The 57,167-nt window shown below is 70.2% G+C and carries 52 protein-coding genes and 1 pseudogene (1 of these 53 running past the window's edge); 31 read left to right on the top strand and 22 right to left on the bottom strand.

The features are described from left to right. The 5 genes from GCG21_RS04535 to GCG21_RS04515 form a co-directional block, all read right to left on the bottom strand. Positions 1–209, bottom strand: partial view of an FHA domain-containing protein gene (locus GCG21_RS04535; protein ID WP_152818100.1) — the 5' portion only. Its footprint begins 352 nt before the window's first position; 209 of the gene's 561 nt are visible here — the first part of the coding sequence; the start codon lies at positions 207–209; the stop codon falls past the left edge of the window. A gap of 86 nt (positions 210–295) precedes the next feature. Next, positions 296–1,105, bottom strand: a complete 810-nt coding sequence (locus GCG21_RS04530) for a DUF881 domain-containing protein (RefSeq protein WP_152818099.1) — start codon at positions 1,103–1,105, stop codon at positions 296–298. Positions 1,106–1,107: 2 nt separating this feature from the next. Then, on the bottom strand, positions 1,108–1,440 hold the full coding sequence (locus GCG21_RS04525; protein WP_152818098.1) for a small basic family protein: 333 nt from the start codon (positions 1,438–1,440) through the stop codon (positions 1,108–1,110). Between the two features lie 78 nt (positions 1,441–1,518). Then, positions 1,519–2,340, bottom strand: coding sequence for a DUF881 domain-containing protein (locus GCG21_RS04520; RefSeq protein ID WP_152818097.1), 822 nt, complete (start codon positions 2,338–2,340; stop codon positions 1,519–1,521). Between the two features lie 115 nt (positions 2,341–2,455). Beyond that, positions 2,456–3,058 (bottom strand): CDP-alcohol phosphatidyltransferase family protein, encoded by a 603-nt coding sequence (locus tag GCG21_RS04515; RefSeq protein WP_370517273.1) that lies wholly within the window; start codon positions 3,056–3,058, stop codon positions 2,456–2,458. Positions 3,059–3,137: 79 nt separating this feature from the next. On the opposite strand from GCG21_RS04515, the gene GCG21_RS04510 reads away from it, so the two are divergent. After that, on the top strand, positions 3,138–3,731 hold the full coding sequence (locus GCG21_RS04510; protein WP_153877988.1) for a DUF4126 domain-containing protein: 594 nt from the start codon (positions 3,138–3,140) through the stop codon (positions 3,729–3,731). On the opposite strand, the gene GCG21_RS04505 is transcribed toward GCG21_RS04510, so the two are convergent. From GCG21_RS04505 to GCG21_RS04495, 3 genes are read right to left on the bottom strand one after another with little or no spacing between them, the layout of a single operon-like run. After that, positions 3,716–6,625: an FAD-binding and (Fe-S)-binding domain-containing protein gene (locus tag GCG21_RS04505; protein ID WP_152818095.1), complete on the bottom strand. Its 2,910-nt coding sequence runs from the start codon at positions 6,623–6,625 to the stop codon at positions 3,716–3,718. The genes GCG21_RS04510 and GCG21_RS04505 overlap by 16 nt on opposite strands. Next, positions 6,622–7,809: an MFS transporter gene (locus GCG21_RS04500; RefSeq protein WP_194164941.1), complete on the bottom strand. Its 1,188-nt coding sequence runs from the start codon at positions 7,807–7,809 to the stop codon at positions 6,622–6,624. The genes GCG21_RS04505 and GCG21_RS04500 overlap by 4 nt, the downstream gene beginning before the upstream one ends. Positions 7,810–7,864: 55 nt before the next feature. Beyond that, entirely contained in the window at positions 7,865–9,280 is a 1,416-nt protein-coding gene (locus GCG21_RS04495) for a multidrug effflux MFS transporter (RefSeq protein WP_152818093.1), read from the bottom strand. A gap of 192 nt (positions 9,281–9,472) precedes the next feature. On the opposite strand from GCG21_RS04495, the gene GCG21_RS04490 reads away from it, so the two are divergent. Further along, entirely contained in the window at positions 9,473–10,690 is a 1,218-nt protein-coding gene (locus GCG21_RS04490) for a phosphotransferase family protein (RefSeq protein ID WP_152818092.1), read from the top strand. 15 nt (positions 10,691–10,705) lie between these two features. Here GCG21_RS04490 and GCG21_RS04485 read toward each other — a convergent pair whose 3' ends face one another. After that, positions 10,706–11,458, bottom strand: coding sequence for a GntR family transcriptional regulator (locus tag GCG21_RS04485; RefSeq protein WP_194164940.1), 753 nt, complete (start codon positions 11,456–11,458; stop codon positions 10,706–10,708). Between the two features lie 323 nt (positions 11,459–11,781). Here GCG21_RS04485 and GCG21_RS04480 point away from each other — a divergent pair, with 323 nt between their 5' ends. The 7 genes from GCG21_RS04480 (at position 11,782) to GCG21_RS04450 (ending at position 20,722) form a co-directional block, all read left to right on the top strand. Beyond that, positions 11,782–12,732: a transporter substrate-binding domain-containing protein gene (locus GCG21_RS04480; protein WP_152818090.1), complete on the top strand. Its 951-nt coding sequence runs from the start codon at positions 11,782–11,784 to the stop codon at positions 12,730–12,732. Positions 12,733–12,734: 2 nt separating this feature from the next. After that, positions 12,735–13,454: an ectoine/hydroxyectoine ABC transporter permease subunit EhuC gene (gene ehuC, locus GCG21_RS04475; RefSeq protein WP_227993231.1), complete on the top strand. Its 720-nt coding sequence runs from the start codon at positions 12,735–12,737 to the stop codon at positions 13,452–13,454. After that, positions 13,451–14,107 (top strand): ectoine/hydroxyectoine ABC transporter permease subunit EhuD, encoded by a 657-nt coding sequence (gene ehuD, locus GCG21_RS04470; RefSeq protein ID WP_153877994.1) that lies wholly within the window; start codon positions 13,451–13,453, stop codon positions 14,105–14,107. The genes ehuC and ehuD overlap by 4 nt, the downstream gene beginning before the upstream one ends. Continuing rightward, positions 14,091–14,879, top strand: coding sequence for an ectoine/hydroxyectoine ABC transporter ATP-binding protein EhuA (ehuA, locus tag GCG21_RS04465; RefSeq protein ID WP_227993228.1), 789 nt, complete (start codon positions 14,091–14,093; stop codon positions 14,877–14,879). Before ehuD ends, ehuA begins: the two co-directional genes overlap by 17 nt. Positions 14,880–15,062: 183 nt before the next feature. After that, a complete protein-coding gene (locus tag GCG21_RS04460) occupies positions 15,063–19,577 on the top strand; it encodes an NPCBM/NEW2 domain-containing protein (RefSeq protein WP_370517272.1) in 4,515 nt (1,504 codons plus the stop codon). A 184-nt stretch (positions 19,578–19,761) separates the two neighbouring features. Further along, on the top strand, positions 19,762–20,208 hold the full coding sequence (locus GCG21_RS04455) for an OsmC family peroxiredoxin (protein WP_152818088.1): 447 nt from the start codon (positions 19,762–19,764) through the stop codon (positions 20,206–20,208). 7 nt (positions 20,209–20,215) lie between these two features. Then, the gene (locus GCG21_RS04450; protein WP_152818087.1) at positions 20,216–20,722 is read left to right on the top strand and encodes a hemerythrin domain-containing protein; all 507 of its coding nucleotides are present in this window, start codon (positions 20,216–20,218) and stop codon (positions 20,720–20,722) included. A gap of 99 nt (positions 20,723–20,821) precedes the next feature. Here GCG21_RS04450 and GCG21_RS04445 read toward each other — a convergent pair whose 3' ends face one another. From GCG21_RS04445 to GCG21_RS04435, 3 genes are read right to left on the bottom strand one after another with little or no spacing between them, the layout of a single operon-like run. Further along, the gene (locus tag GCG21_RS04445; RefSeq protein WP_152818086.1) at positions 20,822–21,121 is read right to left on the bottom strand and encodes a growth/differentiation factor; all 300 of its coding nucleotides are present in this window, start codon (positions 21,119–21,121) and stop codon (positions 20,822–20,824) included. Then, complete coding sequence (locus GCG21_RS04440) at positions 21,121–22,476, bottom strand: TFIIB-type zinc ribbon-containing protein (protein WP_228760167.1); 1,356 nt, start codon at positions 22,474–22,476, stop codon at positions 21,121–21,123. The genes GCG21_RS04445 and GCG21_RS04440 overlap by 1 nt, the downstream gene beginning before the upstream one ends. 11 nt (positions 22,477–22,487) lie before the next feature. Further along, a complete protein-coding gene (locus tag GCG21_RS04435; protein WP_152818085.1) occupies positions 22,488–23,819 on the bottom strand; it encodes an SHOCT domain-containing protein in 1,332 nt (443 codons plus the stop codon). A gap of 237 nt (positions 23,820–24,056) precedes the next feature. Here GCG21_RS04435 and GCG21_RS04430 point away from each other — a divergent pair, with 237 nt between their 5' ends. From GCG21_RS04430 to GCG21_RS04395, 8 genes are all read left to right on the top strand, one after another. Beyond that, positions 24,057–24,443 carry a phage holin family protein gene (locus GCG21_RS04430; RefSeq protein WP_152818084.1) on the top strand — a complete coding sequence of 129 codons (387 nt, stop codon included), beginning with the start codon at positions 24,057–24,059 and terminating at the stop codon, positions 24,441–24,443. 179 nt (positions 24,444–24,622) lie between these two features. Then, complete coding sequence (locus GCG21_RS04425) at positions 24,623–24,979, top strand: META domain-containing protein (RefSeq protein WP_152818083.1); 357 nt, start codon at positions 24,623–24,625, stop codon at positions 24,977–24,979. Between the two features lie 280 nt (positions 24,980–25,259). Continuing rightward, positions 25,260–25,988: an Ltp family lipoprotein gene (locus tag GCG21_RS04420; RefSeq protein ID WP_228760168.1), complete on the top strand. Its 729-nt coding sequence runs from the start codon at positions 25,260–25,262 to the stop codon at positions 25,986–25,988. Positions 25,989–26,010: 22 nt separating this feature from the next. Further along, entirely contained in the window at positions 26,011–27,816 is a 1,806-nt protein-coding gene (gene glsA / locus GCG21_RS04415; protein WP_152818081.1) for a glutaminase A, read from the top strand. Between the two features lie 60 nt (positions 27,817–27,876). After that, a complete protein-coding gene (locus tag GCG21_RS04410) occupies positions 27,877–28,521 on the top strand; it encodes an ABC transporter permease (RefSeq protein WP_152818080.1) in 645 nt (214 codons plus the stop codon). Next, the gene (locus tag GCG21_RS04405) at positions 28,518–29,705 is read left to right on the top strand and encodes an ABC transporter ATP-binding protein (protein WP_152818079.1); all 1,188 of its coding nucleotides are present in this window, start codon (positions 28,518–28,520) and stop codon (positions 29,703–29,705) included. The genes GCG21_RS04410 and GCG21_RS04405 overlap by 4 nt, the downstream gene beginning before the upstream one ends. Beyond that, positions 29,702–30,478 carry an ABC transporter permease gene (locus tag GCG21_RS04400; protein WP_152818078.1) on the top strand — a complete coding sequence of 259 codons (777 nt, stop codon included), beginning with the start codon at positions 29,702–29,704 and terminating at the stop codon, positions 30,476–30,478. The genes GCG21_RS04405 and GCG21_RS04400 overlap by 4 nt, the downstream gene beginning before the upstream one ends. Positions 30,479–30,579: 101 nt before the next feature. Further along, the gene (locus GCG21_RS04395; RefSeq protein WP_152818077.1) at positions 30,580–31,512 is read left to right on the top strand and encodes a glycine betaine ABC transporter substrate-binding protein; all 933 of its coding nucleotides are present in this window, start codon (positions 30,580–30,582) and stop codon (positions 31,510–31,512) included. A gap of 66 nt (positions 31,513–31,578) precedes the next feature. Here the strand turns inward: GCG21_RS04395 and asnB are convergent, their stop codons facing one another. Continuing rightward, entirely contained in the window at positions 31,579–33,108 is a 1,530-nt protein-coding gene (gene asnB, locus GCG21_RS04390) for an asparagine synthase (glutamine-hydrolyzing) (protein WP_152818076.1), read from the bottom strand. A 115-nt stretch (positions 33,109–33,223) separates the two neighbouring features. Continuing rightward, positions 33,224–33,835, bottom strand: coding sequence for a hypothetical protein (locus GCG21_RS04385; protein ID WP_194164939.1), 612 nt, complete (start codon positions 33,833–33,835; stop codon positions 33,224–33,226). Positions 33,836–33,943: 108 nt separating this feature from the next. Here GCG21_RS04385 and GCG21_RS04380 point away from each other — a divergent pair, with 108 nt between their 5' ends. Next, on the top strand, positions 33,944–35,218 hold the full coding sequence (locus tag GCG21_RS04380; protein WP_194164938.1) for a sensor histidine kinase: 1,275 nt from the start codon (positions 33,944–33,946) through the stop codon (positions 35,216–35,218). Further along, a complete protein-coding gene (locus GCG21_RS04375; protein ID WP_152818074.1) occupies positions 35,215–35,883 on the top strand; it encodes a response regulator transcription factor in 669 nt (222 codons plus the stop codon). Before GCG21_RS04380 ends, GCG21_RS04375 begins: the two co-directional genes overlap by 4 nt. On the opposite strand, the gene GCG21_RS04370 is transcribed toward GCG21_RS04375, so the two are convergent. Beyond that, positions 35,875–36,822: a hypothetical protein gene (locus tag GCG21_RS04370; protein WP_152818073.1), complete on the bottom strand. Its 948-nt coding sequence runs from the start codon at positions 36,820–36,822 to the stop codon at positions 35,875–35,877. The two genes, GCG21_RS04375 and GCG21_RS04370, sit on opposite strands and share 9 nt — an antisense overlap. 110 nt (positions 36,823–36,932) lie before the next feature. Here GCG21_RS04370 and GCG21_RS04365 point away from each other — a divergent pair, with 110 nt between their 5' ends. The 7 genes from GCG21_RS04365 (at position 36,933) to GCG21_RS04335 (ending at position 44,810) form a co-directional block, all read left to right on the top strand. Further along, positions 36,933–37,595, top strand: a complete 663-nt coding sequence (locus GCG21_RS04365) for a TMEM175 family protein (protein ID WP_152818072.1) — start codon at positions 36,933–36,935, stop codon at positions 37,593–37,595. A 397-nt stretch (positions 37,596–37,992) separates the two neighbouring features. Then, positions 37,993–38,856 carry a class II fructose-bisphosphate aldolase gene (locus GCG21_RS04360; protein ID WP_152818071.1) on the top strand — a complete coding sequence of 288 codons (864 nt, stop codon included), beginning with the start codon at positions 37,993–37,995 and terminating at the stop codon, positions 38,854–38,856. After that, entirely contained in the window at positions 38,853–39,623 is a 771-nt protein-coding gene (locus GCG21_RS04355; RefSeq protein ID WP_370517271.1) for an HAD-IA family hydrolase, read from the top strand. The genes GCG21_RS04360 and GCG21_RS04355 overlap by 4 nt, the downstream gene beginning before the upstream one ends. 28 nt (positions 39,624–39,651) lie before the next feature. Continuing rightward, positions 39,652–40,311, top strand: a complete 660-nt coding sequence (gene dhaL, locus GCG21_RS04350; protein WP_152818070.1) for a dihydroxyacetone kinase subunit DhaL — start codon at positions 39,652–39,654, stop codon at positions 40,309–40,311. Continuing rightward, positions 40,308–41,303 carry a dihydroxyacetone kinase subunit DhaK gene (locus GCG21_RS04345; protein WP_153878004.1) on the top strand — a complete coding sequence of 332 codons (996 nt, stop codon included), beginning with the start codon at positions 40,308–40,310 and terminating at the stop codon, positions 41,301–41,303. The genes dhaL and GCG21_RS04345 overlap by 4 nt, the downstream gene beginning before the upstream one ends. A gap of 31 nt (positions 41,304–41,334) precedes the next feature. Further along, positions 41,335–43,146 (top strand): PAS domain S-box protein, encoded by a 1,812-nt coding sequence (locus tag GCG21_RS04340; protein WP_152818069.1) that lies wholly within the window; start codon positions 41,335–41,337, stop codon positions 43,144–43,146. Beyond that, positions 43,143–44,810, top strand: coding sequence for an FAD-dependent oxidoreductase (locus GCG21_RS04335; protein ID WP_370517270.1), 1,668 nt, complete (start codon positions 43,143–43,145; stop codon positions 44,808–44,810). The genes GCG21_RS04340 and GCG21_RS04335 overlap by 4 nt, the downstream gene beginning before the upstream one ends. Positions 44,811–45,175: 365 nt before the next feature. Here GCG21_RS04335 and GCG21_RS04330 read toward each other — a convergent pair whose 3' ends face one another. The 3 genes from GCG21_RS04330 to nhaA all read right to left on the bottom strand — a co-directional run bounded on the left by GCG21_RS04330 (position 45,176) and on the right by nhaA (position 48,348). Beyond that, positions 45,176–46,111: a diacylglycerol kinase family protein gene (locus GCG21_RS04330; RefSeq protein ID WP_152818068.1), complete on the bottom strand. Its 936-nt coding sequence runs from the start codon at positions 46,109–46,111 to the stop codon at positions 45,176–45,178. Then, positions 46,108–46,851: a hypothetical protein gene (locus tag GCG21_RS04325; RefSeq protein ID WP_152818067.1), complete on the bottom strand. Its 744-nt coding sequence runs from the start codon at positions 46,849–46,851 to the stop codon at positions 46,108–46,110. The genes GCG21_RS04330 and GCG21_RS04325 overlap by 4 nt, the downstream gene beginning before the upstream one ends. A gap of 180 nt (positions 46,852–47,031) precedes the next feature. Next, positions 47,032–48,348 carry a Na+/H+ antiporter NhaA gene (gene nhaA, locus GCG21_RS04320; protein ID WP_152818066.1) on the bottom strand — a complete coding sequence of 439 codons (1,317 nt, stop codon included), beginning with the start codon at positions 48,346–48,348 and terminating at the stop codon, positions 47,032–47,034. Positions 48,349–48,559: 211 nt separating this feature from the next. Here nhaA and GCG21_RS04315 point away from each other — a divergent pair, with 211 nt between their 5' ends. Both GCG21_RS04315 and GCG21_RS04310 read left to right on the top strand, forming a co-directional pair. Next, the gene (locus tag GCG21_RS04315) at positions 48,560–50,170 is read left to right on the top strand and encodes a Na+/H+ antiporter NhaA (protein ID WP_152818065.1); all 1,611 of its coding nucleotides are present in this window, start codon (positions 48,560–48,562) and stop codon (positions 50,168–50,170) included. Between the two features lie 372 nt (positions 50,171–50,542). After that, entirely contained in the window at positions 50,543–50,839 is a 297-nt protein-coding gene (locus GCG21_RS04310; RefSeq protein WP_152818064.1) for a Dabb family protein, read from the top strand. Positions 50,840–50,916: 77 nt separating this feature from the next. On the opposite strand, the pseudogene GCG21_RS04305 reads toward GCG21_RS04310, so the two are convergent. Further along, positions 50,917–51,212 (bottom strand): annotated as a pseudogene (locus GCG21_RS04305) (RtcB family protein); the annotation flags it as partial. Positions 51,213–51,328: 116 nt separating this feature from the next. Here GCG21_RS04305 and GCG21_RS04300 point away from each other — a divergent pair. The 3 genes from GCG21_RS04300 to GCG21_RS04290 all read left to right on the top strand — a co-directional run bounded on the left by GCG21_RS04300 (position 51,329) and on the right by GCG21_RS04290 (position 54,112). After that, entirely contained in the window at positions 51,329–52,234 is a 906-nt protein-coding gene (locus tag GCG21_RS04300) for a hypothetical protein (protein WP_152818063.1), read from the top strand. Then, positions 52,231–52,629 (top strand): GntR family transcriptional regulator, encoded by a 399-nt coding sequence (locus GCG21_RS04295; RefSeq protein ID WP_152818062.1) that lies wholly within the window; start codon positions 52,231–52,233, stop codon positions 52,627–52,629. Before GCG21_RS04300 ends, GCG21_RS04295 begins: the two co-directional genes overlap by 4 nt. 394 nt (positions 52,630–53,023) lie before the next feature. Then, positions 53,024–54,112 carry a hypothetical protein gene (locus tag GCG21_RS04290; protein ID WP_152818061.1) on the top strand — a complete coding sequence of 363 codons (1,089 nt, stop codon included), beginning with the start codon at positions 53,024–53,026 and terminating at the stop codon, positions 54,110–54,112. Positions 54,113–54,168: 56 nt separating this feature from the next. Here the strand turns inward: GCG21_RS04290 and GCG21_RS04285 are convergent, their stop codons facing one another. The 3 genes from GCG21_RS04285 to GCG21_RS16140 are packed head-to-tail and all read right to left on the bottom strand — an operon-like array spanning position 54,169 to position 56,794. Then, complete coding sequence (locus tag GCG21_RS04285; RefSeq protein ID WP_152818060.1) at positions 54,169–55,035, bottom strand: nucleotidyltransferase; 867 nt, start codon at positions 55,033–55,035, stop codon at positions 54,169–54,171. Continuing rightward, entirely contained in the window at positions 55,032–55,961 is a 930-nt protein-coding gene (locus GCG21_RS04280; protein WP_152818059.1) for an S-4TM family putative pore-forming effector, read from the bottom strand. Before GCG21_RS04280 ends, GCG21_RS04285 begins: the two co-directional genes overlap by 4 nt. Before the next feature lie 8 nt (positions 55,962–55,969). Continuing rightward, positions 55,970–56,794 (bottom strand): nucleotidyltransferase, encoded by an 825-nt coding sequence (locus GCG21_RS16140; protein ID WP_194164936.1) that lies wholly within the window; start codon positions 56,792–56,794, stop codon positions 55,970–55,972. Positions 56,795–57,167: the final 373 nt, after the last annotated feature.

Genomic DNA, 57,167 nt, shown 5'->3' with positions numbered 1-57,167 from the left:
AGTGCCTCGATGGCCGCGCGATCCCCCGCGGCGATGGCCGAGGGCGGGGCGTAGTCCGGATCGACCGAACCCACCCGGTCGAAGGTCGCGGTGGTGTGCACGTCCGGGCGCGCGGGTGACTCCACGGCGTGCTCCTGCTGCTCCTGGTCCCGGCCGGCCGCAGACTGGGCGGACGCGGGGTCCGGAACCTGTGGGCCCTGGGTCGTCATGGTCGTTCCTCGCTCATCTGCGCATCGAAGTGATGCCTAGAACCTTACCGTTCGGTCGAGGGTGAGGCGATGCCCGGCTCGCGCGGTCATTCCTCGGTCACGGGCGTCGCATATTCGGGAGGGGACACGGTACGCACCGCATCGATGCGAATCAATTCCGACGTCGTCATCTGCACCGCGGCACCCGCGTTCCGGAACCCGGCGAGCGCTCCCCCGGGGATCTCCAGCGCGCCCGCGATCGTGTCCGGGTTGCCGATCGCCGACCACAGATAGGGCGGGGAGATGATCTGGCCGTCGGCGAGGAGCTCACCACCGGCGTCGAGGAAATAGGAACTGGCCACGATCCGGACACCGCTCACCGAGATCGCCTCGGCCCCCGAATTACGAAGCTCCTCGAGCATGTGCACCATGTCCTGGGCCGCGACGCCGTGGTCGGGATCGTCGACCCGCACCGTGACGCCCTGGCCCTCGACGGGCACCGTGCCGGCGAGGATTCCCTGCAGCGTCGCGTAGTTGCGAAGGTAGCGGCCCTGGTCGGAGCCGGACTGGAGATTGCTGCGGTCGAGGCGCAGCTGGGAACGTTCGGCCGTGAGGTCCTCGTTGCGCTGGGTGACCTCGTCGAGGAGCCGCACGAGGTCGTCCTGCCGCATGCTCGAGAGCTCGTCGGTCTGGGTCTGGCGTACCTGCACGACGACGGCGAATCCCACGAGCATGGTGAGCACGCCGATCAGGGCGCTCGTGCGCCGGCCGATCCGGCGCCGCCGTGGCCGGTCCGTGCCCGCTGTGTTCGCCGTGCCCGCTGTGGGCTCTGTGTTCGCTGTGCCCTGTGGGTCCGCTGTGCCCTGTGGGTCCGGGGCGTTCTCTGTGCCCTGCGAGTCGGGGTTCTCCTCGGCCATCGTCACGCCTTGAAGACGTGGCGGCGGATGGAGGCCGCGTTGGAGAAGATCCGGATGCCCAGCACGACCACGACCGCGGTCGACAACTGCGCCCCCACTCCGAGCTGATCGCCGAGGAACACGAGGAAGCAGGCGACGAGCACGTTGAACAGGAACGACGTCACGAAGACCCGCTCGTCGAACGTGGCCTCGAATCGCGCGCGCACGGCCCCGAGCAGCGCATCGAGGGCCGCGACCACCGCGATCGGAAGGTAGGGCTGCAGCTCCACGGGGATGTTCGGCTTGAACAGCAGGCCGAGGACGATGCCGATGACCAGTCCGGCGACGGCGACCATTCAGTCTCCTTCCTCGACCGGACCCGGGTGCCCCGCGCACGTATGTCCGCGTCGGGGGTGGGGCAAGTCTGACACGGGCTACCCCTGCTCTGTGACGTAGTGGAGCTTGGGCGCGGTCCCCGCCGGCAGGGCGAGATCGGCGGCCTGGACGACCGAGCTGCCGATGCCGTACATCGAACCGAGCGTGGCCAGTTGCGCGGCCGCGGTGCTCCGCGCGAACTCCGTGCGCAGACCGTTCGGGTCGCCGATCGCCTCGACCTCATAGGGCGAGACGAGCGGCTTGAGGTCGACGAGGATCGCCTCGCCCGCCGAGCGGATCGCCGTGCCCGCGCTCACGCGATGCCCGTTGATGGCGATCGCCTCGGCCCCCGCGGCCCACAGCGCGTTGACGACGAGCTGGAGGTCGACGTCGAACACGCGGGCCGGGTCGTCGCCCCCGACGGCGCGGGTCGAGTCCTCCAGGGTCACCGCGACCCCCGGTCCGGTCACCGCGATCGTGCCGGCCGAGACGGCGGCATCGCGCGCGCGGGAGAGGAACTCCTCGCTCACGTCCCCCTGCTCCGCCTGCAGCTCGTTGGTCTCCCCGCGCAGGCCCGCGATGTCCTCCCGCAGGCCGTCGGCGATCGCGACCCGGTCGCGGATCTGCTCCTCGAGCACGCCGCGGGCACTCAAGGCGCTGTCCACCGGGGCACGCAGCTGTCGGGCGGCCCACACCCCGCCGACCCCGATCGCGATCGCCAGGAGCAGCACGAACAGCTCCTGCAGCCGCGACCCGCCCGGGCGCGCGCCCCCGCTCCCCCGCCGTTCGGCCATCGCCGCATAGCCGGGATCGAGCGGTCGCTCCATCACCTCGGTCAGCAGCGTCATGGACGCGTCGGGACGACGCGGCTGCTCAGCCATGGCACCCTCCGCTGCGTCTAGGTGGGATCGGGCGGTTCCACGGCGATTCTATGCGCCGGTGGTCAGGCGTCCGTGCCCACCTCGGCCCCGTGCCCACCCGGCCCGGTCCGACCGGTCAGAGCGCCGGGCGCGCCCGGGCACCCGTGCGGAGCACGTCCCGGAACTGATGGAGGTAGAGCGCGCCGGCGCACCAGTAGAGGAAGACCCCCCAGAGCACCGCCGCCCACCCGATGACGTAGGACACCTCACCGACGACCCCGTCCACCTCGGCGAGCAGGAGCAGCGGGAACGCGTACATGAGCGCCATCGTGCCGGCCTTCCCGGCGAGGTGGACCGGGTAGCCGGGGAAGCCTCGGCGCGCGAGGACGGGCAGCGTGAGGCCCACGAGCAGCTCCCGTGCGGCGATCGCGGCCACGAGCCACCACGGGATGAGTGCGCGCGCGGCCATGCCGATGAGCGTGACCGCGATGAACAACCGGTCGGCCATCGGATCGAGCAGCTTGCCGAGCTTGGACATCTGGTCGAAGCGGCGCGCGATATAGCCGTCGACGTAGTCGCTCAGGCCGGCCACGGCGAGCGTGACGACGGCGAGCACGCCGAAGCCGTTGAGGATGAGCACGAGCACGACGGGCACGAGCAGCAACCGTGCCATCGAGATGACATTCGGAACCGTCCAGATACGATGATCCCCGTCGACAGCATCGAAATGTGAGGTCACAGCATCGCATCCTAGGTCATGTGCCGTGGACGCGGACGACACACCCGCCCTGCCCGCCGCGCGATCGTGAGGAGTGCCCGTGCTGGAACTGCTCACCGGCGGCGGCCTCGCCCTCGCCGCCGGCCTCAACGCGTTCATCCCACTGCTCGCCGTCGGCCTGCTCGGGCGCTACACCGACCTGCTCACCCTGCCGGCCCCGTGGGAGTGGCTCACGGACCCGTGGGCACTCGCGGTCATGGGGCTGCTCCTCCTGCTCGACGTCGTCGCGGACAAGGTGCCCGCGGTCGATCACCTGAACGACATCGTGCAGACCGGCGTGCGACCCGCCTCCGGGGGCATCGTCTTCGCAAGCGGGGCGACCTCGACGACCGTGGCGATGCCCGATCCGGACCTGTTCGATGAGCGAGTGCTCGTGCCCTTCCTCCTCGGCGTGGCGATCGCGCTGCTCATCCACCTGATCAAGTCGGCCGTGCGCGCCATGATCAACCTCACGACCGCCGGGCTCGGAGCCCCCGTGGCCTCCGCGATGGAGGACGCCACCGCGGTCGCGCTCGCGGCCATCGCGATCATGGTGCCGATTCTCGTCGTCGCCGCCGTCGTGGCGGCGATCGTCGCCGTCATCGTCGCGCTCCGCCGCCGGGCGCGGTTCCGCCGGCGTCAGCTGCGTACCTGATCACCGATCGGGTCCGCGGCCTCGAGCACGTCCCGGAGCACCTCGAGCACGTGCCGGTACGGGCGCCCGGTGGCCCGCGACATGCCGATCTCACACGTTCGATTGAGCGAGACGTAGGCATCGGCCGGCCCCCGATCGGCCGCCTGGGCCGACTGGGTCGGGTGGGCCGGTTGGGCCGGCTGGGTCACCTGGGCCGACTCGGGCGCGGTCGCCGCGGCCGTCAGCTCCGGATGGAGCATGCCCCGGTCGCCCGCGAAGCCGCAGCAGCCCCAGTCCGTGGGCACGATCACCTCGCGCGCGGCCGCGCCCGCCACCGCGACGAGATCGGCCGTCATCCCGAGCGCCGTGCTCGCGCAGGTGGGATGGACGACGACGCGCTCCAGCGCCCCCGTGAGCGCCTCGCCCGGTCCCGCGGTCGCGAAGGCGGGCAGCAGGTCCGTGCGGGTGTAGCTCACGGCATCGAGCACGGTGATCTCCTCGCCGACGCCCCGCAGCAGTCCCTCGGTGCAGCTCGCGGCATCGACGACGACCGGCAGCCGGCCCGCGTCGGTCGCCCGCCACAGCGCCTCGCGCACCCGGGATCGCATCCGTTCGTAGCCGCCGGTCATGCCCTTGGAGGACCAGGGGGTGCCGCAGCACATCGCCCCGATCCCGGCGGGGATGCGGACCCGGCGGCCCGCCAGCTCGCACAGACGCAGGAACGCGGCGGCCGCGCCGCCGGATCCCGACCCGTCGCCCCCGCCCTCCGGGGCGAAGAGGGTTCCCAGGCACGAGGGGAAGAACACCAGATCGGGATCGGCCTCGGCGCGGGGCCGGCGCCGCGTGCCGCCCCGGGGCAGGTCGCCCGACCACTCGGGTACCGTGTCGGCCCCGAGCATGCGGCGGCCGAGCCCGGTCGCGGCGCGGGGCAGCGCCGCCGGCAGCGCGCCGGCGGCCGTGAGGCCGAGACCGCCGGCGCGCGTCACGGTGTCCCAGTTCCGGGCGGCCGCCGACCACAGTCCGCCGGCGAGGGCGGAGGCCTGCTCGGCCCGCAGCCGGCGCACCAGATCGCCGGTATCGATGCCGACCGGGCAGGCGGTGCGGCACATGCCGTCGACCGCGCACGTGTCCACGCCCTCGTACGCGAAGTCGGAGCGCAGCCGATCCGCGAGCTCGACCTCGCCGTTCTCCTCGGCGCGCACCAGCTCCCGGCGAAGCACGATCCGTTGCCTGGGCGTGAGCGTGAGGTCGCGGCTCGGGCACACCGGTTCGCAGTAGCCGCATTCGACGCACCGGTCGACCTCGACCTCGACCGGCGGGCTCCACTTGAGGTCGGCGAGATGGGCGTGGGGGTCGTCGGTCAGGAGCACGCCGGGATTGAGGAGGGCGCGGGGATCGGCCAGGTGCTTGAGTCGGACCATCGCCTCGTGCAGGGTCGGGCCGTACTGACGCCGCACGAACGGTGCCATCGTCCGCCCGGTGCCGTGCTCCGCCTTGAGCGTTCCGCCCGCGGCGAGCACGAGGTCGACCAGGTCGTCGGTGAACTGCGAGTACGAGGCGAGCGCATCCGGATCGGCCAGGTCGGGCGTGATCATGAAGTGGACGTTGCCGTCCTTGGCGTGCCCGAAGATCACCGCGTCGGCGTAGCCGTGCCGGTCGAAGAGCTCGTGCAGTCCGTGGCAGGTGGCCCGGAGCCGTTCGACCGGCACGGCGATGTCCTCGAGCAGGGCGGTCGTTCCGGGCGGGCGGCTGCCGGCGATGCTCGCGTACAGGCCCTTGCGGATGTGCCAGAGGTCGCCGCGGCGGATCGGATCGGTCGTGAGGTCCGGCGGGGAGAGCAGCGGCAGCGAATCGAGCACCCGGGCGGCCGCGGCGCACCGGGCGGTGAGCTCGGCCGCATCCGCCTCCTGGAACTCGATGAGCAGGGCCGCCTGGTCGGTCACGTCGAGTCGGCGGAGCTGCTCGGGTGCGCGCGGGTCGCGCTGGGCCACGCGCAGCGACGTGGCGTCGAGGAGCTCGATGGTCGCGCACGAGGCCGCGACGAGTGCCGGCAGCGCCGCGGTCGCATCCGCGAGATCGGCGAACGTGAGCAGGGCGGTGGCGGTGTGGGTCAGCAGCGGCACCGTGTGGAAGGTCGCCTCGGCCACGAACGCCAGGGTGCCCTCGGAACCCACGACCACGTGGGCGAGGATGTCCACCGGATCGTCGTGGTCGAGGAAGGCGTTGAGGCCGTACCCCATCGTGTTCTTGATCGAGAACATCGCCTCGATCCGCGCGACCGACTCCGGGTCGGATCGAAGCTCGTCACGGAGACGGGCGAGCCCGGCGTGCAGCTCGGGCTCGGATCGGGCGAGATCGGCGTCGGCGGTCGGCGAGCCGGTGTCGACGACCGTCCCCGAGGCGAGCACGAGCACGGCCGAATCGAGGGTGCGGTAGGTGTTCTGTTCGGTCCCGCAGGCCATCCCCGAGGAGTTGTCGGCCACCACCCCGCCGATGGTGCAGGCGGCCTCGCTCGCGGGGTCCGGGCCGAGCTTGCGCCCGCGCCGGGCGAGCCGGGCGTTGACAGATCGCACGGTCGCCCCCGGTTGGGCCCGGACCCGCAGGCCGTCGTCGAGGACGTCGACGCGGCGGAAGTGGCGCCGGACGTCGACGAGGATGGCCGAGGTACCCGCCTGCCCACTCAGGCTCGTCCCTCCCGAGCGGAAGGTGAGCGGACCGGCACCCGCGGCGAGGAGGCGAGCGACGTCGTCCCTGCTCGTGGCCGTGACCACCGCGGCCGGGGTGAGGAGGTAGTGCGAGGCGTCGTGGGCGAGGGCGAGGCGGCGGGAGATCCCGGTCTCGACCGCGCCGGGAAGGAGGTGCCGCGCCCGGGCGACGGAACGATCGATCGGCTGTTCTCCGGACCCCGTAGTCATGGCTCCATCCTCCCAGGCCCGCGGCGACGTTCGAGCCAGGGGGCCAGGGCGGAGCGCACGGTCGCGAGTCCGACGAGGAGGAAGAGGCCGGTGCCCACGAGCATCGAACCGGCCCCGCCCGCCGAGCCGGCGGCGACGGCGGCGAACACGGCCGCGCCGGTGGCCGTGCCGGCGTCGAAGAACGCATTCCAGGTGGCGCTGGCGATCGGCGCCTGACCGGCGGGCACGCGGGAGAAGGCGAGGTCGAGGGTGACCGACTGGAGCGCGCCGTAGGCGACCCCGGTGCCGATGGCGCCGGCGAGGAGCAGCGGGACCGACGCGGCGGCGAAGCCCCACCCGGCCACGGCCATCCCCGCGGCGCCGATGACCGTGAGGGTCTGCGGCACCAGGCGATGCCCGCGGCGGTCGGTGAACCGGCCGATGCGCCAGCGGGCGTAGGCGGTCACGGCCCCGAACACGAGCAGCACGAGGGCGGCCCGGGCGGAGCCGGTGAGTTCGAGGGGAACGACCGTGATGACCGCTCCCCCGGCGGCCGTCGCGGCGAAGAGCAGGACCACGGGCACGACGAGGCGGCGGAGCGCGATCCGCATGGGCAAGGACTCCCCCGCCCCGCCCGGTGCCGTGCCGTCGGCGGTCACTCCCCGGGCCGCCGCGAGGCCGAGCAGCGGGGTGGCCGCGATGATGCACACCCACCCGAAGTTCCCGCTCAGGGTGAGGCCCGCCCCGATCGCGGCCCCGATCATCGTCGGGATCGCGCCCGCGAGGCCGAAGAGCCCGATCGCCTCCCCCTGGCGCCCCGGCGGCGCGGCGACCTGGATCGCGAGGGCCGCCGTCACCGTGAGCAGGCCGAAGCCCACGCCTCGGACGGCGGAGACGGCATACAGGCCGGGCAGGGCGGTCGCCCACAGGTAGAGCGGGGCGGGCAGGCCGAGCAGGACGAGTCCCCAGACGAGCAGGCCGCGCAGCGAGAACCGGCGCATGAGAGCCGGCGAGACCACCTGGGTCAGGACGGTGGCCGCGAGCATGACGGTGGTGATCGTGCCCGCGAGGTGGGCGGGCACCGCGTGGCCCACGCCCCAGACCGGCAGCGCGGCGAGCATGACGGCGAAGCTGGAGATCCCCGCGAACGCCATGAGGCACACGGCCCGGATCTGCGGGAGACCCCAGAGCGAATCGGGCGACATGGTGACAGTGTGACGCATCCGGCCCGTGCCGTCGGATCGGTGCCGCCCGGGCGAGCTAGGACTCCGTCGAGTCGCGGGCGGGCGGGATGACCGGGGGGCCGTCCACGTCGCTCGCCCGGATCCCCGAGCGGCGGACGAGGGTCGCGGTGGCGGTGGCCGAGAGCACGTAGAAGCCGAGCATGACGACCGCAAGGGTGACCGCCGTCGTGCCGACGAACCCGAGGAGCGGCGCGGCGAGCGCGCCGGCGACCGACGTGCTCGCGGTGAGGAAGGCGGCCGCCGTGCCGGCCCGGTGACCGTGATGGGCCAGGGCGATCGTCTGGGCGTTGGGGGTGATGAGCTGCTGGAAGGCGAGCGCCGCCCACAGCGGGACGATCAGGCCCCACATGTCGGCGATCTCGAGCGAGGTGAGGGCCGTCATCGTCGCCCCCATGGCCACGACTCCGGCCAGGCCGATGACGAGCACGTGCCCCGGGGAGAAGCGGCGCAGCAGGATCGGGTTGACCTGGCTCATCGCGATCATGCCGAACGTTCCGGCCGAGAACAGGTATCCGAACTCGCCGGGGCTCAGGCCGTACCCGTCCTGGAGGATGAACGACATCCCCGAGACGTAGGAGAACGACGCGGCGAACATGAGGGCCTGCGTGAGCAGGGCGCCGACGTAGATCCGATCACGCACGAGGATGCCCACGGTCGAGGCCATCGCCCGCGGGGCGGCGGGAATGCGGCGTTCGGGCGGCAGGGTCTCCGGCAGGGCGAGTCCGCACAGCACGATGACCACGAGCGAGACGGCCGCGAGCACGAGGAAGATGCCGCGCCAACCGGTGAAGGAGAGCATGAAGCCGCCCACGGCCGGCGCGAGCACCGGGGCGATCCCGGTGACGAGCACGAGCCGGGAGAGCATCGTCGAGGCGCCCCGGCCCACGAACAGGTCGCGCACGATCGCCAACGCGATGATGGCCCCCGAGGCCGCGCCGAAGCCCTGCAGCACCCGCAGCGCCATGAGGACCCCGATCGTCGGGGCGCCGATCATGGCCAACGAGGAGAGCACGTGCACCCCGACCCCCGCGAGCAGCGGGCGGCGCCGACCGATCGTGTCCGAGAGCGGGCCCATGAGAAGCTGCCCGCACGCCATGCCGAGGAGCGAGCCGGTCAGGGTCGCCTGCACGCTCGCGGTCGAGGTGAGGAACTCGCTCTCCAGCTGCGGCAGCGCCGGCAGGTACATGTCCACCGTGGCGGGGCCGAGCGCGGTCATCATGCCCAGCAGCAGGGTGATCCGGACGAGCTGGCGGCGGCTCAGCTCCGGTCCGCGCGGGAGCGGGGCCGAGCGGGCGGCGGCGAGCCGGCCGGTCCGGCGCTTGGCCCCGCTCCCGGTCCGGCGCGCGGACTCCGGCCGCCGGGCGCTTCGACCGTCGGTCCGGTCCGCGGTCGAACGGGTGGAGCGTCGCGCGGCTCGGGCAGCGTGGGCCATCGGTGGATCCTCGAAGCAGGCGGGACGTCTGACAGAACCAGTCTGGCATACCGATCGAAACGATACGACCCCGCGGACTCGGGGCCGGGCGGTGCCGGCATGATCCCCGACCGACCCCCCTGCGGTCGCTCGAGACGAGGAGCTCGGGTGTCGGTGGTAGCCAAGGCGACACGCAGGCAGCACAGTGGGAGCATGCGCCCACAGAGGAATGAGCCGACTCGCGCCCTGCTCGAGGCGATCGCCGGCGCGCTGCAGGGATCGCTGCAGAGCTGGCGGGCGACCGTCTCCGAGCCCGCCCGCGGGGGTGAGGTGAAGGGATTCGACCTCGAGGTCACCACGGCCGCCGGCGCCACGGTCAAGCACACCGTGTTCGTGGAGACCGATCCGGAGCCGGGCAAGCGCGAGGGCGTCTTCCGGGTGACCGACCCCTCGACCGGGCAGACCGTGGCCGTGTGGCTCTATCCGAAGGATCCCGCGCTGCCGGCCCTCGAGGCGACCGTGTTCCGAAGCGCCGCCCAGCGGTTGCTCGCCCGGATCGGCATCGACGTGGACCAGCCGCACCTCAAGGTCGTCTCCTATCGCCCGGGACGGCGTGCGGTCATCCGGGTGGACGCCGCGCCGACGCCCGTCTTCCTCAAGGTCGTCCGGCCCGGCCGGGCGGAGCCGCTCGTCGCCCGCCACCAGGCGTTCAAGGACGCCGGCGTGCTCGTCCCGCGCGTGCTCGGCTGGAGCGACGACGGGCTGCTCGCGCTGGCGGCGTTGCCGGGGGTCGAGGCGCAGAGCATCTGTGGCGAGCTCCCCGACACCTTCATCGCCCAGGTCTCCGCGCTCGTGCAGCGGATCGCGACCGTGCCCTCGCAGGAGAGGGCCCGTCGTTCCCTGGTCGAACGGGTCGACTGGTACGTCGACCACGTCTCCCAGGCGCTGCCGGAGTACGCGAGCCACATCGAGGCCCTCGGTGTGCGGATCGACCGGCTGCTGGCCCGCGGCCGCAGCGCCCCCGTTCCCGAGGTGACGATCCACGCCGACCTGCACGTGGGCCAGATCTTCGTGGATCCGGCCGATCCGGGTGCGATCACCGGCGTGCTCGACATCGACACGGCGGGGTCCGGCGATCCCGCGGACGACGCCGCCGCGCTCTTCGCCCATCTCCTCGTGCTCGGACGGCACCTGGACCATTCCGATCGGGCGCCGGCGGCGGCGCGGGTGCGTGAGCTCGCGGTGGCCTGGCGGGGCACGTGGGCGCGCCCGGCCGATCCGGGATTCCCGGACCGGGTCGTCGCCATCACCGCGACCCATCTGCTCGGCCACGCGATCCGGCAGGCCGACACGGCCGGGACGACGGACCTGTTCCTCGCGGCCCACGGCCTCGTGAGCGAGCACGAACAGTCCCCTGCCGTGCACGCGTGACGCGGGGGCGGGGTGTCAGTGCGCGCCGAGGGGCCCGACGGTGGGCGTCTCCTCCTCGGGCGAGCTCTCGACCGTCTCGACCGAGGCGGCGTGGCCGGTGAGCCGGGCGATGGCCGCGGCGAACTGCTCGCGCAGAGCGGCACTGGCGCGATCGGCGTCCCACCCGCGCAGCGCCGTCAACAATTCCTCGTAGGTCGACGAGACGGTCCGCCGCACCGCGTATCCCTCGGGTACCGAGAGGCTCGCGATCCGCGTCTCGAGGGCGAGGGTGGCCATGTAGTGCGACAGTCGGCGGCTGCCGGCGCCGTCCACAAGGGTCTGGTGGAACGCGAGGTCCGCGTCGCCGATCGAGCGCGCGTCGGTACCGGCGGACGCCGCGACGAGCAGGTCGTAGCTCGCCTCGAGCGCGGCGATCGCGTCGGTATCCCTGGCGTCGACGATCATCCGGATCGCCCGGGACTCGATCGCGTCGCGTGCGGAGTACAGATCGGGCAGGTGGTCGGGGCCGATCTTGCTCACCCGCAGGCCCCGCCCCGGGGTCGCGGTGAGCACGCCTTCCTGCAGCAGTCGCTGGGTGGCCTCCCGGAGCGGGCTGCGGCTCACGCCGAGCTGGCGCGAGATCTCCACCTCCCGGATCGGCGTTCCCACGGCCAGCGCACCCGAGAAGATCGCGTTCCGCAGCTCCGTGGCGATGAGGTCGACGGTCGAGGTCCGCGGGACCCGGAACACGGAGACCGGCGCGGCCGTTCGTGAGCTGGAGACTGACATGTGCATCCCTTCGATCCTCCCGGGCACGGCCCGGCACGAATCACATTATGGGCGTCCCGCGCCGTGCAGCGCGTAGCGGATCCATGCGCGCCTGCACACGCCCGCGTCGGCCCTCATGAGGTCACGGGCTCTCCGGAGCGACCGGCTCGCCGTCCACCGACTATAACAAGTTTGTATACAATCAGACACTCTGCCTTGCAGACTATCCGCCTGTCCAGAGATGTGCATATGGTGGGTCACGGCCACACCGCACTCGGGTTCGGACCCCGCGCCTGGCAGGGGCGTGAGGGGATTGGGCCCCTGGAAACCGAAAGAGGAAACCGATGACTCAGCGACTCAAGTTCGCAGGACTGGCCGCCGTGGCCGCCCTTACTCTCGGAATGACCGCAGCGTGCGGGTCCGACTCAGGCTCCGGGGGCGAGACGACCGGTGGCGAGACCAATGGCGGCGAGACCTCCGGCGACGCCGGCGGATCGGGAACGCTCGACCGTCTCCGGGACGAGGGCACGATCAAGCTCGCGATCGCCGACGAGCGGCCCTACTCCTGGGTCGGCGACGACGGCACCCCGCAGGGCGCCACGATCGCGATGCACGAGAAGATCTTCCCGGAGATCGGCATCCCGAACATCGAGGTGGTCGAGGTCGACTGGAACTCGCTCATCCCGGGCCTCAACGCAGGCCGCTTCGACGCGGTGAGCGCGGGCATGTCGATCCTGCCCGACCGGTGTGCGCAGGCCGCCTTCTCCGATCCGGAGATCATGTACACGACGGCGCTCATGGTTCCCGAGGGGAACCCGAAGGGGCTGTCGGACCTGCACTCGGTCGTCGACGCGGGCGACGTCAAGCTCGCGGTGCTCGCGGGCGGGATCGAATCCGGATACGCGGACGACCTGGGAATCGGCAACACCATGAAGGTCGACAACGCCCAGGACGGCATGGACGCCGTGTCCAACGGCCGGGCGGACGCGTTCGCGATGACCGCGATCTCGCTCAACTGGATGGCCACGAACTCCCCCGACGCGGGCGTGGAGGTCACCCCGGCCTTCGTCGCCGTGATCGACGACGTCAAGCAGATCGGTGCCGGGTCGACCGTGTTCCGCAAGGAGGACACCGCGCTGCTCGCGGCCTACAACGAGGCGCTGTCCGGGATCACCTCGGACGTGGACACCTACCTGGGCCTCGTCGGCGACTACGGCTTCACCGCCGAGAACCTGCCGCCGGCGGACCTGACCACCGAGCAGCTGTGCTCCGGTGACCTGAGTGATCTGAGCTGACCTTGGGCGACAAGCTCTCAGCGCTCCAGGGGGCGCTGCCGATGATCCTGGACGGATTCAAGATCACCGTCCTGCTGACCATCGGCGGCGCCGCCCTGGCGATCGTGCTCGCGATCGTGCTCGGCCTCATGGCGCGCTCGAAGAAGCTGGCGATCCGCGGCTTCGCGCGGGTGGTGATCGAGTTCTTCCGGGGGACGTCCCTGGTGGTCCAGCTGTTCTTCCTGTTCTTCGTGCTCCCGCAGGTCGGGGTCGAACTGCCCGCGGTGCTCGTGGGCATCGCGGGCCTCGGCCTCAACTACGGCGCCTACGGCGCCGAGGTCGTGCGCGGATCGATCAACTCGGTGCCGCAGGGGCAGTGGGAGGCCACGAAGGCGCTGAGCCTGGGCCGGTGGGGCCGAATGTTCCGGATCATCTTCCCGCAGGCGTGGGCGTTGATGATCCCCTCGCTCACGAACCTGCTCATCCAGCTGCTCAAGGGCACCGCGATCGTCAGCTTCATCACCCTGACCGACCTCACCTACGCCACGGACAAGCTGCGGCACTCGACCGGAACGATCTTCGCCTACACCGTGAGCCTGCTGCTGTACTTCGTGTTCGCCTACGTGCTCACCCTCATCATGAACGCGCTCGAGGTGCGCGCGAAGCATCGCCTCGGGCAGGGCGAGTCGCTGCGTCAGGCGTTGAGCTTCCGACGTCCGCGCCAGCCGGAGGTGGCCTCGTGAACGGTTCCCTCTGGCACTGGAGCGCCGCCTGGGAGGCACTCCCCCACCTGCTCGAGGCATTCCTCACCGCCACCCTCGTGGTGACCGTCCTCAGCAGCATCATCGCCGCCATCCTCGGCCTCGTCATCGCCGTGCTGCGGCGCACGGCCCCGCAGCCGATCCCGGCGATCCTCGGCTTCGTGGTGAACTTCATCCGCATGACCCCGATCGTGGTCCAGCTCATGTTCGCCTATGCGTTCTTTCTCGAGCTCTCGCCGCTGACGATCGGCGTCGTGGTCTTCGGCATCCACTACGCCACCTACATGGCGGAGGTGTACCGGGCGGGCATCGAGTCCGTGCCCCGGGGGCAGTGGGAGGCGACCAGGGCCCTGTCGATGTCCACGGGCCGCACCTGGACCGCCGTCATCATCCCGCAGGCGTTGCGGGCGACCATCCCCTCCCTCGGCAACTACGTGATCTCGCTGTTCAAGGACACGCCCTTCCTCATCTCGATCTCCGTGGTCGAACTGGTGCGGGCGGCACTGACCTACGGCGGCGACCACTTCCGGTATGTCGAGGCCTTCACCCTGGCGGGCGTCATCTTCCTGCTCGCCAGCTACCCGACCTCACTGCTCATCGGCCGATTGGAGAAGCGCCTTGCCTTCACAACCTGATGCCCAACCCGCGATCCGCTTCGACAAGGTGGAGAAGCGCTTCGGCGACAACGTCGTGCTGCACGACCTCGACTTCACCGTGACCAAGGGCGACCGGGTCACGCTCATCGGGCCCAGTGGTTCGGGCAAGACCACGATCCTGCGCCTCGTGATGACCCTCGAGGAGGCCAACGAGGGCTTCATCTACATCGACGGCCAGCCGCTGACGCACGAGGACCGCGACGGCAAGCGGGTGGAGCTGCGGGAGAAGCACAAGAACATCATGCGCAAGCGGATCGGGATGGTGTTCCAGCACTTCAACCTCTTCCCGAACATGACCGTCATGCAGAACCTCATCGAGGCGCCCGTGCACGTGCTCGGCAAGAGCAAGGCGGAGGCCATCGCCACGGGCCGCGAGCTGCTCGAGAAGGTGGGCCTGACGGACAAGGAGAATGCGCACCCGTCCGAGCTGTCCGGCGGGCAGCAGCAGCGGGTCGCGATCGCCCGGGCGATGGCGATGGAACCCGATATCCTGCTCCTCGACGAGGTGACCTCGGCCCTCGACCCGGAGATCGTCGGGGAGGTGCTCAACATCCTGCGCGAGGTCGCGCGCACGACGGACATCACGATGCTCATCGTCACCCACGAGATGCAGTTCGCCCGGGACGTGTCGAACCGGGTGCTCATGTTCGACGGCGGCAAGGTGGTCGAGGAGGGGGATCCGGAGACGATCTTCACCGCCCCGACCCAGCAGCGAACGCGGGACTTCCTCTCGGCCGTTCTCAACGCCTGAGGGCTCCCCACCCCGATCCGGCCCGTGGCCCGGCGCGAATGGAATCGCGCCGGGCCACGGGCGCTCGCGCGCCGGAATGGACGGCGGACGCGTGCGGGCTCACGCTTGCATGCGTGAGCATTGCTGCTTATATTAGGCGAGAATCAATCATCGAATGACTCCCTATGGAAGCGAGCCTCGACCGTGAGACAACGCAGTCCCCAGCAGCGCCGATGGCTCTCGGCGGCATTGACCGCCGGCCTGATCGTGACCTCCGGCGTCGCCGCCGCGGTGACGGGCACGGCGACCTCCAGTTCGGCGTTCACCGTCGACGGGGCCGAGTCGGTCGGGGCCACCCCGATCGCTCCCGAGCCCGTCGCGGCGGAGGTGCCCGTCGCCGACGGTGACACCCTCGGCGCGGTCACCGCGGTCACCCAGGACGGGGCGAGTGCCCTCGTCACGACCGAGCGCGGTGCGATCCGAATCAGCTTCCTCGACGCGGAGACGTTCCGGATCGAGGCCGTGCCGGGCGGCGAGTTCACCGACCCGGCCAACAGCCCGAGCGGCGACCCGGAACGCTCGGCCGACATCGTGGTGGGCGCCGGCGACTTCGCCGGCGCGGCCCCGACCCTGACCGACGGCGACGTCGCCACCCTCGCCACGGACGCCGTCCGCGTCTCGATCGACAAGGCGACGGGGCGCCTGGCGGCCGAACGCACCGACGGCACGCCGATCTTCGCCGAATCCTCCCCGCTCACGTTCACCGGGGCCGCCGCGACCCAGCACCTGGCGATCGACGAGGGCGAGCAGTTCCTCGGCGGCGGGATGCAGAACGGCCGCTCGATCCACACCGGCGCGACGATCAACATCGCCAGGAACTTCGACTGGGACGACGACGGCTACCCGAACGCGGTGCCGTATTACATGTCCTCCGCCGGCTACGGCGTGCTGCGGAACACGTTCGCCCCCGGCACGTACGACTTCGCGGCCGGGACCACGACCCATGCCGAGGCCCGGTTCGACGCGTACTACTTCGCCGGCGACTACAAGGAGGCGCTCGACTCCTACACCCGGCTCACCGGCCGCCCGCTCCTGCCGCCCGTCTACGCCCTCGAATACGGCGACGCCGACTGCTACAACCGCAGCAGCCCCACCTACGAGGGCGCGGCCACCCCGGGCAAGCTCCGGACCCCCGACGCGGTCGCCATCGCCGAGGAGTTCGTCGAGCACGACATGCCGGCCGGCTGGATGCTCGTGAACGACGGGTACGGGTGCGAGTACGTCGAGCTGCCCGAGACCGTCGAGCAGATCGAGGAGAAGACGGGCCTGAAGACCGGCCTGTGGACCCAACGCAGCCTGACCGAGCAGGAGTTCGAGGTCGGTGAGGCGGGGATCCGCATGCGCAAGCTCGACGTCGCCTGGGTCGGGCAGGGGTACCGGATGGCGCTGACCGGCTGCGAGGCCGCCTACGACGGGTTCGAGCAGTACTCGGACGCGCGCGGCACCTCGCTCATGGTCGAGGGCTGGGCCGGCTCCCAGCGGTGCGGCATGCAGTGGACCGGCGACCACTCCGGCAACCTCGACGCCGTGCGCTGGCAGGTCTCGGCGCTCACGGGCGCGGGGAACTCCGGGCTGGCCTTCACCACCGGCGACGTCGACGGCATCTTCGGCGGCTCCACCGAGAGCTACGTGCGCGACCTGCAGTGGAAGGCCTTCGCCCCGGCCCTGTACTCGATGAGCGGCTGGGCATCGGTGGACAAGCGCCCGTGGCTCTACGGCGAGGAGGCGACCGAGATCAACCGGTTCTACCTCCAACTGCGCCAGCAGCTCATGCCGTTCATCTACAGCCTTGCCGAGGACTCCCACGCGACCGGCACGCCGATGATGCGCTCGGTCGCCCTCGAGTATCCACAGGATCCGGGCGCGTACTCGGTCGAGGCGAACAACGAGTTCCTGCTCGGCACCGACTACCTCGTCGCCCCGGTCTTCACCGATACCGACGTCCGCAACGGCATCTATCTGCCCGCGGGCGACACCTGGGTCGACTTCTGGACCGGACGGCGCTACGAGGGCGGCCAGGTGCTCGACGGGCACCCGGCGCCGCTCGACCGGCTACCGATCTTCGTTCGCGCCGGCGCCCTCGTCCCGATGGGACCGATCGCCCGCAACGCCTCCCTCGTTCCCGAGGACGCCCCGCTCACCCTGGCGGTCTACCCCAGCGGCGACGCGTCGTTCGAGCTGTACGAGGACGACGGGGTCACCCGTGAGTACAAGGACGGCGCGTTCGCCACCCAGCGGTTCGACGTCTCGGCCCCCGAGGTGGGACCCGGCGACGTCGTCGTGACCATCGGCGACCGGAACGGTTCGTACACCGGCATGGCGCCGAGCCGGCCGTACCTGATCGAGGCCCACACGGACTCCGCGCCGGACGGCGTCGACGTGGATGGCACCGAGCTGAGCGAGGTCGCGGACGCCACGGACTCCGTGGGCTGGTCGTACGCCGACGGCGTCGTGACCGTCAACCTCGGGCCGGTGGCCTCGGACTCGGCCGCCACGGTCACGCTCGCAGGGACCTCCGCCGTCGGCGGCGAGGACGGCGACGCCGGGGCCGCGCAGGTCCGAGTCGCCGTGCCCGACCAGGTGTTCCAGGGCGAGGAGACGACCGTGACGGCGTCCTTCTCCAACTTCGGCAACCAGGACAAGACCGACGTGACGCTCACCCCCGAACTCCCGGCGGGATGGACCGTCGTGAGCAGCGAGGGCGCCGAGGTGGGAACCGTGCCGGCGGGCGAACGGCGCGAGGCGACCTTCGTCGTCCGTCCGGAGGTGGGCTCGGCGGGTGGCCGGCAGACCGTGCGGGTGAACGCGACGTACACCTCGGCCTCCGGCCAGGCCCTGGAACTCTCGGGGGCGAACCAGATCGGGGTCGCCTACGGTTCGCTCCAGTCCGCGTACAACGCGATCTCCATCACCGACCTCGAACACGCCGGCGAGGGGGACTTCGACGGCGGCGGCGCCACGTTCTCCGCGGCGGCGCTCGCCGAGGCGGGCGCTCAGGCCGGTGGCACCGTCGCCTTCGACGGCGCCGAGTACCCCTGGCCCGAGTCCGTGTCGGCTCCGAACTCGGTCGAACCGGCCGGCCAGACGATCTCCGTCTTGGGCTCCGGGAACCACCTGTCGGTGCTCGCCTCGGCGGCCGCGGGCAGCGGCGTCTCGCTGCCGCTCACCGTGGTCTACGAGGACGGGACCAGGTCGACCGAGTCGATCTTCTTCCCGAACTGGCTCCCGCAGGCCAGCGGCCTCGGCAGCGCGCGGGTCGCCCTGACGTCGATGGGGCGGAACAACGCGTCGGGCGAGTACGAGTACGAGACCTACGGCTACCAGATCTACGAGAACTCGATCTATCTCGACCCGAACAAGACGGTTCGCGCGGTCGAGCTCCCCACCGCCCCCGCCGTCAAGCTGTTCAGCTGGACCGTGGTCGATCGGGAACTCGAGCCGGGCCCGACCGGTGAGAACTGGATCTCCGATCTGGAATGGGAGTCGGCAACGAACGGCTGGGGCGTGATCGGAAGGGACGTGGCCAACAAGGACTCCGCCGACTCCCCCGACGCTCCCTTGACCAGCCTGTGGGTGGACCCGGAGACGGGTGAGCCACGGACCTACGAGAAGGGCCTGGGCGTCCACGCGAACGGGAAGATCCGCTACTACCTCGGCGGCACCTGCCTCTCCTTCACGGCCGAGGCGACCCAGGAGGACGGCTTCGCCGGCAACGTCATCTTCCGGGTCGAGGCGGATGGGCAGAAGCTGTTCAACGGGAAGACCCTCACGAGTGCCATGGCGCCCGAGGAGGTCGACGTCGACGTGAGCGGGGCGATGTACCTCGACCTCATCATCGAGGCGCCGAACGGAGTCGCTGCCGCCCACGGAATCTGGGGGGACGCCCGGCTCGTCTGCCAGGACGACTCCGGCTCGGGGGATCCCGACGGGTCGAGCGACGCCGGTGGTACCGCCGACTCGGGTGGCACCGACCAGGCGGACGGCGCCGCCGAGGCCGATGGCACCGCCGACTCGGGTGGCACGGACCGGGCGGACGGCGCCGCCGACTCGGACGGGACCGACCAGGCCGGCGGCACCGCCGACTCGGATGGGACCGACCAGGCGAGTGGCTCTGCCGACTCGGACGGCACGGACCAGGCCGGCGGCACCGCCGACTCGGATGGGACCGACCAGGCCGGCGGCTCTGCCGACGCCGACGGCACGGACCAGGCCGGTGGCGCCGCCGATTCGGGTGCTACTGCCGACTCGGGTGGCACCGACCAGGCGGACGGCACCGCTGATTCGGGTGGTACTGCCGACTCGGGTGGCACCGACCAGGCCGATGGCACCGCCGACTCCGGTGGAACCACCGACTCCGGTGGCAGTGACCAGGCCGGTTCAGATGGGGGCGGCTCCGATCCCGATCCGACCGATCCCGATCCGACCGACCCCGCGCCGACCGACGACGCGGACGCCAGATCAGGCGCCGGATCGGAAGCGGGATCGGACGCCGGATCGGAAGCGGGGCCGGAAGCCGGGCCGGATCGGGGCGACGACCTCGACGCGATGCCCGACACCGGCGCGGGCCTCGGCCCCGTCGTCGTGGTCACGGGCCTCCTCCTGGCCGCGGGTGGGCTGGCGCTGATCCTGGCGAGGTACCGCTCGGCCCGCGAGAGCTGACCTCGACGCGCACCGCACCCCGGGGCGCCGTCCCTCCGCACGAGCGCGGTCGGGCGGCGCCCCGGTGCATCCACGCGGGCCGGGCGCGCGGGCCGATGGTCCCGAGTCTCCTTGACACGGTCCCCTATCATTTAGAGCAATATCTTGTTGCAGAATTGCGTCTATGACGCCGAAAGGGATGATCATGAGCATTGCCGCACGTACCGTCCAGACCACATGGGAGGGCCCGCTGGCCTCCGGAACCGGAACGTTCAACGGGACGAGCAGCGGGGTCCTCGACGACCTGCAGGTCACCTGGGGATCGCGCACCGAGGCTCCGGCGGGCAAGAGCAGTCCGGAGGAACTCGCCGCGGCGGCGCACTCCTCGTGCTACGCGATGGCGCTCTCGCTCACCCTGGGTGAGAACGGCACGCCGCCGCAGAAGCTCGACGTGAGCGCCACCCTGACGCTCGAGGAGGTCGACGGCGTCCCCACGATCAGCACGTCGAAGCTCACCGTTCGGGCGACCGTCGAGGGCATTGCCGACGACGCGTTCCAGGCCGTCATCGAGAAGGCCTCGGCCCTGTGTCCGGTCTCGCGGCTGTTCGCTGGCGCCACGATCACGGTCGACGCCCAGCTCGCCACCGCCTGAGACCGCCATGAGCACGCTCGAATCCGATCCTCCCTCACTGGCGGAGGCGCTCACCCGCGAACACCATGAGATCGACGCCGGAATCGAGCTGTTCATCGCCCAGTCCCGCACCACCGAAACGGTGCGGGACTGGGCACAGCCGCTGGTGGGGGCGATGAGGGCCCTGCGGCGGCACATCTACCTCGAAGAGGCGATCGTGTTTCCGCGGATCAACACCGGCGCGCTCATGATGCCGGTCATGGTCATGCTCCGCGAGCACGGCGAACTCTGGCGGGCCATGGATGCCCTCGAGGCACGGCTGGCCGGGCCTGCCGCCATCGAGGAACCCGCCCGTTCGGAGGTGATCGCCGCCTGTCACCGGATGCTCCACCTGCTCGAGGTGCACAACAGCAAGGAGGAGCCGATCATCTATCCGCATCTCGACGCGGACCTGGACGATCCGGCGCAGGTGCATCTGCGCGAGTTCCTTCGCGAGGGCCGCATTCCCGCGGGCTGGGTGTGCGAACGCGGCTGACCGGTTGCGCCGGCTCCGCAGGGCCCATCACGGCCTGATCAGTGCTCGAGCAAGGCCCAAGCAGATCCGGACCGGTGCTCGAGCAGGGCCCGATGAGGGCTACCAGGGGCGCTTGTTCTGCGCGCCCTCGACCTGCTTGTAGTTCGCGCCGCGCATCCGCGAGTGCGAGACGCCCTTGAGGGAACCGGCGTAATCGTCGGCCACCTGCACGTTGTCCAGGGTCGCCTCGGTCTCGAGCTCGTGCCGGTGCCGCTTGTCGGAGTTGCGGTAGCGCAGGTACATCATCCCGTAGTAGAGGAAGCCGGCGAGGAAGAAGACCCAGCCGATGCTGCCGCCGCCACCGTCGGAGGATCCGCTCGCCCACACCTGGCCACCCGCAGCGAGAACGTCGATGCCCATCAGCCACCCACCACCATGATGATCGTTCCGAGAACCATACCGACCACCTGCACGACGGCGGAGACCGCGAACAGTTTCGGCTTGTTGATCGGCACGCTGCCCATCGTCTCGCCCGTGCGCGCGTTCACCGCGACGTAGTGCAGGAAGGTCTGCCCGTTGGACCGGCGCTGTTGGTAGCTGTAGAGCCACACGGGAAGATAGGCCGAGGCCCAGCGCTGACCCTTGACGTCGACCTGCTCCGAATCCCAGCGAACCCCGCGGTCGTAGAACCTGAGGGTGTCGTTGACCCGGTAGCGGGTGATGTCCCGTGCCTGGGCATCGACGAGCGGAGTGAGGTCGTCGATATTCGTGTCCCGTCGCTGGGAGGTGAAACCGGCGAGGTAGTTCGAGTCGTACCGGACCGCATTCTCGACATCGAACGGCATGATCGTGTTGATGATGTTGTTCGTGTTGCGGGAGGAGTCCTGGTCGCGCCGTTCGCTCGAGGACTCGACGGTCAGATCATTGATGTAGACGTCGAAATCGCGCATGACGTGGTAGATGTCGGCGTCGTAGACGCGCTGGGTGTTGTCGCCACGTTTGACGGTGTAGGTCCGCGTCTGATGCTCACCCTGCCCGGTGAGCCGGGCATGGGCGTTGATGTCGACCACCATGTAGGGCAGGTACACGCCCATGACGTTCTCCGGCTCGAATTCCTTGAGGAACTTCGGATGCGCGTAGAACCGACGCTTCTTGACGAATTGCGAGATCTTCTCGGTCGCCTGCTCCTTGCGCAGCGCGAACGGCAGCACCATGTCGGGGACGGCGCCGTTGGGGATCTGCTGATTCATCGAGAGCTTGTTGCGGCACCAGTGACACCGGGCCTGTGTGCTCTCATCGGTGTTGATCACGACCTCGGCGCCGCAGGCGCTGCACTTGAAGGTGAGCACCACATCGGTCGAGGGCACGATGTCCTGGGAACCGGATCCCATGACGAGGCCGGACAGCTCGGAGATGTCGCTGTTGAGCCCCAGCGCCTGCTCCGCGCTCCCGGTGGCCCACTCGAATCGACAGAAGCCGCACCGGAGCATGCCGGTGGCGGGGTTGAGCGAGATCTCCGTTGCACCGCACCGGGCACACTTGGACAGTCCGTCCTTCGCCGCGGCGTCCGTCTCGATGATGCGCGGCCCCGCCGGGGAGACCGGAGGCAGACCGGTTGCCGCCGCCGCTGCGGGATCGACCATCCCGTAGCCGTCGGCGGACGGACGCGGCGCGCCCTGGGCGGGGTCGATCCCATACCCCGCACCGCCGGTCGTCGCCGGCGCTCCCGGGTTCGCGGGCGGGGTGGCTTCTGAATTCGGGTTGCTCGGGTTCACTCCGACGTCCTCTAGATCCCGAGGATCTTCGCCTTGGCGGCCTCATAGTCGTCCGCCGTGATGAGCCCCTGGTCGAGCATCGTCTTGAGCTGGGTCAGCCTCGCCACGGGATCCTCCGGCGCCGACGGCGACTGGGGCGGCTGTTGACCGTAGCCCTGGGGTGGCTGCTGTCCATAGCCCTGGGGCGGCTGCTGTCCATAACCCTGCGGGGGCTGCTGGCCATAACCCTGGGGTGGCTGCTGCCCATAACCCTGCGGGTGCTGCTGCCCGTATCCCTGCTGCGGCACCTGCTGGTACCCCTGCTGCGGCACCGGCTGCTGGAGTCCGGCGGCCGCGCCGCCGGTCGCGTTGAGTCCCATGCCGAGGAAGGCCATGTTGGCGGCTCCCCCGCCACCCTCCCCCGCTGCCTGGAAACCGCGGGCGGCGGCCTGCTGCATGAAGGAGTTCCCCCGGGCGCCTCCGAGCGCATCGGCCTTCTTCACGTCGCTCAGGAGCGCGCGCGTGTCCTCGTCGTACTCGATCGACTGCAGGGCGACCTTGACGATCGTCAGGCCGCGATCGGTGGTCCAGCTGTAGCCCTGCTCGACGGCCTGGCTGAGCGACTGGGCGAAGCCGACCGAGTCCGACTGAATCCGCGTGATCCGGTTCCCCTGGCTCGGATCGTTCGTGTAGATCGAGAACGCCTGCGCGAGCGAGCCGACCACCTCGTTGAAGAGCTGGCTGGCCGCGTCGTTGTCGAGATCGGAGAAGTCGAAGACCCGCGGGCTCGCGCTCAGGTACGTGAGCGGCACGTACTGCTTGACGAGCAGGATCGGGTCGACGATGCGCATGGTGTAGCTGCCGCGCGTGATCGCACCGACCTGCGCGCCCAGGTAGGCGTCGTCCCAATAGATCTCGGACTGGGTGCCGAAGCGGTTGTTCGGGATCTCCTTGAGGTTGACGTAGAACGCCAATTGCTGCGAGCCGGGCTGGCCGCCGAACTTGAACCGTTCCCAGGAGGTCTTGACGGTGGGGCTCACGATCCCGTCGCCGGCGAAGATCGACTGCGAGTTCTGGTCGTCGGAGGTGAAGATGAAGCCACCGGGTTCGGCGATGAACCCGGTGAGCTGGCCGTCCTGGAACGTCACGAGGCCGTAGCCCTCGGGAACGATGATCCGGCTGCCGTTCGTGATGATGTGCTCGGAGCCCTTGGTGTTCGACCCGCGCCCGGCGTTCTGGCCCTGCGGAACGGCCGGGAAGATGGCGGCCGTCGGCGCGAGGTTGTGCGGAGGAACGAGGAAGTCCTTCCACTGATCCGCGAACGTGCCGCCGATCGCGCCCGCGAATGCCTTGATGAATCCCATCCGATGTCCTCCAAGAACGCAGTGATCGAACCGTGTGCCGAACCGCTCGCTGGACGAGGCAAGCCACGAAGTCGGGCGTCGACAGTCGGCTCAGGGCCGGGCACCGGAGTCTAGCAGCCACTCCTCGGTGGAGGCCGACGACCCACACGCGTGCAGGACCGGTTCCGATAGACTCGCGGCGTTGGATATGTCGATGCCCGACCGCCCCGATGACGGGCTCCCGAAACGAGGAACGCCATGATCCGATCCATCCTCCGAGCGCTCATCCACCTGGCCACGGCGGCCCTCGGGTTCCTGCTCGCCGCGTTCCTACTCGAGCGGCTCACGCTCGCGGCGTCCGGCTTCGTCGTCGCCGTCCTCGTCTTCACCCTCGCGCAGGCGCTCGTCTCGCCGTTCGTGGTGCACCAGACCCAGAAGCGCGCCGCCGCCCTCATGAGCGGCGTCGGGCTCATCTCGACGTTCATCGCCCTGCTCCTCGCCTCGCTCGTTCCCGGCGGGCTGACCATCGCCGGGTTGGGAACGTGGATCCTCGCGACCGTCATCGTCTGGTTCGTCACCGCCGTCGGCGGCTGGATCCTGCCGCCGCTGCTTCTCAAGAAGAAGCCCTCGGCCGCACCCGCCTGAGGCGCGAGTGCTCCCGGCCGTCGCGGCGATCGACCGGTCGATCCGCTGGGGCGCCGCCGGGTGCGCGGTGCCATCTCGTTCCGCCTCGCCGACCTCCTCGCAGCCGAGGGGCCGACACCGGCGCGGAATCGAGCGTAGGCTGACACGAGCAATGTAGCCGTTGGCAGGAGGTCGGACCGATGCGTCGTCTTCGCGTGGGAATGGTGGTCCTGGCCGTCGCCGCGTCGGCGCTGAGCGGCTGCGGCGAGGCGGCCACGTCGGCACAGGGAACCTGGGGGTCCTCCGGCGGGGACGAGACCCGGCTGACGTTCACCGGGGAGGGACTCATCACCGGCACCGACGGCTGCAACCGGCTCTCGGGCACGTGGCAGCAGGACGGCGACGACGTCACCCTCGCCGGCCTTGCGACCACGCTCATGGCGTGCCCGGACGTGGACGTCTGGCTGATCGATCCGGCGAGCGCCGTGGTGGACGGCGACACGATGCACCTCTACGACTCCGACGGCGCCCAGATCGGCGACCTCTCGCGCGAATAGCGCCGGCCGCGGACTCCAGGTCGAAGGAAGCCGGAGTATCACGGAGCCGCGCACGTCCGACAAACCGGCACTCGAAACCGTCCGGGCCCGCTGGGAAATGTATTCCGGTCGACGTGCTGAATCCCACTCTCGCGCGGACCGCTTCGGATAGGGTCATGAAATGACACTCCGATTCAATCCGGCCCCTGGGTGGCCGATACCTCCCGAGGGCTGGCTGCCCCCGCCCGATTGGATACCACCCGCGTCATGGCCGCCGGCACCGGAGGGCTGGCCGCTGCTGGTGGACGACGGGGCACCCGAATATCAGCAGCACGCCCCCGGATACGGCGCCACGGAATCGACAGACCGTCAGCCGACGGCGCGGCCTTGGTACAAGAAGAAGCGCTTCATCCTGCCTCTTGGCGGTGTCGCCCTCCTCGTGGCCATCGCCATCGTCGGTGGTGGGCGGGACGATCCCGGGACGGCGGTGCCATCGGCACAGGTGGAAGGCGAAGGTCGGGCGCCGTCGGCGACTGCCGGGCAGACAGAGACCGAGGCCGCGGACGAGGAGGAGTCCGCGAGGGCCGCGGAGGAGGAGGCATCGAGGGCCGCGGAGGAAGAAGCGTCGAGGGCCGCGGAGGAGGAGTCCTCCCGAGCCGCGGAGGAAGAGGCGTCGAAGGCAGCCGCCAAAGCCGAGGAGGAGGCTGCGGCTCAAGCAGCGCTCACCGCCGGTCAGTCGAATGCGCTGCGCGCTGCCGAGTCGTATCTCAGCTTCATGCCGTTTTCACGGAACGGTTTGATCGAACAGTTGTCATCGGAGTACGGCGATGGATATTCCGTCGAGGATGCCACATTCGCGGCGGACAACGTCGAGGTGGACTGGAACGAACAGGCAGCCAAGGCCGCCGCGAACTACCTCGACCTCATGGCCTTCTCACGCAAGGGGTTGATCGAGCAGTTGACGTCGGAATACGGTGACGGCTACACCCTCGACCAGGCCACATACGGAGTCGACCAAGCCGGCCTCTGACGACTCCCCTACGCTCGGAACCATGACGTCGTCCCCGATCACCACCTACCTGCAGGACATCCACGCGCGTATCGCCCGGGTGCGCGACGGCGTCCCCTATGAGGTCGGCCCTGCCGGGACCCTGATCGATCCGGACCACTTCGGCATCGCGTTGGCCACGGTCGACGGCTACGTCTACGAGGTGGGAGTGACCGATCACGAGTTCTCGATGCAGTCGATCTCCAAGCCCTTCAGCTACGGACTCGCGCTCGACGACCTCGGCATGGCGGCAGTCGACGCCAAGATCGACGTCGAACCGTCCGGAGACGCGTTCAACGACCTCTCCCTCACCTCGGGCACGAGCCGGCCCGCCAACGCGATGATCAACGCCGGGGCACTCGCGGTCGCCTCCCTCATCAAGGGCGGCGGTGGGCGTAGCGCCGTGCAACGGATCACCGAGTTGTACTCCCAGTGCGCCGGCCGCCCGCTGCGCAGCGCCGGGCGCGCCTACCAGGCCGAGCGTCGTCACAGCGACCGCAACCACGGACTGGCATACCTGCTCAGCTCGGTCGGCGTGATCGAGGGCAGGCCCACGGAGGCGCTGGCGACCTACCTGCGCCAGTGCACCGTGCAGGTGACCTGCCGAGACCTCGCGCTCATGGCCGCCACCCTCGCCAACGGCGGCACCCACCCGATCACCGGCACGCAGGCGCTCACGCTCGACGCGGTCGAGCGCGTGCTCTCGGTCATGATGACCTCGGGAATGTACGACGACGCCGGCGATTGGGCCAGTCACGTGGGGATGCCCGCGAAATCGGGCGTGGGCGGGGGCATCATCGCGGTGCTTCCGGGCCAGGCCGGCCTCGCGGTCTACTCTCCCCCGCTCGACCGGCACGGCAACAGCGTGCGCGGCGTGGCGGCCTGCCGGCAGCTCTCGCGCGACATGGAGATGCACTTCGTGCGGTCGGCCCGCATCGGCCGATCCGCGATCCGCGACTCCTACCCGATCGATCGCGAGCCGAGCGCGATCCGGCGCACCGACGAGGCCACCGAACTGCTGGCCGAACACGCACACCGGGCCGTGGTGGTCGAGCTCGCCGGGGACCTCTTCTTCGCCGGCACCGAATCGGTCGTGCGGGAACTCACCGGCCTCGACCCGCAGGTCGAGCTCGTGGTGCTCGACGTGCGCCGGGTGGACGAGTTCGGCCGGGTCGCCCTCGACATGCTCGGCACGATCGCCGAGCAGTTCGCGCGCGGCGGCGCCACCCTGCTCCTCGTCGATCCCGAGGACACCCTGGCCCACGCCCTGCCGGAGCTCGCGACGTTCGAATCCCGGGAGGGGGCGATCGCCCGGTGCGAGCACCTCCTGCTCGAGCGGTACGGCAGCGCCCTGCTCGACCCGGGGCGCGTGCTCGTGGCCGACTCCCCCGCGCTCGCGATGCTCGACCAGGAGGACGTCGACGCACTCGCGGGACTCATGGAGCGCCGCAGCTTCGCGGACGGGGAGATCATCCGCCGGGTCGGCCAGCGGTTCGGGGGCGTCTTCTTCATCCTCTCCGGCCGGATCAGCACGATCACGACCGACTCCGACGGGAACAGGGTGCGGGTCACCGCCCTCGGGGCCGGGATGACCTTCGGCGACCTGTCCCTCGCGAGCGAGGATCGCCAGGAGGCGACCGTCAAGGCCACGGGCCCGGTCGAGGTCATGGTGCTCGACGCGGAGGCGATCGACGAGCTTGAGGATCGCGATCCCCGGCTCGCCATCCAACTGTGGCGCGCGCTCGCCCGCGACGCGCACTCGAGGGTGTACCGGTACGCGCGAGCCGTCGCCGTTCGGATCCGCGATTAGACTTGACCGGCACCACGACGGGGTGCGGCACACGGTCTCACGACGCCACGAGGAGGCTTGATGGACTTCGTCCAATTCCTGATCAAACGCAGCGACGACATGGTCGAGCTCGGCCTGGCACACGCCGCGGTGGTCGCGGTCTCCGTCGGCTTCGCCGCGATCATCGGCATCTCCCTGGGCGTGCTCACCTATCAGCACGCCCGACCGCGCGAGATCGTGCTCGCCCTGAGCGGGGCGATGCTCACGATCCCCTCCTTCGCGCTGTTCATCCTGCTCCTCGGGCCGCTCGGCCTCGGGGCGAAGCCCGTCGTCGTGGCCCTGACCGCCTATGGCCTCATGCCGATCATCCGCAACACGGTCACGGGACTGCAGAGCGTGGATCCGGCGATCGTCGAGGCCGCCCGCGGCATGGGAATGACCCGGTTCCAGCGCCTGCGCAGGATCGAGCTGCCGCTCGCGTGGCCGGTCATCATCACGGGCATCCGGGTGACGACCCTCGTGCTGCTCGGGATCGCGGCGATCGGCTGGATCGTCAACGGTCCCGGCTACGGCGACCTCATCTTCACCGGCCTCAACCGCGTGGGAACCCCGGTCGCCGTCAACCTCGTGCTCGCCGGAACCCTCGGCGTGATCATCCTCGCGGTGCTGTTCGACCTGATCTTCCACGCCGCCCGCCGACTCACCACCTCCGAAGGAATTCGATGACCGACGCAGCCACCACCGGCGACCGGGTGATGATCCGCCTCCAGGGTCTGACCAAGCGCTACCCCGGGCAGGGAGCCAACGCCGTCGACGCCCTCGACCTGGACATCCACGAGGGCGAGATCGTCGTGCTCGTGGGCCCCTCCGGATGCGGCAAGACCACGACGATGAAGATGATCAACCGCATCATCGAACCGAGCGGCGGGCGCATCCTCCTCGACGGGGAGGACGTGACCACCACCGATCCGGATCGGTTGCGCCGCCGGATCGGATACGTGATCCAGCAGATCGGCCTCTTCCCGCACATGACCATCGGGGAGAACATCGCCACCGTGCCCAAGCTGCTGGGCTGGGATGCCGCACGCATCGACCGGCGGGTGGACGAGCTCATGCGGATGGTGAGCATGCCCCCCGAGGAGTACCGGCACCGCTACCCCAAGCAGCTCTCGGGCGGTCAGCAGCAGCGGATCGGCGTCGCCCGGGCGCTCGGGGCCGACCCGGACGTGCTGCTCATGGACGAGCCGTTCGGCGCGATCGACCCGATCACCCGGGACCGGCTGCAGAACGAGCTCCTGCGGCTGCAGTCCGAGGTGCGCAAGACCATCGTGTTCGTGACCCACGACATCGACGAGGCCATCAAGCTCGGCGACCGCATCGCGATCCTGCAGGAGGGCTCGCGGGTCGCCCAGTACGACACCCCCGAGCAGATCCTCACCGCCCCGGCGAACCCGTTCGTCTCCGACTTCATCGGCAGGGGCGCCTCCCTCAAGCGGCTCAACCTCACCCACGTCGCCGACATCCAGCTGCGCAGCTGGCCGACCGTGCCCGAGGCCACCGATCCGGCGGCCGCCCTCGACCGGCTCCGCGACGTGCCCGAGAGCGCGCTGCTCGTGCTCGACGGATCCGGCACACCCGCGCGCTGGGTCGGCGCCGCGGACCTGCGCCGCGCGACCGGGCCGGACCTCGCGGGGGTCGGGAGCCCGATCTCACCCGCGATCACCCCCCGGGCCACGCTCTCCGACGCCCTGAACGAGCTCATCACGGCCCGGCACTCGGTCGCCATCGTGACCGGCGACGACGGCGCCCTCCTCGGCGTGGTCGACATCGACCAGATCAACGAGGCCATCCGCGAGATGCGGGCCAGCGCCGTCAGTGCCGAGCGGTCCGGCCTGCGGGAGGGCGCATGAGCACCGCCGCCCCCGAGCGCCTCGCGTCGCCCGTGCTGCGCGGGCGGCGGCGCACCGTGGGCGGTTACATCACGATGCCGCTCATCCTGGCGGCCGTCTGCCTCGCCCTGTACCTGTACGTCGCGAGCCGGGATCTCGATTCCATCGAACGACGCCTCCTCAACGCGGACCGGCTCGGCTCCGCCATCTGGCAGCACGTCCAGCTCACCGCGGTCTCCACCGTGCTCACCCTCGTCATCGCCGTCCCGCTCGGGGTGATCCTCACCCGGCCGTTCGCCCGCCGCGTGCGTCCGTTCCTCATCGGCCTGCTCACCCTCGGGCAGGCGGTTCCGACGATCGCGATCCTCGTGCTGCTCGCGGTCGCCTTCCTCTTCCTCGGCTTCAATGCGGCGATCGTCGGGCTCGTCCTGTACGCGATCGTGCCGGTCCTGCTCAACACGATGGTCGGCCTGGAACAGGTCGACGCGGCCGTGCTCGAGGCCGGCCGCGGGATGGGCATGTCGAAGTTCACCGTGCTGCGCAGGCTCGAACTGCCGCTCGCCGTGCCCGTGATCCTCGCCGGCATCCGCACGGCGCTGGTCATCAACGTCGGTACGGCTACCCTGGTCACGTACATCAATGCCGGCGGACTGGGCGACATCATCGTCGGCGGCCTGTCCACGAACCGTTTCACGGTGCAGCTCGTGGGCGCCGCCCTCACCGCCGTCCTGGCGCTGGTCATCGACTACCTCGCCGGGATCGCGGAAGACCTGCTGCGCCCGCGCGGGCTCTGACCGGCCGCGCCGCACACGCCACGCACGCCAGCGCGAGAGCGACGGAACGCAACCGTTTCGGCCCGACTCGACCGGCCGTCGTCCCCACGAAGGAGATACCCATGAAGAGACTGCACAGAACCACCGCGGCCACCGCCGCGTTCCTCGGCCTCGCCCTCACCCTCGCGGCCTGCGGCGGCGACTCGGGCAGCGGCGGCGGTGACGGGCCGCTCGCCGGAGCGGACCTGACCGTCGGCTCGAAGGAGTTCACGGAGTCGGAGATCCTCGGCCAGATCGCGGCCGTCGCACTCGAGCACGCCGGCGCCTCGATCACCGACCAGACCGGGCTGTCCGGCAGCGCCACGGTGCGCGAGGCGCTCGAGACCGGCGAGATCGACCTGTACTGGGACTACACCGGCACGGGCTGGGTCAACATCCTCGGCAACAGCACCGAGGAGGTCCCCGACGACCTGTACGAGGCGGTCAAGGAGGCCGACGCGGCCAACGGGATCGCCTGGCTGCCCCCGGCGAACTTCGAGAACACCTACCGGCTCGCCACGAGCGCCGCGTTCGCCCAGGAGAACGGGCTGACCACCACGAGCGACGCGGCCGCGTTCATCCAGGCGAACCCGGACCAGGGCGCGATCTGCGCGGCGAGCGAGTTCATCAACCGCGACGACGGCCTGCCCGGCCTCGAGGAGGCCTACGGCTTCGAGTTCACCGAGATCGTCGAGCTCGACCTCAACCTCATCTACACCCAGGTCGGCGACTCCTGCCAGTTCGGCGAGGTGTTCTCCACCGACGCCCGCATCGTCTCGAACGACCTGCTCGTGCTCGAGGACGACAAGGACTTCTTCATCCAGTACGCGGGCGCGGTGACCCTGCGTCAGGAGACCCTCGACGCCTACCCCGAGATCGCCGAGATTCTCGACCCGATCTCGCAGGCGCTCACGAACGAGGTGATGACCAGCCTGAACGGCCAGGTCGACAACGACGGCGAGCAGCCCCGCGACGTCGCCGAGGAGTGGCTCACGGACGAGGGCTTCCTCGGCTGACCACCCGCCCCCGGCGCGCACCGGCCGGCCCCCGCGGATTCCCGCGGCGGCCGGCCGGCCCCGTTCTCAGGCCTCGGCGAAGCGGCCGACGGTGCGCTGCGCGTCGATCCCCGGCAGCGCCTCGGTGAAGAGCCGGTAGTAGGCGAGTTCCTCGCGCGTGCGCAGCGGCGGGTCGAGGTGGGACAGCTCGGCGGCGGCCCGGTCGAGCTCGGCGCCGGTGACGGTCTGCTCGTAGTGCTCGCTCAGCACCGTGTTCATGCCCGTTCCCTCGCCGAACTGCTCCTTGCGGCGCCACAGCACCTCGGCCGGCAGCCAGGAGTCGAACGCCTGCCGCAGCAGCCACTTCGCGGGCCGGCCCTCCTCGAGGAGCTTCCAGCCCGGCGGGAGCGCGAGGGCGAGCTCCACGAAGTCGAGGTCGAGGAACGGCAGCCGCGGCTCGATGCCGTGGGCCCCGGCCACCCGATCGACCCGCTGCAGGCCGCCGATGTGCATGCCCTCGAGCGTCGCGAGCAGATCCTCGTGGAGCGCCTCGCCGGTGTCGTGGCGCCCGTAGTGGGAATAGCCGGCGAACAGTTCGTCCGCGCCCTCCCCCGCGAGCACCACGGTGACGTGCCGGGCGGCGAGGGAGGCCACGAGGTGGTGCGGCACGGCCGAGTGCACGAGGGTCGGGTCGAAGGACTCGAGCTCGGCGATGATCCGCGGCACGAGGGCGATCGCGTCCTCGGCCGTGTAGACGAGCTCGTGATGGTCGGTGCCCACGTGCTCGGCCACGAGCCGCGCGGCCGCGAGGTCGCCACTGCCCGCCATCCCGACCGCGAACGTGGGCAGGACCCGCCCCTGCTCCCGCGCGATGCGGGCGGCGATCGCGGTGATGATGCTCGAGTCGACGCCCCCGGACAGCAGGATCCCCACGGAGGACCGGCTCGGCAGGCTGCGCTCGACCGCCCGCACGAGGGTCTCGCGCAGCGCGGCGAACACCCAGGCCGGCGGCTGCTCGGAGGGGGCGCGGCTCTTGAGCAGCACGGGCGAGGCGCCCGGCAGTGCGGGCCCGGCGATGAGGCCGTCCTGCGGGGTCCAGGCGTGGCCGGGCGGGAACGGCTCGACCAGCGCGCGCCAGTCCTCGTCGAACGCCTTGAGTTCGGAGGCGAACACGACGGTCTCCCCGCGCCGCGCCCAGTACAGCGGCGAGATCCCGAGCACGTCCCGCGCGGCCGCGAACCGGCCGTCCTCGGCCGCCACGACGAGGGCGAACGTTCCCCAGAGCCGCTCGAAGGCGGCGACCCCCTCGTCCTCGAACAGCTCGAGGGCCGCCTCGAGGTCGGAGTCGGTGCTGAACCGGTCCGCACCGAGCCGGTCGCGGATGCGCTGGTGGTTGTAGATCTCGCCGTCGCCGATGAGCCAGCTGCCGGGCCGGCTGCTCCCGATCGGCTGCTCGCCCGCGTCGGGGTCGATGATCGCGAGGTAGTGGCTGCCGAGCCACGCCTGCCCGACCCTGCGGGTTCCCGAGCCGTCCGGGCCTCGGTGCCGCATCCGGTCGAGCATCCTGCGCCCGAGTTGCTCGTCGAACGGACCGTGCGCCGCGACAATTGCCGACATGACTCCTCATTCTTCGGTGGTGTGCGAACCACGCTACCGCTCGCCGGGGAGCGGCCATCCCGCGGCGTCGGCACGGCCTGGGCACGGCGTGGGGACGGCGTGGGGACGACGCAGCTCACCGCGCGTTGTCGCGCGTCCGTTCGCGAACGGGGCCGCGCGCTTCGGCGAGCAGGGGCCGCAGGACGGGCACGGCCGTCACCGCCTGGCGCACGCCCTCCCAGACGGGCCCGACGATCAGCCAGATCCCGGTCGCGAGCCAGATGCGGGCGAACCAGACGAGGAGCTCGCCCGTGCGGGCGGGGTCGGCCACGAGCAGCACGATCCCGCCGAGAACGGCGCTGGCCACGGCCGCGCACAGGAGCATCCGCAGCCACTGGCCCCATTCGTGGCGCACCCGGGCGGTGCCCGCGGCCGGCGCCTTGACCGGCGCCGGCGCGCCGGCGAACCGGTGGGCGAACCAGGCGTCGACCCGGGCGATGATCTGGTGTCCGAACGCGACCGTGAAGCCGAGGTAGACGGCGCCGAGCCCGTGCGTGAACTCGGCCGTGGTCCCGTTCGCCAGGAGGTCCCAGCCGATCGCCGTGAGGAGCACCACGTCGAGCAGCGGCACACACAGCAGCAGGGCGCTCGACAGCCGCCGCCGGCGCAGCAGGTAGCGGGCCGCGAGGCCCGAGACGAGCAGCACCCAGAAGCCGATTTCACACGCGAGGATCACCAGGAGGGTCATGATTCGAGCGTGGCCCTCCTCCCTCCGGCGCGGATCCTCCGGGCGGCCCGTCCCACCTCCTTCGATCGGAGGAGGCGGGACGGTCGGAGGATGGGCGAGGATGGGGTCATGATCGTGCGCTGGTTCCGGCAGCTCGACGCCCACCCGGCCAGTCGCGACGCCGTCATCGGCGCGAGCTGGCTGCTCGTCGGGCTCGCCGCGCTGCAGTTCGGCGGCTACGGCCTGTGGGGGGACCTCACGCCCTGGCAGTCGACCGGGGGCGTGTTCCTGCTCACGCTGCTGGGCATGGCCCTCATCGCGACCCGCCGCTCCCGGCGCCCGTTCGCGGCGCTCGGTGCGGGGGCGGCGGTGGCCGGGGTCGACCTGATGTTCGGCGGATCCCTCGGCGTCGTGCTCATCCTGACCGACCTGATCTACGCCGCCGTCAAATATGGTGGCGACCGGGGCGTGCGGCTCCTGTTCCGGTGGGCGCTGGTCGCCGCGATCGGCTGCGGTGCGGCCCTCGTGGTGTTCCGCCCGGACGACGGCCGGGTCGTGGTGCTCGGGGTGCAGTGGGGGCTCGTGCTGCTCGTCTCCGGGCTGTGGGGCTGGAACGTGCGCCGTGAACGCCTGCGGACCCGGGCGACGATGAGCGAGGAGCACGGGCGGGCGACGCGGCGGCTGCGTGACCGGATCGCCCACGATCTGCACGACCTCGTGGCCAACCAGATCGCCGTGGCGGGCCTGCACATCGAGGCCGCGAAGCTGCAGTCCGCCGGGCCACGCGTCGATTCCGCCGCCCTCACCCGCGGCCTCGACCAGGCCAAGCGCGGCACGGACGAGGCGCACCGGCAGCTGCGGGGCCTCATCACCGTGCTCACGGCGGTCGAGGACCTGGACGAGGTGGCCCTGATCGCCCCGGCGGAGGCACTCGAGGACCTTCCGCGGCTGCTGCCGGCCGGTCGCGTGCTGCACTGGTCGGGGCAGGGCCGCGCGGGGCTGTGGGCCGCCCTCGACCGGGCCCCGGCCACGCGCTCGCACGTGGTCATGCGCGTGCTGCAGGAGCTGCTGGCGAATGCGGCCAAGCACGGCACGGGAGACGTCCAGGTCGACGTGGGGCCGATGCAGGCGGGGCCGGACCCGAACGCGCAGCACGCCGGCGGGCACGGTCTCGAGGTCACGGTGACGAACGACCGGGCACCCGCCGGGCGGGTCCGGCCGGGCACCGGGATCGGGATCAGCGGGGCCGTGCTCCTGCTCAGCGGCACGGGCGCGAGCCTGGACGCCGGCCCGGTCGAGCCGGTCGAGCCGGTCGAGCCCGGCGGGGACTCCCCTACCGGCCAGTGGCGCGCACGGTTGCGGCTCCCGGCGGAATCGGACGTGGAACGAGGGAGGCCGGCATGACGCGGGTCGTACGGGTGGTCATCGCGGACGATCACGAGGCGGTGCGCAGCGGCGTCGCGGCGATCCTCGGCACCGACCCCGACATCGAGGTGATGGCTGAGGCCGAGAACGGGTTCGAGGCGCTGGCCGCCTGCCACCGGCACGGGCCCGACGTGGCGCTCGTCGACCTGCGGATGCCGGGAACCGACGGGATCTGGGCGACCGAGCGGATCACGGCCGAGACCTCGGCGCGGGTGCTCGTGCTCACCACCTTCGACTCCGACGACCTCCTCACCCGCGCGCTGGCGGCCGGGGCCCGCGGGTACCTGCTCAAGAGCACGAGCGGCGCCGAGCTCATCGCGGCGGTCCGCCACGTGGCCGCCGATCGGCACGTGCTCGACCCGGCCGTGGCCGGGGCCGTCATCGCGCGCCTCAACGCCGGGGAGCCGGCCGACCCCGCCGCACCGGCCGGCGCGGCGGTCGACGTCGATGAGCTGACGACGCGGGAACGTCAGGTGCTCGAGCTCCTCACCCGGGGGCTGTCGAACCAGGCGATCGCCGCCGAGCTGTACATCGGGCTGACCACGGTCAAGACCCACGTCGGCGCGCTCTACGCCAAGACGGGGGCCGACTCCCGCGTGCAGCTCGCCCGCATCGGCGAGGCGAGCCTGCGCGCCTCACGCTGAGTCGCGTGCCGGCTCCCCCTCCGGGGCGACCCGTCCGGGTCGGCCCCGCCGGGCGAGCCCGGCGCGGGTGGCCGCTGCGGCGAGCCCGAGCACGAGCGCGACGACGACCGGGGCCACCATGAGCTCGAGCACCTGCGGAAAGAGCTGTGCGGACGCCGAGAGCATCTCGCCGACGTCTCCCCGGAGGATGCGCATCCCGAGGCCGTACTGGAGCGAGACGAACAGGGCCGGCGTCACCCACAGCGCCGCGAGCGCGGCCGCCCAGACCGCGATCTGCCGGCCGGGGCGCAGCCCGTACCAGGCCAGGGTCAGCCCGACGACGACCGCCGGGAGCCAGCGCACGACGCCCGACATGATTGCGGGGTACTGGCCCGGGCCGGAGAGCGCGGCGACCGCCTCGTTGAGCCAGTACGCGAGCGGCGTGGCCACCAGGGACAGTCCGAGCGCGGCGGGCCCGCGGGAGGCCCGAGAGGTGAGCAGGAATCCGGCCTGCGCGAGCAGGATCGAGGCGACGACCCCGCCGAGGAGACCGAAGAAGTACAGCCCCACCCGGGCGTCGACCGTCTGCCCGAGTTCCAGGCCGCGGGCCACGACCACGAAGCTCTGCGCCGTGGCGCCGGCGTGGGCGAGCAGCAGCCCGGCCGCCACGCTCCACGCGGGAAGGGCGACCCGGCCCGCCGTCGCCCGGACGGCGAGCCCGGCGGCGACCGCCGGCACCACGAGCAGCACGAGCAGCGTGATCGCCTTGTACTGGCTCACCGGCAGGAGCACGAACGGCATGCCGCCGGGGAGGGTCTCGTTCGCCCAGAGGTTCTGGAGCGGAAGCCGGCCCCCGCCGACGAGCCACGGCAGCAGGCCGGCGGCCGCCGCCACGACTCCGGCGGCGACACCCGCGAGGGACCGGCGAAGGCGGCTCGAGGTGGCAGCGGTTTCGGTCATGGTCGCCCAGTCAACCACGGACCGCCCCCGGGTGTATCGTCCGAGGGACACCGCTCCCGCACGCCGAGCGGCGACTCCGCGAAGGAGCAGCCCATGTCACCGGATGCGCCATGACCGCCGCGCCGGGCCGGGAGTCGTTCGGAATCGGCCGGACCGAGGCCCTCTCGGACGGGGTGATCGCCGTCGCGATCACGCTGCTCGTGCTGGATCTGCGCGTGCCGGCCCCGGAGGCGGGGATCGGCCTGGCCACCCGGCTCGGCCAGTTGTGGCCCAACTACCTGGCCTACGTCATCTCGTTCCTCGCGATCGGGATCCTCTGGATCAACCACCATGCGGCGCTTCGCCGGCTGCGGGCCGTGGACCACGCGGTGATCGTGGTCAACCTGCTCCTGCTGCTGTGCATCGTGGCCCTGCCGTTCACGACCTCACTCTTCGCGACCTACCTGGACCAACCGGCCGGAGGTCACCTCGCGGCGGTCGTGTACGCGGGTTCCTTCCTCGTGACCTCGCTCGTGTTCCTCGCGCTGCAATGGCTCATCCTCATGCGCCGGGCGCACCTGCTGCCCGCCGAGTTGACTCCCGCCCGGCGCCGGGCGCTCCTGCGCCGGGGCCTCCTCGCCCCGCCCGTCTACCTCGTGGCGGCGCTGCTCGGACTGGTGACGCCGTATCTCACCCTGGCCGTCTGCATCACCCTGGGGCTGTTCTACTTCATCCCCGCCGGCCGTTCGATCCGAACCGAGGCCGGCGGACCCGCGAATCCGGAGCGGCCCTGATCGCCGGTTCCGGCCAGATCGGTCGCCGGTGCGGCCCCGCGGGGGCGGCCATTCGACGCTGGTCGACGTTGGTCGATATCGATGAGACTAAAGACGCCTCCTACCTCGACGCTCGGTGAGCACGGTGTTACGTTGATCGTGGTCTCGGTGATGAGCGGCTGCTCATCCCGGGTAGGTCGAGCGCATGAGCGCTGGAGGCGTCGATGTCGGTGCAGTCGGCTCACGAGGAGCACGCGCCACTGCCGCGCGGCCGGTGCGGGCTGCACGGCCCGCGCCCCGCCCGCGTCGGCGACCGTCGATTCGCCGTGCTCCCCCTGCTGACAGTGCCGACAGTGCCGGCAGTGCACGTACCGACGGTGCCCGGAGGGACCGGGCATCCCCGACCAGGAGGTGGATGATGCCCATCGCGCCGACCCAGGAGATCGTCTCCCGCGCCTTCGATCAAGGCTACGGCGTCGCGGCGATCAACGTCGTGAACGACCTGAGCATGGCGGCCGTGCTGGCGGCGGCGGAGGAGCTCGCCGCGCCGCTCATCGTGCAGACCTCGGTCAAGACGGTCCGGAGCATCGGCGCCGAGGTGCTCTACGCGATGTGGCGGGCGATGGCGGCCCAGGTCGCGGTGCCGGTGGCGCTGCACCTGGACCACTGCCCCGACCGGGCCGTCATCACCACCTGCCTCCGGCTCGGGTGGAACTCCGTGCTCTTCGACGGCTCGAAGCTGAGCGTGGAGGAGAACCAGCGCCAGTGCCGCGAGGTGGTCGAGGAGGCCCGCCCCTACGGCGCGTTGGTCGAGGGTGAGATCGAGCCGTTCGCCCGGATCGAAGATATGGGTGAGGCGGGCATCACCCCACCGGAGCTGAGCCTGGCCGCCGCGGTCGACTTCATCCGCGACACCGGCGTCGACGTGTTCGCCCCGGCCATCGGCAACGCCCACGGGATGTACCGCGCCACGCCCACCCTCGACAACCAGCGCGTCACCGACATCGTGGCGGCCACCGGTATCCCCGTGGCGCTGCACGGCGGGACCGGCATGAGCGCCGAGCAGTTCAGCGACCTCATCTCCCGGGGCTGCGCGAAGGTGAACATCTCCACAGCGCTGAAGATCGCCCTCATGTCCGCCGGTCAGGCCTTCATGAACGACCATCCCGGCGCCTTCGATCCGCCGTCCCAGTTCGCCGTCCAGCACGCGGCGGTCAAGGAGATGGCCGCGAACCACATCCGCATGTTCGGCAGCGAGGGACAGGCCGGGCGGGCGTCGTGACCACCCTCATCTTCGACTGCGACGGCGTGCTCTCCGACACCGAACGGGACGGGCACCGTCCGGCATTCAACCAGACCTTCGCCGAGATGGGCGTGCCGCTCGACTGGTCCGAGGAGGAGTACGCGCACAAGCTGCAGATCGCCGGCGGCAAGGAGCGGATGGCGAGCGAACTCAGCCCCGAGTTCGTGCGCGCCAACGGCCTGCCCACCGACCCGGAGGGGCAGGCGGCCACGATCGCCGCATGGCATGCGCGCAAGACGGCGATCTACACGCAGATGGCGGCGGCCGGGAAGCTGCCGCCGCGGCCCGGCGTGCACCGGATCATCGCGGCCGCCCAGGACGCGGGCTGGACGCTGGCGGTCGCCTCCACCTCCGCCGAGGCGTCGGTCCGGGCCATCCTCGAGGCCGCCGTCGGCCCGGAGCGCGCGGCCCGCTTCGACGCCGTGCTCGCCGGCGACGTCGTCAAGGCGAAGAAGCCGGCCCCCGACATCTACCTGCTCGCCCTCGAGCGGCTCGGAGTCGACCCGGCCGACGTGCTCGTCGTCGAGGACTCCCGCAACGGTCTCCTCGCCGCGACCGCGGCCGGGCTGCGCTGCCTGCTCACCGTGAACGGCTACACCGAGGGTGAGCCGAACGACGAGGCGATCCTCGTCGTCTCGACGCTCGGCGATCCCGACGGCGAACACACCCGCGTGATCGCGAACCGGAGCAGGGCCACTCCCGGCGAGGTCGTCACGCTGGCCGACCTGGCCCGCTGCCTGGAATGACCGGACGGCTCGAACCCGAGGAGGTCCCATGGATGCGGTAGGCACGGACGTCGACCTGGTGCTGCTCACGGCGGCGCGAACCATCGTCGACCATGCGGAGGAATTCGCCCAACTGGATGCCGTCGCCGGCGACGGCGACTTCGGCTTCTCGCTGCGCGCCGGCTTCGAGGTCGTGCTCGCCGACTACGAGTCCTTCGATCATTCGAGCGTGGGCGCGCTGCTCAAGAAGATCGGGTTCACGATCGCCGGCAAGGTCGGCGGCGTGAGCGGGCCGATCTGGGGCACCGCGTTCATGCGGGCGGGCGCCGCGGCCGGCGACCGCACGGAACTGACCGGCCCCGAGGTCGTCGAGGCGATGCGCGCGGCCGTCGAGGGCGTCAAGCATCGGGGCCAGGCGGAGATCGGCGACAAGACCCTGCTCGACGCGCTCGTGCCGGCGATCGACGCGCTCGAGGCGGCCCTCACCGCCGGCGACGACGGCGCCACGGCCCTCCAACACGCGGCCGACGCCGCGGTCACGGCCGCCGAGGGAACGCTCGGCATGCTCGCCAAGAGGGGGCGGGCGGCCTATACGGGGGAACGGAGCCGCGACTCCGTGGACGCGGGCGCCACGGCCATCGGCGTCATCCTGCAGGCGATCAGCGCCGCCTGGCGCGATTCACGACACAGCGAAGGAGTCTCACCGTGAAGAAGTTCATCAACGATCCCCGGCAGTACGTCCCGGAGATGCTCACCGGCATCCAGCTGGCCAGCGGCGGCGCCCTGAGATACGAACCCGCGTACAACCTCATCTATCGTGCCGACGCGCCGCGCCCCGACAAGGTCTCGATCATCCAGGGCTCCGGCTCGGGACACGAGCCGGCGCACACGATGATCGTCGGCCCGGGAATGCTCGACGGCGCATGCCCGGGCGACGTGTTCGCGGGTCCCCCGGTGGAATTCGTGTACGAGACGACCAAGCTGCTCTACACGCCGAAGGGCATCCTGCACATCGTCAACAACTACACGGGCGACCGCACCGCGTGGGAGATGGCCAAGGAGATGTGCGAGGACGAGGGCATGAAGGTGGGTGCCCTCCTCGTCGACGACGACGTGGCGGTCAAGGACTCGACGTACACCGTGGGCCGGCGCGGCGTGGCCGGAAACTTCTTCGTGATCAAGGCGACCGGCGCCGCCGCCGAGAACGGCGCCGAACTCGACGAGCTGGTGCGCATCGGCGAGAAGGTGATCGCCGGGGTGCGCAGCATGGGCATCGCGATCAGCGGCTGCACCCCGCCGCAGCGCGGCACTCCCCTGTTCGAACTGGCCGAGGACGAGATGGAGGTCGGCATCGGCATCCACGGCGAGCCGGGCCGCCGGCGCACGACGCTCGTGTCGGCGGACGAGGTGGTCGACCTCCTCCTCGATTCGGTGGTGCCCGATCTGCCGTTCTCCTCGGGCGACCGGGTGGCCCTCATGCTCAACGGGCTCGGCGGCACACCCATCGGCGAGCTGTACCTGCTCTACGGGATCGCCCACCGCAAGCTCGCCGAGCGCGGGATCTCCGTGTTCCGCAGCTACGTGGGCGAGTACTGCACCTCCCTGGAGATGGCCGGCGCCTCGCTCACGATGCTCAGGGTGGACGACGAGCTCGCCCCCCTGCTCACCGCCCCCGCGGAGGTCTCCTACCGGGTGTTCTGACCGGCGGGGCCGAGGAGTGGAGGAGGCCGACATGCCGCCCGATGGCCTTGGTATCGACACCTGGCCGCACGACGTCGCGGCGCGCCTGCTCGACCTGAGCGCCGACCTGGCGTGCGTGGCCGGCTTCGACGGCTACCTGCGCCAGGTCACGGGCGAATGGACGGCGCTGCTCGGCTGGAGCGCGCAGGTTCTCCTCTCCCGGCCGCTGCTCGAGTTCGTGCACCCCGAGGACGTCGCCGCGACGTCGGCCCGGCTCGAGGCCGCCCGCGGGGGCCGCGCGATCGCCCGGTTCCAGAACCGGTTCCTCACCGCAGGCGGGGCGGTCCGGTGGCTCGCGTGGACGGCGATCGGGGTGCCGGGCGAGGGCGCCTACCGCGCCGTGGCCCGCGACCTGACGCCCCGCCACGAGGCCGAGGCGCTCGTGCACGAGAGCGAGCGCAGATACCTCGACCTGATCGAGTCCGCCCACGACATCGTGCAGAGCATCCTGCCCGACGGGCACCTCGAGTTCGTCAATCACGCCTGGCACACCCACCTCGGCTACACCCCCGAGGAGCTCCCGGACCTCACGCTCTTCGACATCGTCGACGAGGCCGATCACGACCATTGCACGATCCTCATCGGCCAGATCATGAGCGGGCACTCGTTCGACCACGTCGAGATCACGTTCGTGGCCAAGGACGGGCACACCTTCCCGGTCGAGGGGAACGCGACGGGCAGGTTCCGCGACGGGGTGTTCGTGGCGACGCACACGTTCTTCCGCGACATCAGCGACCGCCGCCGGGCCGAGGCCCTGCAGGCCGACTACCGGCGCCGGCTCGAGAACGAGGTGGCCGAACGCTCCGCCGCGCTCGTGCAGAGCGAGAAGCTCGCCACCCTCGGCCGGTTGAGCGCGGGCATGGCGCACGAGCTGAACAACCCGGCCGCCGCGGCCCGGCGGGGCGCGCTGCTGCTGGAGGAGGCGTTCACCGCCACGTGCACGGCGCTGCTCACCCTCGCCCGCTCGGCGCAGGGCGCCGGCGAGGCCGCCCGGCTGGCCGAACTCCTCGGCGCGTCGGCCACCCGGGCGAGCGACGCCGTCCATCTGGATCCGCTCGCGCGCGGCGACCGCGAGGCCGAGGTCGAGGACTGGCTGGCCGCCCACTGGCTCGAGGACCAGTGGGTGGCGGCCGGTGCCCTCGTCGACCTGGGCATGGACGCGGCGGGCCTGGATGCCCTCGCCGACACGTTCGCGCCGGGCCACCTGGGCGCCGCGATCACGGCGCTGTCGCGGGCGCGCACCGCGTACGGGCTCATCGCGCAGATCGGGCACGGCTCGGAGCGGATCTCGCGGATCGTCGCGGCGCTCAAGGAGTACAGCTACATGGACCGAGCGCCCGTGCAGGACGTCGACGTGCACGACGGCCTCGACAGCACGCTCGTGATGCTGCAGTCCAAGCTCACGCAGGGCATCGAGGTGCGGCGCGACTACGGCCGGGACGTGCCGCGCATCGAGACCCTCGGCAGCGAGCTCAACCAGGTCTGGACGAACCTGATCGACAACGCGGCGGACGCCATGGGCGGCTCCGGTCACCTGACGATCCGCACGCGGGCGGCGGCGGGCGGCGGGGTCGCCGTGGAGATCGAGGACGACGGCCCGGGCATCCCGGGGGAGGTGGTCGCCGACGTGTTCGACCCGTTCTTCACCACGAAGCCGCCCGGGCAGGGTACCGGCCTCGGCCTGAACATCGTGTTCAACATGATCACGGGCTCGGGCGGCACGGTCGACGTGCGGTCCGAGCCGGGCCGCACCGTGTTCCGGGTGTGGCTGCCGCCGCGCCGCCCGCAGGGAGAGCCCGCGTGACCGGCGCGCAGGCCGCGCCGCGGCGCCCGGTCATCCTCGCCGCCGACGACGACCCGGCCGTGCTCAGCGCGGTACGGGGCGACCTGCGCGGGCGGTATGGCCGCCACTACCGGGTGCTCACCGCGGGCGGCGGCGCCGAGGCGATCGACACGCTCGACGCGCTCAAGCTACGCGGCGATGCGGTCGCCGTCGTCGTCTCGGATCAACGGATGCCGGAGGTGAGCGGGACGGCGGTGCTGGGCGCGGCGCGGCGGCTCTTCCCGGAGGTGCGCACGGTGCTGCTGACCGCCTATGCCGACACGGATGTGGCGATCGGCGCGATCAACGACCTGCACCTGGACTACTACATCCTCAAGCCGTGGGATCCGCCCGAGGAGCGGCTGTTCCCGATCGTGGACGACCTGCTCGAGGACTGGCACGCGCACCACCGGCCCGGCCATGTCGTGACGCGGGTGGTCGGCAGCCGGTGGTCGGCCCGCACGCACGAGATCCGCGACTTCCTGCAGCGCAACCAGATCCCGATGCAGTGGCTCGACGTGGATTCGAGCGAGGAGGCCCGGGTGCTGTCGGGGGCGGCGGGGCCCGATGGGCTGCCGCTCGTGATCACCCCGGACGGCGCGGCCCTGCACTCCCCCGGCCTGGCCGACCTGGCCGCCGCGCTCGGGCAGAAGACGCGCGCGGATGCGGAGTCCTTCGACCTGGCGATCGTCGGGGCCGGGCCCGCGGGGCTCGCGGCGGCGGTGTACGGCGCGAGCGAGGGGCTGCGCACCGTGTGCCTCGAGCAGCTCGTGCCGGGCGGGCAGGCCGGGCAGTCCTCCCGGATCGAGAACTACCTGGGCTTCCCGAGCGGGATCTCCGGGGGCGATCTGGCGCGGCGGGCCGTGACCCAGGCGCGACGGTTCCACGTGGACCTGCTCGCCCCCACGGCGGCCGCGGGCCTCGACCTGACCGGCCCCTATCCGCGGATCGAACTCGTGGACGGGTCGGCGATCAACTGCGGGGCGGTGATCCTGGCCTGCGGGGTCTCCTACCGGAGCCTCGACGTTCCGGGCAGCACCGAGTTCGAGGGGCGGGGCGTGTTCTACGGGGCCGCGGTGAGCGAGCGGGACACGGTCACGGGCGAGCACATCGTGGTGGTCGGCGGGGCGAATTCGGCGGGCCAGGCCGCCGTCTTCTTCTCGGACTACGCCCGCTCGGTCACGATCCTGTGCCGGGCGGGCGGGCTGGGCGCGAAGATGTCGAGCTACCTCGTCGAGCAGATCGCCGCCCGGGAGAACATCGTCGTGCGGTGCGGCGCGAGCGTGCGCGCGGTCGGCGGCACCGACCGGGTGGAGAGCGTGACGATCGCCGACGCCGCCACCGGAGACACGCGGGAGCTGGCCACGTCGGCGCTGTTCGTGTTCATCGGCGCCTCCCCGCACACCGACTGGCTGCCGCCACAGATCGCCCGCGACGGGCGCGGCTTCATCCTCACCGGCCCGGGCCTCGGAGCCCGGCGCCACCACACCCTCGACGGCGACCGCGACCCGTTCCTGTACGAGACGAGCGCCCCGGGGGTCTTCGCCGTCGGCGACGTGCGGGCGAGCTCCGTCAAGCGGGTCGCCTCCGCGGTCGGCGAAGGATCGGTCGCCGTGCAGTTCGTGCACCAGGTGCTGCGGGGCTGAGCTGGGGCGCGTGGCGGCTGAGGATCCGTCGGGCGCCGGGTCATCGGTCGAGGGGCCGTCCGTGGCCGCCGGGGTCGTCGGCCCGTCGCCCCAGACGATCGTGGCCGAAAGCGACCCACGGGAACAGTCGCCGAGGTAGGCGGGCGCGATGCGCGAACCGATCACCTCGTTCGAGTTGTCTTACCGATGCACGGAGCTCGGATCGAAGCCCGCCTGCCCGGAGTTCGACTCGTCGCCGCCGATGTGGACGAGGTCGGACCTGCTCATCGCGGCCCAGGAGTGTCCAGGGTCTCGACGTCGGGGATCCCGTGGCGGCGTGGTCGGCCGCAGCCCCGTCCGGATCGGTGATCACGGCGACCGGCTGGCTATCGGATGCGGACGGCGCTCGGCTGGATGTTGATCTCGATCCGGGTGGTCTCGCCGAGGTCGTCGCCGTCCACCTCGACGACGCGCGGCTCGTCGAGCTCGACTCTCGCCCGGGTGAGTCGGCCGACGGTCGTGGCGTCGGTGCTCTCGGCGGTGACCTCGTCATCGCGCCGGAGCAGCCGCTTGAGGCCGTTGTCCCAGGCCATGTTCCGCAGCGTGTCGAGCCATCCGGAGACGCCGCCCTCGTGGAGCACGAGGAGGTCGAGCCGCCCGTCCGCCGGGTCTGCGTCGGGTAGCAGGGTGAGGCCTCCCTGGAGGCTGCCGCAGTTGCCGACGATGAGCGTGTGGGCCTGGTGCGCCTCCGCGGCGCCGCCGTCGAGGGCGAGGCGCAGGCCGATGACCTCGCTCGCCGAGACCGCCCGCCCGAGGGACTCGACGTAGGCGAGCCAGCCCGCCTTCTCCTTGAGGTCCTCGTCGGTCTCGGTGATCATGTGGGCGTCGATCCCGAAGCCTGCCATCACGGCGAAGGCGTGCCGCTCGGTGCCGCCGTCGAGATCGGCTTCGAGCCAGCCGAGGTCGATTGGCCGGGCCGTGCCCTCGAGCGCGCGGGCGATCGCCGCGGGGAGGTCGGCGAGCGGCACGTCGAGGTTGCGGGCGAGGAGGTTGCCGGTGCCGAGGGGGACGATGCCCATCTCCGCCGCCGAGTCCGTGGCGGCGAGGTGCTCGGCCACGGCTCTGATGGTGCCGTCTCCCCCGCACGCGAGCACGAGGTCGGCGCCGTCATCGAGCGCGCGCCGGCAGGCCGCCTGACCTGGATCGTCCTCGGTGGTCTCGTACCAGCGGGCCGGGCGGGCGTGGACCTCGGTGAGTGCCGCCTCGAGGTCGTTCCGCTCGGCCTTCGCCGGATTCCAGACGACGCCGACGCGCGCGCTCATCGCGATCCCACGATCGGCACGCGGACGCCGTCGAACCCGCCGCCCGTGAGCACGGCGACGGTGTCGCCGCTCAACTCGGTGGTATCGGCGACCTGGAGCACCGCAGTCCGGGGGGCAATATCGGCGGTGCAGGGCTGGTCGGCGGGCGGGTCGATCACGGTCACGGCGAGTTCGGTCGCGGAGCCGACCTCGACCGCTCCGATGATCGGCGGGCAACTGGACGAACCCCAGGAGAGCAGCACGAACTCCTCCGGCTCCCCCGTCCAGCCGGCCGAGGGCTCGTAGTCCGTCATGCCCTCGAGGGAGAGCCCGACGGCGCCGGCGAGGTCGGTGTTCCCGGTGAGGTCGCCTCCGGTCAGGTGGATCGTGGCGTCCTGGGCCGGGTCGACGCCCTCGGGTGTGCCCACGAGGGTCACCCGGGGCACGAGGTCGTCCGTGCAGTCGGTGTCCGGGTCCGGGGTCGCCAGGGTGACCTCGATGGTCTCGCCCGTGAGCGTCGCGCCCTCGGCCTGGGGCACGCACGTCGAGCTGCCCTGCGTGACGAGACCGATCATGCGGCCGCCGTCGAGCCACGCGGCGCTCACGTCGGTGCCGGCGGGTTCCGCTGTCGGTGAGCCGGGCGTGGGCGAACTGGTCGTGGGCGAGCCGCCGTCGGCGGCCGGGCTCGCGCACGCGGCGAGCGTGCCGGCGGCGACCAGCGCGAGTGCGAGCACGGTGGGGAATCGAGCGGGTCGCGCCATGTCGAGGGCCTTTCGCAGCAAGGTGGTGAACGAAGGGACGGATTCGTCCGGCCCCGATCATGCCGGATCGCGGCGGGGTGGCCAAGAGGCCTGGCGGAGATTCGCATCGTCCGCCGCGACGACACCGACGCGGGCTACGGCGGCCGACCGGGCGCCGTCCATAGGCGTGAGGGTGCGGGATCAACGGTGTGTTGGCAACGAGGTATCGAGAGAGGTTGTGTGCGCGATCTGGCGGTAGCGACGATTCCGGGTGACGAGCACGATGGACGCGATGACGGCGGCCAGCGCGGATGCGAGCAGGATCGCGACCTTGGCGTGGTCGTGATGCGGATCGGTCGGGGCGAAGCTGAGTTCCGTGACCAACAGCGAGATCGTGAACCCGATGCAGGCGAGCAGACCGACACCGACGATGTCGATCCACTTGAGCGCCGGGTCGAGCCGGATACCGCGAATCCGCGTCGCGAGCCAGGTCGTGGTGACGATGCCGAGGGGTTTGCCGGCGACCAACGCCACGACGATGGCGATGGTCACCGGGTCGGTCAGCGCGGAGACGAACCCATCGAGGCCACCGAGGGCGACACCGGCCGAGAAGAACGCGAAGATGGGCACCGCGAACCCCGCCGAGAGCGGCCGGAAGCGGTGCTCGAACGTCTCCGCCAGCCCCGGCTCGCGCTCGGGCACGCGATCGCCGCGGCGGTGCAGAACCGGGATCGCGAAACCGAGCAGGACCCCGGCGATCGTTGCATGGATGCCGGCGGCGTGGACGAACGCCCAGGCGAGCATTCCGATCGGCAGGAGCACCAGCCACGCTGTGGCGGGCCTGAGCCGGAACGTCTGCCGGTATCGCTGCACGATCATCGCATAGGCGGCGATCGTGGCCAGGCCGAGCAGCAGTGGGACGAGTTCGATGGAGTCGGTGTAGAACACGGCGATGATCGTGATGGCGATGAGGTCGTCGACGACGGCGAGGGTGAGCAGGAAGATCCGGAGCGCGCCGGGCAGGTGGGAGCCGATGATCGCGAGCACGGCGACGGCGAACGCGATGTCGGTCGCGGTCGGAATCGCCCACCCGCGCACGAGTGCCGGATTCTGCCCGACGATCGCGACGTAGAGCAGCGCCGGCACGACCACCCCGCCCACGGCGGCGGCGACCGGGACGATCGCGGTGGAGAACCGGCGAAGGTCCCCGGCGACGAACTCGCGCTTGAGTTCCAGGCCGACGAGGAAGAAGAAGATCGCCAGCAGGCCGTCGGCCGCCCACGCGCCCAGGCTGAGGCGCAGGTGCCATGGTTCGTATCCGATCTCGAGGTCCCGCAGGGCGACGTACCCATCGGCCCAGGGCGAGTTCGCCCATACGATGCCGATCGCGGCCATGAGCACGAGGAGCGCGCCGCCGACGGTCTCCTTCCGCAACAGGGAACCGATGCGCAGCGACTCGGCGGCGGTACTGCGGAAGGGGAACAGGGAGGGCGCGAGGCGGGCACGGCGAGAAGCCATGAAGGGTCCGATCGGGGTCGACGACAGAGTGTGTCGACCAGACTTCCCGGCGCGCCACGTTGAGCCTACCGCGCCACCGCTCTGCGGGAGCGCACGCCGCCATCCGCGGTCGAGCGCGGGCCTCCTCACGATCTTGCGGTGGCACTTGCGCTCAGGCGTTTACTACGAGAGGAGATGGCGTCCGGCTCCTTGCCGGCGGGAGGTGTAAGCCATGCATGGCCGACCGCCGCCGCGTCTCGATCGCCGCACGGATCGCTGTGAGTTCGCGATCGGCGAGCTCACCGACTGGTCGCGGGCGATGGTGCCGGTCGTCGCATCGATCGCGGGACTCGTCGTCCCGGCGCTGCCCTTCCTGCTCGTCGCGCAGTCTTCCGGACATGCGAACGCGTGGGGCGTCGTCATCTCGACCGACACGCCGTCCCTCATCGGCGCACTCGCATTCGTCGGCCCGCGCGTTCCCGGGCGGCTTCGCGTGTTCCTGCTCGCCCTCGCCGACGACATCGGAGTGCTGAGCATCATCGCAATTGCGTACACGAAGAACTTCGCACCCCTGCCACTGTTCATCGCGGCCGTCGGCCTGGCGGGCGTCTACGCCACCCGATATCTGCGCAGCGGCCGTGGACCGGTCTACGCGACGCTCGCGATCGTCGTCTGGCTCGCGTTCCTCGCCTCCGGCGTCCACCCGACGCTCGCAGGCGTCGCGATCGCCCTGCTCGTGCCGGTCTACCGTCCCGACCGCCGCGATGTCGAGCACGCACTGGAGCTGGCGCGCACCTTCCGGCAATCTCCCAACACGGAGTATGCACGCGCCGCGGCCAACAGTCTGCGTGAGTCGATCAACGAATGCCTGCAGTCCGCGTATGCGCCCTACGTCGCCTTCGTGATCCTGCCCCTGTTCGCGCTCGCGAATGCCGGCGTGGTGATCAACGGTGAGATCATCCGGGCCGCGATGCGGTCGTCGTTGACGTGGGGCGTGGTGGCCGGTCTCGTGCTCGGCAAGTTCGTAGGCATCCTCGGGTCGACGGCGCTGCTGCGCGCGTCGCGCTGGGGAGAGTTCGGCCCCGGCCTGACGCTCGACCGGCTTGCCGGCGGGTCGGCCCTCGGCGGAATCGGGTTCACGATCTCCCTGTTCATCATCGATCTGGCCATCGCCGATCCCGAGGCACAGAACGAGGCGCGCGTCGGAGTGCTCGCAGCCTCCGTGCTCGCGTTCGTGCTCGCGACGGTCGTGTTCCGGGTATCCGACGCTCGGCACCCCGAGGAGGAGGCCGGGCGGACGCTCGTGCGCGCGGTCGACCCGGAACGGGATCACATGTGGGGACCGGCGGACGCGCGCTACACCATCGTGGAATACGGGGACTTCCAGTGCCCGTTCTGTTCGAAGGCGTCCGGTTCCATCGTGGAGGTGCAGGGCGCACTCGGAGACGATCTCCGGTACGTGTGGCGTCACGCGCCCTTGACCGAGCAGCATCCCAACGCCCTCGCCGGGGCGGAGGCCTCGGAGGCGGCGGCCCGGCAGGGCAAGTTCTTCGAGTTCGAACGCAGCCTGTTCGCCGATCAGGACCACCAGCTTCCCTCGGACATCGTCCGGCTCGCCCACGAGCTCGGACTCGACGTCGACCGGTTCGAGCGCGACCTGGAATCGGCGGAGGTCACGCCTCGCGTTCGCGACGACGTGCTCGACGCCGAGGCGATGGCCATCACCTCCATACCGACCTTCTTCATCAACGGCCGGCGGCACGTGGGGCCGTTCGATGCGCAGACGTTGATCCGGGCACTGCAGAGCGACCTACCGTCGACGGTGCGCGAAGGGATCGTGTGATCACGATCGGCATCATCGGTGCGGGCCGGGCGGTGCGTTCCATCGGGCACGGCTAGATGTAGGGCGGGTGACACCGTGGCCTACGGGGCACGCGATCCCGGGCGGACCGTGTTCCTGACAGCCTGTACCCATGAGCAGGAGCGGATCCGCGGGCATTGGATGTGCGCTGCCCGGCCTCGTCGACCTGTTCGCCGGCGCTATCCTGAGGCCGCTCGCCCTTCCTGAGCGCCTCCACTCGTACGGGGCACCGGGGAACGCTCGCGTGCTCGAAGGCCCGAGCACGGCCTGCCACCGCTTCGTACGAGATGAGGCACGCGCAGTCGCGAGGCGCCACCTGGCATAGGAATCCCAGACCCACGAAAGGACCCTGACATGTCGGTCCAGCACACCGTCGTCTTCCGCCTCGTACACTCCGCGGGATCCGAGGAGGAGCGTGATTTCCTTGCTACGGCCAGGCGAGACCTCACGAGCATCCCCGGCGTCGAGGAATTCACCATCAATCGACAGGTCAGCCCGAAAAGCGACCTGACCTGGCAGTTCTCGATGCACTTCGCGTCCCAGGAGGCCTTCGACGCGTACAACGTGCATCCCGTTCATGTCGGCTTCGTCGAGGGGCGTTGGGTGCCCGAGGTCGCTGCATTCCAGGAGTACGACTTCACCGTACTCTGAGCAATTTCGATCTCCCAGGACGGTCCGGCCACCGGCCAACCCTTGACTCAGACAATTGTCCGTCGACGGGCCCGCCAGGCCGCGTTGCGTGACATGCGTCGGCCGACACCGGGGGATGCCGAGTGGTAGGAGGCCGGGTTGCCGAGCCCGCAGACTACGCAGGAGCCGGTGCCCATCGAACCGGGATGAGGCCCATCTCTCCGCTACCGGCCCGGATCACGCCCTTCCTTGTGACGATGAGTTCTTCGCCGTCCAACTCCTCGACGGCGACGTAGGTGCTGGATGTTCATGCCACCAGGCCTTGGGTGTGGCTGAGGTCCTTGGCGATCGAGACGTGCCGTTCGGCGAGCTCCTTGCCGAAGTTGCGGGAGCCGAACTGGAACTGCTCGCGGCCGTAGCATGGTGACCGCCAAGCCTGTATCAACATGCTGATACAGATCGTGTATCATCGAGGCGATACAGGAGGTGGTGGACATGGCAGGAATCGCAGTGGTCGTGTACGGCGTCGTGGCCGTGCTTATGGTCGTCGTCATTTGGGCGGAGGCGAGGCGTCAGGAGCCTGTGCGGGTCGATGGGCGAGTGCTGATCGCGCTTCGGGCGGCACGTCGTCGCTCGCGGGCGTCCATCGGGCTCGCGCTCGTGCTCTTGTCGGCAGGCATCGCCACGGCATTGCTCGTGCCGGAGTGGCTCGGCATTGGAGCCGCGCTCGCGCCGGCTGTCGCGGGAGTCGGTGGGCTCGTGCTGTACGCGGCGACACCGCCGCCGCAGCATGACTACGAGCCGACGCGTTACGCCGCGTCGCTGAGCCCTCGAACCCCGTGGAACGTCGCCCCGTCGGCTGCCCTCGTGGCGCTGGGCGTCGCGTTCCTGCTCCAGTTCGTCCTGCTGGTGTTCGCGGGTGCGACCTCCTCCGCCGACGAGCAGGGGCGCTTCCGGGCGATCACGTTCAGCTCCGATTCGAACAGCTCGACCGCCACCCCGTATCCCGGCTGGTTCTATACGGCGCCGCTGCTCGTCGCCACGGTGCTGCTTGCCCTCGCGATCTGGATCGCTCTGCGCAGGGTCGCGACCACAGCCTCGCTCCCCGGCGAGGGACTTGAAGATCGCGACACCATGTGGCGGTTGCGCTCCGCGCAGATCATCGTGGGCCTCGCGAGCGCCGTCACCGGCCTCCAACTCGGGGGCACGGCACTGATGACGGGAACGGCGATCAGCAACGCGCTTCTCCAGCCGGGTGTGCCGATCGGCTGGCAGGTGCTCGCAACGGGCCTCACCGTCCTGGGCTTCGTGTCGCTGCTGCTCAGCATCGTGACGTTGACATTGGCGGCGCTGCGCGCCTTCGCACTCCCAACGTGGGTGGCTCGAGCGGATGCCGAGGTCGGGAGGTCGGCATGATCGCCCTCGATCCCACCGGCCCGGTGCCACCGTTCGAGCAGGTGCGCGCGCAGCTTGCAGACCTTGTCCGGGGCGGTGACCTCCGCGGTGGGCACAAGCTGCCCTCGATCCGTCAGTTGGCGGGCGACCTGCGGATCGCGCCGGGAACCGTCGCCCGGGCTTACGCCGCGCTGGAGGCCGACGGCCTTATCGAGATGAGCAGGGCGAGCGGTACGCGCGTGCGCGAGGGGCAGGCACTGAGCGCCGATCTCAACGATGCCGCTACGAGGTTCGTGGCCAACGTGAAGCAGCACGACGACGCCACGCTCGAGGCCGCGCTTGGCGCAGTCCGAGCTGCGTGGGAGCGGTCTGCCTCGGCGATCCGGCGGCCGCTTGAGCGGTCGCATCACCCTTAGAAGCGACGATACCCAGGTGAGAAATTGTCTCTCACCTGGGCACATGGTCGGGCTGGCGGGATTTGAACCCACGACCCCTTGACCCCCAGGCGTCCAAACAGTTCAAATCGCACAGAAAATCGCGGATTTCCGCGGATCAGATCATGCAGAGCGCGTCACGAAATGAATGGTTTGCATGATCTTGGTCCCCTTGCAAAGCGCTTAGAGGGAATCTCTAGAGTCACCCCCCATTCTCGCCTTGTTATCGGGTCGCGTGGCAAGCGCCAACTTGACCCATTCACGGGGTAGGCCATCCCCCACTTTAGTGGTGCGGCTACGCCCGTTATCTCGACAAAGAAGGTGCTCCGCTCCCTGATGTCGTTTGAACGTCACTGCCAGCCGCCACACTGGTCTTATGCACCTTCCGATCCAAGCCCAAGCGACGACGCTGGAGCCTGAGCTGGCGAAGATCCTCGACGACGAGCTCTTCCTTTCCAATCCGCTCGGCCATTTCTCCGCCCGAATCACGATGCTGCTTGAGGCAAGCCGGTCAGACTACCAGGCATCCCCAGAAGTCGAGGCAGAGTTTTTCCGATCGCTCGGCCTCGAAGGAGCGGACGCGGTGCTCCACTTCGATGTGAAGCATCGCCGCGTCCAGGTTGCGGTTGATGCGCTCTCACTGCGCCACCAGGCCGCTGAAGCGCTCACGAGGTTCATCTACGCGCGGGTTGCGGCAACCCCGCGCTCTGGGGACGCCGCATCAATCTGGCTCGCGATCGCTGACAGTCCGACGCCCATGATCAAGGTTATCGAGAGGAACAAGGAGGCCTTCGACGCTGACCAACACCGCTTTCTCCAGTTGATCTTCCCGCCAGGAACGGTCGTCGAGGGCACGGCCATCGGCGCAGCGGAAACAGGGCTCGAGTGGGCGAACCATGCGGTGTGGTTACTGATGAATGATGAACTTTCGATCAATTCGGCGCATAACAAGCTAAAGCACGGACTGGCTGCCTCAGCGCGTGGAGATGTCCGAATCGAGTTCATCACAACACCGCCGAACGAGGACGGAACCATTCCTGTGAGTGCATTCGGGGAAGGCAAGCCGATGCCGCTCTTCGACCGTCCGATGCTCACCTACTTGAGCCGACCACCGAGAGAGCTTAGGCAAGGGCTGGAGGCGGTCTCGCTTCGGGTTGATCTGAGCGCCGTGCTCGCCGAGACCTGGATGTTGGCAACGGTCTACGCGGCCATGTTCCACATCGCGGCATGCGAGCACTACGGCGAGAGTCTCCCCGAGGGTGTCGCGCCGTATCCCACGCTCGTCGTAGGCCACCTGCCTGAACACGTCATCGGCGGCCAGCCCCTGGGGTATCGGTCGGCGGTGACACTACCGCCCGACGGGACGACCCGGCCACGCCCGTCAGGCGTCTTCTTCTACAAGAGGTTCTGGCCGATGATGATTGACTTTGAGAGTAAGACCAGCGGGATCGTCGTTGACGGGTAACGCGGCAGCTGGCCAAGGACAGATTGGACAGCGTTGCGGCGGCATGCTTCGGGTGTCTAGTTCGGGAAGCTGGAGCCTAGGATGATTCGCCAGAGACGCTTCGCTTCGTCGTGATCCCCTCGGGCTTCAGCGTCGTTCGCTTTGCCGGCGCGCTCCGCTGCCGAGCCGAATCCTTGGAGCACTTCCTGGCGGGCAGCCGAGGTGAGATAGCTGCTGAGAATTCCGGACTGACCGCCAGGATCGCTAACGTCGAGGTGCGACGGCGCCCACTCAAAGAAGCTGGCGAGTGCGCTCTGCCTGTTGCCGCCGAGTGTCTTGAACGTTCTCGCGACGATCGATTCCAGGTGGAAGGAACGGAGCCGCTTCGAATGTGCGTTGTTCCATTTCTTCAGTAGCCGCACCAGCGGCGCCAGGTGATACCCAAGGTCGGCGTGCTTCTGGGCGAACCAGGCGTTCGCGATGGTGGGGGCCGTGTTGATCCACCCACCATCGCCGCCTGGCAGTCCGTAGACGTCGTTGCCATGAGAGAACACGGGCGCCACATCAACGTGGCCGCCGTTCTTGAAGAAGATGCGGACGGCTTGTCCGCGAGCGCCTACCTGCGCCGTCGAAAGCCCGTTGTAGGCACGGCGTACGCGGTAGAGGAACGCTTGCGAGTCATAGCGGTAGGTGTCCCATGCGCCGTTCGCGTTGGAAAAGACCGCTAGGACGTCGATGTCGTCAATAGGTCGGACGATGGTGCCTTTCGAGGCCGAGCCCATCAGGGTCGCGCGACTGAACGGCAAATCGCTCGTGGCGGGAAAGGCGGCCGTGAGGTTTTCCACAACGCGGTCTTTGCGCGCGTTGATGATTGATGTCTTCTGATAGTCAGTGACCGAGATGTCGGTCACGAACTGTGCCATCGCTTGGCTGGTAGTAGTCATTTTCCCTCCGTGCGCGCACGCTTGCTCAGCTGCGCGGCAGCGGACGACATGGCTGCCTCGTTCTTTCGACGCTGAAGCTTGTAGATGAAGTCTGGGACGGTAGGGGTGTCGCGGCGCAGCTCGAATAGTGATTCTTGCCAGACGCGGAGGTTCTCCCCGGTGATCGGTTCATCCCTGTTACCGATTCTGCTTTCGATTTCACGGTAGAGAGCCTCCCGATCCCGGGCTGAGCGAATAAACCCGACGATGTACTCAGTGACGTCGAGGAACGCGGGGAGCAATGGAAGGGCGACGCCGAGCAAGAAGGTCACGAGCGTCAGCCCGGTGACGACACAGATCGTGGTGAGCGCTGCCGCCCAGAGCACGGCGACAACTGACCAGATGATGCCGGTGAGTCGCAGCAAGCGGTAGCTGTACGCGGCGTTCGAGCGTTGTGCGATTGCGACGGCGACCGCGCCGGGGTCATCATCGGCGACGACGTACCATCCGAGCATCTTCTCGCGCCCGGCGACGTCGACAAGGTCAGAATCGGGCCCTGCAACGAGGGAAATGTCTTCGAGAGGAGGGAGCTTTGGGCGCGGAGTCCCCGCCGACATCTCGTAGACGTAGAAGTCGAACTCCTCCTGCACCGCAGCGGCCTGTTCGGTGCTCTTCTTCTGGACGCACATCAGCAGCGTGCGTCCCAGGAACAACCACGCTCCCGCGATGCTCCCCAGCACCACGCTGCTCTGTGGCCAGATCACCGCGACGATCGGCGCGGCCAATCCGATGACAAGCATCCCGAACCAGCGGATCGAGACCCACCGCTTTGCGCGTGAGTAGAGCCGCTTCTGAGCGATCAGCAGGCGCAGCGCGTCAAGTTCATCCTGACGCCGAAGGAGCGTCGCTCCTGTCGCAGGTGGCGTGTAGTCGTTTGACTCGTTCATGGTCGGCGCTACCTGTTGAAGAGCAGCTCCAACTGCTCGATCGCTTGGGCATGCCTACCGTCCGATTCAAACTCTCTGGCCTTGTTCGCCCGCACGACGGCGGAGCCGAGCTTGGAGAGCGCGTCAAGGCGCTTCGCCTCTGACGAGCACGCCCCGAAGCGCGAGCCGAGGCCCGTGGGGTCATTCATCGCTGCCAGGTTAGCGTCGTACAGCTTGTCGAGGGCGAGGTAGAGATCCCAGAACGGCAGGTATGCCGACTCCCCGTCGAGATGCTTGGCGGCCCGCATCTCCAGGTAGCAAGAAGAGATTGGGACGTTGCGGAGGTACTTCCAGATCTTGAGCTGTCGGGCGAGCGTCTTTGCCGCGCCGTTGTGCTTCGTGTTGACGTCGTTGACGTACTTGTTGTGCGACTTCGGATACGACTTCATCCACCCGTCCGCAGGGTCGGCGATCCAGTAGCCGCTGTCAGAGGGGTACGCGGGAACAACCTCAACGACTCCATCGGAAAAGTAGCAGACGACGGCTGGCCGGCTGACTCCGATTGTCGTACCCTGGAACCGTGCCTGCAGTGTCTCCTTGACCCGGTTCAGCATCGTCCATGGTGACGATGGGCGCACGCCCTTGAGAGAGACCATGTAGTCCGCGTCGCTGTGCTGCCATACCCCGGTCCCATGGCGTAACGAACCGATTTCGAACATCTCGTACACGCCGAGGAACGCATGCAGTCGCGACTCGATCGACGCGCGATGACTTTTTGCCGCATCGAACTGCGTCGAGGTTGGCGTGTAGAGGCTGGTCAGGCTGTTCAGCCATGAGCGGGCAGTCTCAGCCATCACTGCGCCTCCCGTCCGACCCGACCCGCGGACAGCGAGCCGTTCGGCACCGCAGTATCCGAGGAGCCCCTCAGCCTGGGTGACACGCCTCCGTCGGCTTGTCGGTCGTCTCGACGAGATCGTCGTGCTGCTCTGCGTCTCATGTGTGCTGGTGCTCCTTTGCGCCACGGGCGCGGTTAGGTGTAAGTCATCTCGCTTTCTAGGCTACCGGCGACCTCCGACAAGGGTAGGGTGCCTCGCCGTCAAGGGGTGTGCGTCAGGTTTGTGTTGCGGGCCAGAGTTCTTGGTCTCGGTTGGACTGGTGCAGGGTGCGTAGGGCTAGGACGGGGGCGAGGCCGGCGATGGTCCAGTGCATGCCGGCTCGTTTGGAGCG

It is taken from the genome of Pseudactinotalea sp. HY160, assembly GCF_009372055.1.
Taxonomy (GTDB): Bacteria; Actinomycetota; Actinomycetes; order Actinomycetales; family Beutenbergiaceae; genus HY158.
Note: the sequence above shows the minus strand (reverse complement) of the source record. Positions and strands in the feature narration are given on the sequence as shown.

Bases quoted from the DNA above. Each gene is read 5' to 3' on its own strand.
- GCG21_RS04530 (WP_152818099.1), bottom strand. From the start codon at position 1,105: ATGGCCGAGGAGAACCCCGACTCGCAGGGCACAGAGAACGCCCCGGAC.
- GCG21_RS04525 (WP_152818098.1), bottom strand. From the start codon at position 1,440: ATGGTCGCCGTCGCCGGACTGGTCATCGGCATCGTCCTCGGCCTGCTG.
- GCG21_RS04520 (WP_152818097.1), bottom strand. From the start codon at position 2,340: ATGGCTGAGCAGCCGCGTCGTCCCGACGCGTCCATGACGCTGCTGACC.
- GCG21_RS04505 (WP_152818095.1), bottom strand. From the start codon at position 6,625: ATGACTACGGGGTCCGGAGAACAGCCGATCGATCGTTCCGTCGCCCGG.
- GCG21_RS04500 (WP_194164941.1), bottom strand. From the start codon at position 7,809: ATGTCGCCCGATTCGCTCTGGGGTCTCCCGCAGATCCGGGCCGTGTGC.
- GCG21_RS04495 (WP_152818093.1), bottom strand. From the start codon at position 9,280: ATGGCCCACGCTGCCCGAGCCGCGCGACGCTCCACCCGTTCGACCGCG.
- GCG21_RS04490 (WP_152818092.1), top strand. From the start codon at position 9,473: ATGCGCCCACAGAGGAATGAGCCGACTCGCGCCCTGCTCGAGGCGATC.
- GCG21_RS04485 (WP_194164940.1), bottom strand. From the start codon at position 11,458: ATGTCAGTCTCCAGCTCACGAACGGCCGCGCCGGTCTCCGTGTTCCGG.
- GCG21_RS04480 (WP_152818090.1), top strand. From the start codon at position 11,782: ATGACTCAGCGACTCAAGTTCGCAGGACTGGCCGCCGTGGCCGCCCTT.
- GCG21_RS04455 (WP_152818088.1), top strand. From the start codon at position 19,762: ATGAGCATTGCCGCACGTACCGTCCAGACCACATGGGAGGGCCCGCTG.
- GCG21_RS04450 (WP_152818087.1), top strand. From the start codon at position 20,216: ATGAGCACGCTCGAATCCGATCCTCCCTCACTGGCGGAGGCGCTCACC.
- GCG21_RS04445 (WP_152818086.1), bottom strand. From the start codon at position 21,121: ATGGGCATCGACGTTCTCGCTGCGGGTGGCCAGGTGTGGGCGAGCGGA.
- GCG21_RS04435 (WP_152818085.1), bottom strand. From the start codon at position 23,819: ATGGGATTCATCAAGGCATTCGCGGGCGCGATCGGCGGCACGTTCGCG.
- GCG21_RS04430 (WP_152818084.1), top strand. From the start codon at position 24,057: ATGATCCGATCCATCCTCCGAGCGCTCATCCACCTGGCCACGGCGGCC.
- GCG21_RS04425 (WP_152818083.1), top strand. From the start codon at position 24,623: ATGCGTCGTCTTCGCGTGGGAATGGTGGTCCTGGCCGTCGCCGCGTCG.
- glsA (WP_152818081.1), top strand. From the start codon at position 26,011: ATGACGTCGTCCCCGATCACCACCTACCTGCAGGACATCCACGCGCGT.
- GCG21_RS04410 (WP_152818080.1), top strand. From the start codon at position 27,877: ATGGACTTCGTCCAATTCCTGATCAAACGCAGCGACGACATGGTCGAG.
- GCG21_RS04405 (WP_152818079.1), top strand. From the start codon at position 28,518: ATGACCGACGCAGCCACCACCGGCGACCGGGTGATGATCCGCCTCCAG.
- GCG21_RS04400 (WP_152818078.1), top strand. From the start codon at position 29,702: ATGAGCACCGCCGCCCCCGAGCGCCTCGCGTCGCCCGTGCTGCGCGGG.
- GCG21_RS04395 (WP_152818077.1), top strand. From the start codon at position 30,580: ATGAAGAGACTGCACAGAACCACCGCGGCCACCGCCGCGTTCCTCGGC.
- asnB (WP_152818076.1), bottom strand. From the start codon at position 33,108: ATGTCGGCAATTGTCGCGGCGCACGGTCCGTTCGACGAGCAACTCGGG.
- GCG21_RS04385 (WP_194164939.1), bottom strand. From the start codon at position 33,835: ATGACCCTCCTGGTGATCCTCGCGTGTGAAATCGGCTTCTGGGTGCTG.
- GCG21_RS04380 (WP_194164938.1), top strand. From the start codon at position 33,944: ATGATCGTGCGCTGGTTCCGGCAGCTCGACGCCCACCCGGCCAGTCGC.
- GCG21_RS04375 (WP_152818074.1), top strand. From the start codon at position 35,215: ATGACGCGGGTCGTACGGGTGGTCATCGCGGACGATCACGAGGCGGTG.
- GCG21_RS04370 (WP_152818073.1), bottom strand. From the start codon at position 36,822: ATGACCGAAACCGCTGCCACCTCGAGCCGCCTTCGCCGGTCCCTCGCG.
- GCG21_RS04365 (WP_152818072.1), top strand. From the start codon at position 36,933: ATGACCGCCGCGCCGGGCCGGGAGTCGTTCGGAATCGGCCGGACCGAG.
- GCG21_RS04360 (WP_152818071.1), top strand. From the start codon at position 37,993: ATGCCCATCGCGCCGACCCAGGAGATCGTCTCCCGCGCCTTCGATCAA.
- dhaL (WP_152818070.1), top strand. From the start codon at position 39,652: ATGGATGCGGTAGGCACGGACGTCGACCTGGTGCTGCTCACGGCGGCG.
- GCG21_RS04340 (WP_152818069.1), top strand. From the start codon at position 41,335: ATGCCGCCCGATGGCCTTGGTATCGACACCTGGCCGCACGACGTCGCG.
- GCG21_RS04330 (WP_152818068.1), bottom strand. From the start codon at position 46,111: ATGAGCGCGCGCGTCGGCGTCGTCTGGAATCCGGCGAAGGCCGAGCGG.
- GCG21_RS04325 (WP_152818067.1), bottom strand. From the start codon at position 46,851: ATGGCGCGACCCGCTCGATTCCCCACCGTGCTCGCACTCGCGCTGGTC.
- nhaA (WP_152818066.1), bottom strand. From the start codon at position 48,348: ATGGCTTCTCGCCGTGCCCGCCTCGCGCCCTCCCTGTTCCCCTTCCGC.
- GCG21_RS04315 (WP_152818065.1), top strand. From the start codon at position 48,560: ATGCATGGCCGACCGCCGCCGCGTCTCGATCGCCGCACGGATCGCTGT.
- GCG21_RS04310 (WP_152818064.1), top strand. From the start codon at position 50,543: ATGTCGGTCCAGCACACCGTCGTCTTCCGCCTCGTACACTCCGCGGGA.
- GCG21_RS04295 (WP_152818062.1), top strand. From the start codon at position 52,231: ATGATCGCCCTCGATCCCACCGGCCCGGTGCCACCGTTCGAGCAGGTG.
- GCG21_RS04290 (WP_152818061.1), top strand. From the start codon at position 53,024: ATGCACCTTCCGATCCAAGCCCAAGCGACGACGCTGGAGCCTGAGCTG.
- GCG21_RS04285 (WP_152818060.1), bottom strand. From the start codon at position 55,035: ATGACTACTACCAGCCAAGCGATGGCACAGTTCGTGACCGACATCTCG.
- GCG21_RS04280 (WP_152818059.1), bottom strand. From the start codon at position 55,961: ATGAACGAGTCAAACGACTACACGCCACCTGCGACAGGAGCGACGCTC.
- GCG21_RS16140 (WP_194164936.1), bottom strand. From the start codon at position 56,794: ATGGCTGAGACTGCCCGCTCATGGCTGAACAGCCTGACCAGCCTCTAC.